Annotated in this window: 49 protein-coding genes and 1 pseudogene; 27 read left to right on the top strand and 23 right to left on the bottom strand. The window is 71.4% G+C overall.

From position 1 onward, the window contains the following. Positions 1–74 precede the first annotated feature (74 nt). On the top strand, positions 75–593 hold the full coding sequence (locus ACZ43N_RS26665) for a hypothetical protein (protein WP_468100959.1): 519 nt from the start codon (positions 75–77) through the stop codon (positions 591–593). 18 nt (positions 594–611) lie between these two features. On the opposite strand, the gene ACZ43N_RS26660 is transcribed toward ACZ43N_RS26665, so the two are convergent. The 3 genes from ACZ43N_RS26660 to ACZ43N_RS26650 are packed head-to-tail and all read right to left on the bottom strand — an operon-like array spanning position 612 to position 2,989. Continuing rightward, on the bottom strand, positions 612–1,391 hold the full coding sequence (locus ACZ43N_RS26660) for an enoyl-CoA hydratase/isomerase family protein (protein ID WP_468100957.1): 780 nt from the start codon (positions 1,389–1,391) through the stop codon (positions 612–614). After that, entirely contained in the window at positions 1,388–1,804 is a 417-nt protein-coding gene (locus ACZ43N_RS26655) for a Zn-ribbon domain-containing OB-fold protein (protein WP_468100956.1), read from the bottom strand. Before ACZ43N_RS26655 ends, ACZ43N_RS26660 begins: the two co-directional genes overlap by 4 nt. Before the next feature lie 36 nt (positions 1,805–1,840). After that, positions 1,841–2,989 (bottom strand): lipid-transfer protein, encoded by a 1,149-nt coding sequence (locus tag ACZ43N_RS26650; protein ID WP_468100979.1) that lies wholly within the window; start codon positions 2,987–2,989, stop codon positions 1,841–1,843. A gap of 114 nt (positions 2,990–3,103) precedes the next feature. On the opposite strand from ACZ43N_RS26650, the gene ACZ43N_RS26645 reads away from it, so the two are divergent. Then, entirely contained in the window at positions 3,104–4,780 is a 1,677-nt protein-coding gene (locus tag ACZ43N_RS26645; protein ID WP_468100955.1) for a FadD3 family acyl-CoA ligase, read from the top strand. 129 nt (positions 4,781–4,909) lie between these two features. Here ACZ43N_RS26645 and afsS read toward each other — a convergent pair whose 3' ends face one another. Next, positions 4,910–5,098 (bottom strand): regulatory protein AfsS, encoded by a 189-nt coding sequence (gene afsS / locus ACZ43N_RS26640; protein WP_468100953.1) that lies wholly within the window; start codon positions 5,096–5,098, stop codon positions 4,910–4,912. Between the two features lie 204 nt (positions 5,099–5,302). Continuing rightward, a complete protein-coding gene (gene afsR, locus ACZ43N_RS26635; protein WP_468100951.1) occupies positions 5,303–8,359 on the bottom strand; it encodes an SARP-family global regulator AfsR in 3,057 nt (1,018 codons plus the stop codon). 199 nt (positions 8,360–8,558) lie between these two features. On the opposite strand from afsR, the gene ACZ43N_RS26630 reads away from it, so the two are divergent. The 3 genes from ACZ43N_RS26630 (at position 8,559) to ACZ43N_RS26620 (ending at position 11,564) form a co-directional block, all read left to right on the top strand. Beyond that, complete coding sequence (locus ACZ43N_RS26630; RefSeq protein ID WP_468100949.1) at positions 8,559–9,809, top strand: amidohydrolase family protein; 1,251 nt, start codon at positions 8,559–8,561, stop codon at positions 9,807–9,809. Between the two features lie 29 nt (positions 9,810–9,838). Continuing rightward, positions 9,839–10,741, top strand: a complete 903-nt coding sequence (locus ACZ43N_RS26625; RefSeq protein ID WP_468100978.1) for an LLM class F420-dependent oxidoreductase — start codon at positions 9,839–9,841, stop codon at positions 10,739–10,741. A 118-nt stretch (positions 10,742–10,859) separates the two neighbouring features. Next, on the top strand, positions 10,860–11,564 hold the full coding sequence (locus ACZ43N_RS26620) for a LuxR C-terminal-related transcriptional regulator (protein WP_468100947.1): 705 nt from the start codon (positions 10,860–10,862) through the stop codon (positions 11,562–11,564). A gap of 143 nt (positions 11,565–11,707) precedes the next feature. On the opposite strand, the gene ACZ43N_RS26615 is transcribed toward ACZ43N_RS26620, so the two are convergent. Beyond that, complete coding sequence (locus ACZ43N_RS26615) at positions 11,708–12,499, bottom strand: hypothetical protein (protein ID WP_468100946.1); 792 nt, start codon at positions 12,497–12,499, stop codon at positions 11,708–11,710. 147 nt (positions 12,500–12,646) lie between these two features. Continuing rightward, positions 12,647–13,384 carry a hypothetical protein gene (locus ACZ43N_RS26610; protein ID WP_468100945.1) on the bottom strand — a complete coding sequence of 246 codons (738 nt, stop codon included), beginning with the start codon at positions 13,382–13,384 and terminating at the stop codon, positions 12,647–12,649. Between the two features lie 195 nt (positions 13,385–13,579). On the opposite strand from ACZ43N_RS26610, the gene ACZ43N_RS26605 reads away from it, so the two are divergent. The 6 genes from ACZ43N_RS26605 (at position 13,580) to ACZ43N_RS26580 (ending at position 20,387) form a co-directional block, all read left to right on the top strand. Continuing rightward, complete coding sequence (locus ACZ43N_RS26605; RefSeq protein ID WP_468100944.1) at positions 13,580–14,335, top strand: SDR family NAD(P)-dependent oxidoreductase; 756 nt, start codon at positions 13,580–13,582, stop codon at positions 14,333–14,335. Between the two features lie 135 nt (positions 14,336–14,470). Continuing rightward, entirely contained in the window at positions 14,471–15,589 is a 1,119-nt protein-coding gene (locus ACZ43N_RS26600) for an LLM class flavin-dependent oxidoreductase (RefSeq protein WP_468100942.1), read from the top strand. A gap of 155 nt (positions 15,590–15,744) precedes the next feature. Further along, on the top strand, positions 15,745–17,475 hold the full coding sequence (locus ACZ43N_RS26595) for an N-acyl-D-amino-acid deacylase family protein (protein ID WP_468100941.1): 1,731 nt from the start codon (positions 15,745–15,747) through the stop codon (positions 17,473–17,475). Continuing rightward, a complete protein-coding gene (locus tag ACZ43N_RS26590) occupies positions 17,472–18,941 on the top strand; it encodes an aldehyde dehydrogenase family protein (protein WP_468100939.1) in 1,470 nt (489 codons plus the stop codon). Before ACZ43N_RS26595 ends, ACZ43N_RS26590 begins: the two co-directional genes overlap by 4 nt. 78 nt (positions 18,942–19,019) lie before the next feature. After that, positions 19,020–19,802, top strand: a complete 783-nt coding sequence (locus tag ACZ43N_RS26585; protein ID WP_468100937.1) for a tetratricopeptide repeat protein — start codon at positions 19,020–19,022, stop codon at positions 19,800–19,802. 33 nt (positions 19,803–19,835) lie between these two features. Then, the gene (locus ACZ43N_RS26580; protein WP_468100936.1) at positions 19,836–20,387 is read left to right on the top strand and encodes an HAD domain-containing protein; all 552 of its coding nucleotides are present in this window, start codon (positions 19,836–19,838) and stop codon (positions 20,385–20,387) included. Positions 20,388–20,589: 202 nt separating this feature from the next. On the opposite strand, the gene ACZ43N_RS26575 is transcribed toward ACZ43N_RS26580, so the two are convergent. Further along, positions 20,590–21,135 carry a hypothetical protein gene (locus ACZ43N_RS26575; RefSeq protein ID WP_468100934.1) on the bottom strand — a complete coding sequence of 182 codons (546 nt, stop codon included), beginning with the start codon at positions 21,133–21,135 and terminating at the stop codon, positions 20,590–20,592. A 190-nt stretch (positions 21,136–21,325) separates the two neighbouring features. Here ACZ43N_RS26575 and ACZ43N_RS26570 point away from each other — a divergent pair, with 190 nt between their 5' ends. Together ACZ43N_RS26570 and ACZ43N_RS26565 are read left to right on the top strand one after the other, a co-directional pair. After that, on the top strand, positions 21,326–22,048 hold the full coding sequence (locus ACZ43N_RS26570; protein WP_468100932.1) for a class I SAM-dependent methyltransferase: 723 nt from the start codon (positions 21,326–21,328) through the stop codon (positions 22,046–22,048). A gap of 61 nt (positions 22,049–22,109) precedes the next feature. Then, on the top strand, positions 22,110–22,649 hold the full coding sequence (locus tag ACZ43N_RS26565) for a 2'-5' RNA ligase family protein (protein WP_468100931.1): 540 nt from the start codon (positions 22,110–22,112) through the stop codon (positions 22,647–22,649). A gap of 48 nt (positions 22,650–22,697) precedes the next feature. Here ACZ43N_RS26565 and ACZ43N_RS26560 read toward each other — a convergent pair whose 3' ends face one another. Continuing rightward, complete coding sequence (locus ACZ43N_RS26560; RefSeq protein WP_468100930.1) at positions 22,698–23,093, bottom strand: nitroreductase/quinone reductase family protein; 396 nt, start codon at positions 23,091–23,093, stop codon at positions 22,698–22,700. Between the two features lie 78 nt (positions 23,094–23,171). Between ACZ43N_RS26560 and ACZ43N_RS26555 the strand changes: the two genes are divergently transcribed. Continuing rightward, the gene (locus ACZ43N_RS26555) at positions 23,172–23,993 is read left to right on the top strand and encodes an endonuclease/exonuclease/phosphatase family protein (protein WP_468100928.1); all 822 of its coding nucleotides are present in this window, start codon (positions 23,172–23,174) and stop codon (positions 23,991–23,993) included. A gap of 32 nt (positions 23,994–24,025) precedes the next feature. Here ACZ43N_RS26555 and ACZ43N_RS26550 read toward each other — a convergent pair whose 3' ends face one another. Together ACZ43N_RS26550 and ACZ43N_RS26545 are read right to left on the bottom strand one after the other, a co-directional pair. Continuing rightward, on the bottom strand, positions 24,026–24,841 hold the full coding sequence (locus ACZ43N_RS26550; RefSeq protein ID WP_468100926.1) for an SAM-dependent methyltransferase: 816 nt from the start codon (positions 24,839–24,841) through the stop codon (positions 24,026–24,028). Positions 24,842–24,953: 112 nt separating this feature from the next. Beyond that, entirely contained in the window at positions 24,954–26,516 is a 1,563-nt protein-coding gene (locus ACZ43N_RS26545) for a CehA/McbA family metallohydrolase (RefSeq protein ID WP_468100924.1), read from the bottom strand. A gap of 265 nt (positions 26,517–26,781) precedes the next feature. On the opposite strand from ACZ43N_RS26545, the gene ACZ43N_RS26540 reads away from it, so the two are divergent. Both ACZ43N_RS26540 and ACZ43N_RS26535 read left to right on the top strand, forming a co-directional pair. Continuing rightward, positions 26,782–27,630, top strand: a complete 849-nt coding sequence (locus tag ACZ43N_RS26540; RefSeq protein ID WP_468100922.1) for a serine hydrolase domain-containing protein — start codon at positions 26,782–26,784, stop codon at positions 27,628–27,630. A gap of 253 nt (positions 27,631–27,883) precedes the next feature. Further along, entirely contained in the window at positions 27,884–28,732 is an 849-nt protein-coding gene (locus ACZ43N_RS26535) for an LLM class F420-dependent oxidoreductase (protein WP_468100920.1), read from the top strand. 185 nt (positions 28,733–28,917) lie between these two features. On the opposite strand, the gene ACZ43N_RS26530 is transcribed toward ACZ43N_RS26535, so the two are convergent. Then, a complete protein-coding gene (locus ACZ43N_RS26530) occupies positions 28,918–31,257 on the bottom strand; it encodes an immune inhibitor A domain-containing protein (RefSeq protein WP_468100918.1) in 2,340 nt (779 codons plus the stop codon). Positions 31,258–31,789: 532 nt separating this feature from the next. On the opposite strand from ACZ43N_RS26530, the gene ACZ43N_RS26525 reads away from it, so the two are divergent. Next, positions 31,790–34,384 carry a bifunctional FO biosynthesis protein CofGH gene (locus ACZ43N_RS26525; RefSeq protein ID WP_468100916.1) on the top strand — a complete coding sequence of 865 codons (2,595 nt, stop codon included), beginning with the start codon at positions 31,790–31,792 and terminating at the stop codon, positions 34,382–34,384. 111 nt (positions 34,385–34,495) lie between these two features. Here ACZ43N_RS26525 and ACZ43N_RS26520 read toward each other — a convergent pair whose 3' ends face one another. After that, positions 34,496–35,017, bottom strand: a complete 522-nt coding sequence (locus ACZ43N_RS26520; protein WP_468100915.1) for a DUF2165 domain-containing protein — start codon at positions 35,015–35,017, stop codon at positions 34,496–34,498. Between the two features lie 141 nt (positions 35,018–35,158). Here ACZ43N_RS26520 and ACZ43N_RS26515 point away from each other — a divergent pair, with 141 nt between their 5' ends. Further along, on the top strand, positions 35,159–35,869 hold the full coding sequence (locus ACZ43N_RS26515; protein ID WP_468100913.1) for a tetratricopeptide repeat protein: 711 nt from the start codon (positions 35,159–35,161) through the stop codon (positions 35,867–35,869). A 3-nt stretch (positions 35,870–35,872) separates the two neighbouring features. On the opposite strand, the gene ACZ43N_RS26510 is transcribed toward ACZ43N_RS26515, so the two are convergent. Further along, positions 35,873–37,324, bottom strand: a complete 1,452-nt coding sequence (locus tag ACZ43N_RS26510) for an FG-GAP-like repeat-containing protein (protein ID WP_468100912.1) — start codon at positions 37,322–37,324, stop codon at positions 35,873–35,875. A 217-nt stretch (positions 37,325–37,541) separates the two neighbouring features. Here ACZ43N_RS26510 and ACZ43N_RS26505 point away from each other — a divergent pair, with 217 nt between their 5' ends. The 4 genes from ACZ43N_RS26505 (at position 37,542) to ACZ43N_RS26490 (ending at position 41,048) form a co-directional block, all read left to right on the top strand. Further along, positions 37,542–38,657, top strand: a complete 1,116-nt coding sequence (locus ACZ43N_RS26505; RefSeq protein ID WP_468100911.1) for an ADP-ribosylglycohydrolase family protein — start codon at positions 37,542–37,544, stop codon at positions 38,655–38,657. 128 nt (positions 38,658–38,785) lie between these two features. Continuing rightward, positions 38,786–39,256: a GNAT family N-acetyltransferase gene (locus ACZ43N_RS26500; protein WP_468100910.1), complete on the top strand. Its 471-nt coding sequence runs from the start codon at positions 38,786–38,788 to the stop codon at positions 39,254–39,256. After that, entirely contained in the window at positions 39,253–39,786 is a 534-nt protein-coding gene (cpt, locus tag ACZ43N_RS26495; RefSeq protein ID WP_468100908.1) for a chloramphenicol phosphotransferase CPT, read from the top strand. The genes ACZ43N_RS26500 and cpt overlap by 4 nt, the downstream gene beginning before the upstream one ends. A gap of 620 nt (positions 39,787–40,406) precedes the next feature. After that, positions 40,407–41,048 (top strand): class I SAM-dependent methyltransferase, encoded by a 642-nt coding sequence (locus ACZ43N_RS26490; RefSeq protein ID WP_468100906.1) that lies wholly within the window; start codon positions 40,407–40,409, stop codon positions 41,046–41,048. A gap of 129 nt (positions 41,049–41,177) precedes the next feature. Here the strand turns inward: ACZ43N_RS26490 and ACZ43N_RS26485 are convergent, their stop codons facing one another. After that, complete coding sequence (locus tag ACZ43N_RS26485; protein WP_468100905.1) at positions 41,178–42,755, bottom strand: sodium:solute symporter family protein; 1,578 nt, start codon at positions 42,753–42,755, stop codon at positions 41,178–41,180. Positions 42,756–42,952: 197 nt separating this feature from the next. After that, the gene (locus tag ACZ43N_RS26480; protein ID WP_468100977.1) at positions 42,953–43,741 is read right to left on the bottom strand and encodes an SDR family oxidoreductase; all 789 of its coding nucleotides are present in this window, start codon (positions 43,739–43,741) and stop codon (positions 42,953–42,955) included. Between the two features lie 803 nt (positions 43,742–44,544). Here ACZ43N_RS26480 and ACZ43N_RS26475 point away from each other — a divergent pair. From ACZ43N_RS26475 to ACZ43N_RS26465, 3 genes are all read left to right on the top strand, one after another. Further along, positions 44,545–44,763: an XRE family transcriptional regulator gene (locus ACZ43N_RS26475; RefSeq protein WP_468100903.1), complete on the top strand. Its 219-nt coding sequence runs from the start codon at positions 44,545–44,547 to the stop codon at positions 44,761–44,763. A gap of 286 nt (positions 44,764–45,049) precedes the next feature. After that, complete coding sequence (locus ACZ43N_RS26470) at positions 45,050–45,331, top strand: hypothetical protein (RefSeq protein WP_468100901.1); 282 nt, start codon at positions 45,050–45,052, stop codon at positions 45,329–45,331. A 117-nt stretch (positions 45,332–45,448) separates the two neighbouring features. Continuing rightward, positions 45,449–45,679, top strand: coding sequence for a hypothetical protein (locus tag ACZ43N_RS26465; RefSeq protein ID WP_468100982.1), 231 nt, complete (start codon positions 45,449–45,451; stop codon positions 45,677–45,679). Between the two features lie 247 nt (positions 45,680–45,926). On the opposite strand, the gene ACZ43N_RS26460 is transcribed toward ACZ43N_RS26465, so the two are convergent. Then, positions 45,927–46,784, bottom strand: a complete 858-nt coding sequence (locus ACZ43N_RS26460) for a hypothetical protein (protein ID WP_468100900.1) — start codon at positions 46,782–46,784, stop codon at positions 45,927–45,929. A gap of 158 nt (positions 46,785–46,942) precedes the next feature. Here ACZ43N_RS26460 and ACZ43N_RS26455 point away from each other — a divergent pair. Beyond that, a pseudogene (locus tag ACZ43N_RS26455) lies at positions 46,943–47,468 on the top strand (hypothetical protein); the annotation flags it as partial. Between the two features lie 168 nt (positions 47,469–47,636). Here the strand turns inward: ACZ43N_RS26455 and ACZ43N_RS26450 are convergent. The 3 genes from ACZ43N_RS26450 to ACZ43N_RS26440 form a co-directional block, all read right to left on the bottom strand. Continuing rightward, positions 47,637–47,846: a DUF397 domain-containing protein gene (locus ACZ43N_RS26450; protein ID WP_468100899.1), complete on the bottom strand. Its 210-nt coding sequence runs from the start codon at positions 47,844–47,846 to the stop codon at positions 47,637–47,639. Between the two features lie 261 nt (positions 47,847–48,107). Continuing rightward, entirely contained in the window at positions 48,108–48,968 is an 861-nt protein-coding gene (locus ACZ43N_RS26445) for a helix-turn-helix domain-containing protein (protein WP_468100897.1), read from the bottom strand. Between the two features lie 610 nt (positions 48,969–49,578). Then, a complete protein-coding gene (locus tag ACZ43N_RS26440; RefSeq protein ID WP_468100895.1) occupies positions 49,579–50,337 on the bottom strand; it encodes a GOLPH3/VPS74 family protein in 759 nt (252 codons plus the stop codon). Between the two features lie 263 nt (positions 50,338–50,600). On the opposite strand from ACZ43N_RS26440, the gene ACZ43N_RS26435 reads away from it, so the two are divergent. Then, positions 50,601–53,477 carry a D-alanyl-D-alanine carboxypeptidase gene (locus ACZ43N_RS26435; protein ID WP_468100894.1) on the top strand — a complete coding sequence of 959 codons (2,877 nt, stop codon included), beginning with the start codon at positions 50,601–50,603 and terminating at the stop codon, positions 53,475–53,477. 83 nt (positions 53,478–53,560) lie between these two features. Here the strand turns inward: ACZ43N_RS26435 and ACZ43N_RS26430 are convergent, their stop codons facing one another. The 3 genes from ACZ43N_RS26430 to ACZ43N_RS26420 all read right to left on the bottom strand — a co-directional run bounded on the left by ACZ43N_RS26430 (position 53,561) and on the right by ACZ43N_RS26420 (position 56,930). After that, a complete protein-coding gene (locus tag ACZ43N_RS26430; protein WP_468100893.1) occupies positions 53,561–55,225 on the bottom strand; it encodes a hypothetical protein in 1,665 nt (554 codons plus the stop codon). Positions 55,226–55,468: 243 nt separating this feature from the next. Beyond that, positions 55,469–56,350: a MerR family transcriptional regulator gene (locus tag ACZ43N_RS26425; protein WP_468100891.1), complete on the bottom strand. Its 882-nt coding sequence runs from the start codon at positions 56,348–56,350 to the stop codon at positions 55,469–55,471. 73 nt (positions 56,351–56,423) lie between these two features. Beyond that, positions 56,424–56,930, bottom strand: a complete 507-nt coding sequence (locus ACZ43N_RS26420) for a glutathione peroxidase (protein ID WP_468100889.1) — start codon at positions 56,928–56,930, stop codon at positions 56,424–56,426. Positions 56,931–57,146 lie beyond the last annotated feature (216 nt).

Raw genomic sequence — 57,146 nt, 5'->3', positions numbered from 1 at the left:
GCACCTGCCAGCAATGTGCTGGTGTTTCGCCATTTCGGCACCCATATCACAACGTTTCAACGGGGGTTGAACACGTGAAGTCCCGTCACATCCGTGCCGTCGCCGTCTTCGGTATCGCCGTCATCGCCCTCACCGGAGCCCGCGGCTCCCACGGGGCCGGCTGCTCGGGCGGCTCGTCCTCGTCCAGCTCGTCCAGCTCCAGCGGCGGCTCCAGCAGCTCCGGCGGCTCCGACAGCACCTCCTCCACCACCTCGGGCGGCAGCAGCACCGTGGGGACGGGCGGCTCGTCGAGCTCCAAGCGCGGCGCCGCGAGGGACCTGAAGATCGAGACCTGCACCTACGACAACGGCCTCGTCTCCCGCGTCCGCGCCACCAACAGCAGCTCCACCGCCACGTACTCCTACACGTTCGACCTGGAGTTCACGGACGCGAGCGGCTCCGTCCTGCACACCGCCGAGCACAACCTCATCCCCTCGGTGCCGCCGGGCGAGTCCGCCACCATCGACGTGAAGGCGCCCGCCGGCGCGGTCGAGGACGGCGGCGCGAGCGGTGGCAGCTGCAAGCTGACCGACCTGGAGCGCTCCTCCTTCTGAGCCCTGTGCCGGGCGGGCTCACCGCACCTGGAACCCGCCCGGCCGGCGCCCGGCGAACAGCTCCGACTGCCGGTCGGCCGGGAGGTTGCCCAGGGAGATCAGGTGCGGGGCGTACGCGAGAGCGTGCGCCCGCGCCGCCTCCCGGGCCGCCCAGCAGGCCCGTACCGTGCCCTGGACGGCCTCCGCCGGATACCCGGCGACGACCTCCGCGCACCGCACGGCCGCGGCCACCGCCCCTCCCGGTTCCGTCACCTCCGACACCAGCCCCACCTCGTACGCCCGGCGCGCCGACATCCGCTCGGCACTGCCCATCAGCGCCATGCGGGTCGCCTCCCCGACGGGCATCCGCTGGGCCATGAGGATCGACTCGAAGGCGCTGACCATGCCGTACGTGGTGTGGGGGTCGAAGAAGGTGGCCGTGGAGTCCGCGATCACGAACTCCGCCTCGCCCAGCAGATAGAAGGCGCCCCCGCAGGCCATGCCGCCCACGGCCGCGATCACCGGTTTCCAGAGGTCGTTCGTCTTCGGGCCGATCGCGATCAGCGGATCGTCGATCGAATAGGGGGAGTTCGGCTGGGGCACGCCGGCCGCCGTGTCGCGGTCGAGGCCCGTGCAGAACGCCCGCCCGCCCGCGCCGGTGACGACGACGGCCCGCACCGTGTCGTCGAACCGCAACTCCCGCCAGGCGCGGCCCAGTCGCCCAGCCATGTCCGCGTCGATCGCGTTGAGCTTCTCCGGGCGGTCCAGGGTGAGCAGTGCGACGCCCGTGTCCTTGTCGGTGGTCAGGCGCACGGTCATGGCCGCTCCAGTACCCACTGGGGCAGGCCCGTCGGGGTGAACACGGCCTGGACACGCGCCCCGATCCGGATGCGGTCGGCGGGCACGGAGTCGAGGCGGGCCCCCGCCTCGCTCACCAGGTTGCCGACGAGCCGGATGCGCGGGGCGTCGGCCAGCTCGACGAGGATCACGTTGTACGGGGCCTGCTCGGCGTAGTCCGGGAGCAGGGGCGGGTGCGGCAGCACGTACGACCAGATGCGGCCACGGCCGCTCAGTGGCCGCCACTCGACGGCGAAGGACCGGCAGTGCGGGCAGCAGGGCCGGGGCGGGAAGCGCGGCTCGCCGCAGTCGGCGCAGGACTGCACCCGCAGTTCACCCCGGGCGGCGTACTCCCAGAAGGGCGCGCCGTCGACGTCCACGACCGGTGTCAGCATGCTTTCGGCTCCCTCGCTCGTCCTTCTCCGCGCGGCTCAGTTCCGCAGCAGCAGGGCCGAGGTCGGTACGCCCTCGCCCGCCGTCACCAGGCAGGTCGCGGCGCCGGGCACCTGGGCGGTGCTCGTGCCGCGCAACTGCCGTACGCCCTCGGTGATCAGGTTGAACCCGTGCACATACGCCTCGCTGAGGCCGCCCCCGGAGGTGTTGAGGGGGAGCCGGCCGCCGATCTCCAGGGCGCCGCCCTCCGTGAAGGCGCCGCCCTCGCCGCGGGCGCAGAAGCCGTAGCCCTCCAGGGAGAGCGGGATGAGGGCGGTGAAGGCGTCGTAGATCTGGGCGACGTCGATGTCGTCCGGGGTGAGGTCGGCGTGCTTCCACAGATGCCGGGCGGCGGTCCAGGCGGGGCCGGTCAGCGGGTCGTCGTTCCAGTAGTTGACCATGCCGTGGTGCTGGGCGGGCAGGCCCTGGGCGGCGGAGTGGACGTAGACGGGGGGCCGGCGGCAGTCCCGGGCGCGCTCGGCCGAGACGAGGACGCACGCCAGCGCGCCGTCCGTCTCCAGGCAGTTGTCGAAGAGGCACAGGGGTTCGCTGATCCACCGGGAGGTCATGTACATCTCGCGGGTGAGCGGACGGTCGTACATGATCGCGGCGGGGTTCTGGTTGGCCCGGTTCCGGCAGGCCAGAGCGACATTGAAGAGGTGGTCGCGGGTGGTGCCGTACTCGTGCATGTGGCGGCGGGCCAGCATGGCTATCTCGTCGGCGGGCCGCAGCAGCCCGAAGGGCCTCGTCCACTGGGCCGGGGTGGGCAGTTGCACCGTGGTGTTCTTCCACGGGCGGGGGCCCGAGCCGCGTTTGCGGGACCGCCAGGCGACGCCGACCGTGGCCTGTCCGGAGGCGATCGCGGCGGCCAGGTGCGCGACCGTGGCGCACGAACCGCCGCCGCCGTAGCCGACCTTGCTGAAGAAGGTGAGGTCCCCGAGGCCGAGGGCCTTGGCCACCTCCACCTCGTCCGTCTCCTCCATCGTGTAGGAGGCGAGCGCGTCGACCTCGTCCGGCGCGATGCCGGCGTCGTCGAGCGCCGCGAGGATCGCCCGGCACGCCAACGCCCGCTCCGTCTCCGGGAGGTGTTTGGCGAAGGGGGTCTGGCCGATGCCGACGATCGCTGTGGCGTCCTTGAGCACGGCCATGGGAGCCATGGGGCACACCTCCGCACCGGGGCGTCGCTGGCTGCTGACAGTCCGTCAGCGTACAGCTAATCTGACGGACAGTCAGCTAGTGGTGTTCGGGGACGGAGGCCGGCTGTGCGCGGTGACTCGGAACGACACGGTGACGCGGAGGTACGCGGTGACCTGGAGTGGGGGACCATCCCGGGGCTGGTCCGCGCCGCGGCCGAGCGGTACGGCGAGACCGAGGCGGTCGTCGAGGGACGTACACGCGTGTCGTACGCCGAACTGGGTGCACGCGTCGAACGGGCGGCGGCCGCGTGCGTCGCCGCCGGGGCACGGGCCGGCGACCGGGTCGCCATCTGGGCGCCCAACTCCCTCGACTGGATCACCGCCGCGCTCGGCGCCGTCTGCGCCGGGGCGGTGCTCGTCCCGCTCAACACGCGCTTCAAGGGTTCCGAGGCAGCGGACGTACTGGCCCGCAGCCGGGCGAAACTCCTCTTCGTCACCGGCACGTTCCTCGGCACGTCCTACGTGGCGTCGCTGCGGCGGGCGGCCGGGCAGGGGGTGTTGCGGCGGGCGGCGGGCCCGGCCGTGGTGGGCGGCGGGCCGCTGCCCGGACTCCCGCACCTGGAACAGGTCGTCGTCCTCGCCGACGACGCGCCCGCCGACTTCCGCACCTGGAAGGACTTCCTCGCGGGCGGCGACGGGGTCGCGGCCGCGACGGTACGGGCGCGGGCGGCGGCACTGGACGGCGACTCACCGTCCGACATCATCTTCACCTCCGGCACGACCGGCCGCCCCAAGGGCGCCGTCATCACCCACGCCCAGACCCTGCGCGCGTACGAGGTGTGGTGCCGGCTGGCCGGGCTCCGCCGGGGCGACCGCTACCTGATCGTCAACCCCTTCTTCCACACCTTCGGCTACAAGGCCGGGGTGATCGCCTGCCTCATGCGGGGCGCGACGATGATCCCGCAGCCCGTGTTCAACGTGAAGACGGCCATGGCCAACGTGGCGGCCGAGCGCGTCTCGGTCCTGCCCGGCCCGCCCACCCTCCACCAGTCGCTCCTGGACCACCCCGACCGCGACGACTACGACCTCTCCGCCCTGCGCCTGGTCGTCACCGGCGCGGCGGTGGTCCCCCTGCGCCTCGTGGAACGGCTGCGCACGGAGCTGCGCGTCGAGACCGTCCTCACCGCGTACGGGCTCTCCGAGGCCAGCGGCATCGTCACGATGTGCCGCCGCGGCGACGAGCCGTCGGTGATCGCGTCGACCTCCGGGCGGGCGGTCCCCGGCACCGAGGTACGGGTCGTGGACCCCTCGGGCGCCCCGCTGCCGCCCGGCTCCCCCGGAGAGGTCCTGGTCCGCGGCTTCAACGTCATGCGCGGCTACTTCGAGGACCCCGTCGAGACCGCCCGCGCCGTCACGGACGACGGCTGGCTGCGCACCGGTGACGTCGGCGTCCTCGACGACGCGGGCAACCTCCGCATCACCGACCGGATCAAGGACATGTTCATCGTGGGCGGCTTCAACGCCTACCCCGCCGAGATAGAGCAGCTCCTCGGCCTCCATCCGGACGTCGCCGACGTCGCCGTCATCGGCGTCCCGGACCCCCGGCTCGGCGAGGTCGGCAAGGCCTTCGTGGTCCGCCGCCCCGGCTCCCTCGTCACCGCCGACGACCTCATCGCCTGGGCCCGCCGCGAGATGGCCAACTACAAGGTCCCGAGAACGGTCGACTTCGTCGGCGAACTGCCGCGCAACGCCGGCGGCAAGGTGGTCAAGGGCGAACTGCGGGGGCGGGGCCGGGTGATGTGACTCCCGCCGCCGGGCGGGCAGAGGCCCCCGAGCCGCCGCACACCCCCGGATTTCCGCCCCGGCACACGACTCGGCCGCGGTGGCTCCCCCTCCGCGCCACCGCGGCCGATCCCCGTCGGGATGAAGGTCCTACTTGTCGCCGCCGAGGTTGAGCGCGGGCGGGGCCGGGGCGTGGTGGTCGAGCGTGGTGATGGTGTCGTCGGCGGGCGGGGCCGGGGCGTGGTGGTCGAGCGTGGTGATGGTGTCGTCGGCAGGCGGGGCCGGCGCGTGGTGGTCCAGGGCGACGGCGTTTTCCGGGTTCTTCTTCGTGTCGCTCATGGTGACGAACTCTCCCCTGGTTCGAGTGAAGCTGTACGGGACCCCTGTCCGGCGACTCCCCCGCGGGCTCGCCGGACAGAGGTCGAGTGGGCCCTCACCTTAGGACGTGAGAGCCGATGACCCGTCTGCCCCCCGACACGACGGATCAGTGCGCTGAGCATGTCAGCCGCGCATAAACAATCGATGAACGCCTCCGCGGGGGTCTCAGGCCGCGGACGCGGGCGAGAGCAGTGCCCGTACCTCGGCTGCCTCCGGGGCGCCGATCTGCTCGTACAGCGCCAGGGCCTCCCGCCAGCAGGCGCGTGCGCGGTCCGCCTGGCTGAGGGCGTCCAGCGACCGCCCCAGCGCGGTGAGGACGTTGGCCCGCATCCGGTCGCCGCCGATACAGCCGATCGCGAGGGCCTGTTCGGCGTGCTGCGCGGCCACGGCCGGGCGGCGGCCCGCGAAGTGCGCCTGGGCGATGCGGAAGTGCGTCGTACCCTCCCACAGACGCTGACGGTTGGTCCGGAACATCTGCAGGGCCGCGGCCAGTTCCTCCAGCGCCTCGGAGGTGCGCCCCGCCTCCGTGAGGGCGAGCCCGAGGGCGTAGCGCGCGTTGGCCAGCCGCAGGGTCAGTCCCAACCGGTCGTACAGATGGATGCCCTGCTGGGCGAGTGTGATCGCACGGCCGGTGCGGCCCATGGCCAGGTGGACCCGGGAGAGGTTGCACAGCGCGCTCGCCTCCAGCGGCTGGTTCCCCGCCGCCCGCGACCCCTCGATGGCCCGGAGGAGATTGTCCTCGGCATCGGCGTTGCGGCCCTGGATGAGGGCGATGATCCCCCGGTCGTTGCTCGCCCAGTAGAGGGCGGTGGGATCCCCGACCTGCTCGGCGAGGCGCACCGCCCGGCGTGCTTCCTCCTCGGCGTCGTCGTAGCGCCCCGCCACCAGATGCACGTTGATCAGCGTCGTCCGGGCCCGGCCCTCCGTACGGGGGTCGCCGGCCGCCTGCGAGGCGTCCCTGGCCGCCAGCGCGGCGGACTCGTACTGCTTCGAGTTGGCTCCTGACTCGCCCAGGTCCCCGGCGGCCCACAGCAGGTCCACGCCCCGGCGCAGCCGGTCGGTGGCGAAGGCCTGGCGCGCGCACGCGAGCAGGCAGTTGGCCTCCGAGTACAGCCAGTCGAGAGCCTCCTTCCGACCGCTGAAGCGCAGGCCCGGATACTCGGTCGGCTCCAGGTCGTCCGCCAGCCGGTCCCCGGGCCGCTCGAGCCGGTACACCTCCGCCGCCGTCGCCAGGTAGAAGTCCAGCAGGCGGGACATGGCGGCGTCCCGCTCACCGGGCGGCTGCTCGTCCCGTTCGGCACACGCACGCGCGTAGAGCCGGACCAGATCGTGGAAGCGGTAGCGGCCGGGAGCGGCGGATTCCAGGAGGGAGGTGTCGACGAGGATCTCCAGCAGGTCCTCGGTGTCCTCCGGGGAGAGGTCCAGGACGGCGGCCGCGGCGGCGAGCGAGATGTCCGGGCCGTCGGCCAGGCCCAGCAGGCGGAAGGCGCGGGCCTGGGCCGTCTCCAGCTGGCCGTAGCCCAGTTCGAAGGTGGCCTTCACGGCCAGGTCGCCGGCCTGGAGCTCGTCCAGCCGCCGGCGTTCGTCGGCGAGCTTGGCCGCGAGGACGGACACCGTCCAGGTTCTGCGCGCGGCGAGGCGGGACGCGGCGATCCGGATGGCCAGGGGCAGGAAACCGCAGGCGGCGACGACGTCGAGGGCGGCCTCCCGCTCGGCGGCGACCCGTTCCTCGCCGACGATCCGGGTGAAGAGCTGGAGTGCCTCGTCCGGAGACATGACGTCGAGGTCGACGAGATGCGCCCCGGCCAGGTCGACCATGCGCACCCGGGCGGTCACGAGGGCCGCGCAGCCCGCGGTGCCGGGCAGCAGGGGCCGGACCTGGGCGGCGTCGCGGGCGTTGTCGAGGAGGACCAGGACCCGGCGGCCGTCCAGGACGGACCGGTAGAGCGCGGACCGTTCCTCCAGGGAGTCGGGGATCGCCGAGTCGGCGGTGCCGAGGGCCCGCAGGAAGGAGCCGAGGACGGTCTCCGGGTCGGCGGGCCGGGCGCCGGCGCCCTGGAGGTCGACGTACAGCTGTCCGTCGGGGAAGGCCGGGCGGGCCTGGTGGGCGACGTGCACGGCGAGGGTCGTCTTGCCGACGCCGCCGATGCCCGCGAGCGCGGAGACGGCCATGACCTGGCCCTCGGCGGCGGACGCGGCCGACAGCACCTCGCTCAGCTCCGACACGAAGGAGGACCGGCCGGTGAAGTCGGGGACGGTCGCCGGGAGCTGGGCCGGGCGTACGGCGGTGGCGGCGGCCTCGGCGGCGAGCGGGGCGGAGGGCTCGGCGAGGGTCGGGTCGGCCCGCAGGATGCGCTGCTGGAGTTCGCTCAGGCCGGGCCTCGGGTCCACGCCGAGTTCGTCGGCGAGGAGGCGGCGGGTGTCGGCGTAGACGGCGAGAGCCTCGGCCTGCCGGCCGCTGCGGTACAGGGCGAGCATCAGCAGTTCGCGCAGCCGCTCCCGCAAAGGGTGCGCAGCGGTGAGGGCGGTCAGCTCGGACACGGCCTCGGCGTGGCAGCCCTGCTCCAGGTCCATGTCGAGCCGGGACTCGACGAGTTGGAGCCGCCATTCGTCGAGGCGGGTCCGCTGGGTCTCCGCGTACGGGCCGGGGACGCTCGCCAGTACCTCCCCGTCCCACAGGCCGAGCGCCTTGTTCAGCAGCAGGCGGGCCTGGTGCAGGTCCCCGGAGCTCTTGGCCTTCTCGGCGTCCGCGGCGAGGTCCTGGGCGACGGTGAGGTCGAGCGCGCCGCCCGGGAGCGAGCGGATCGCGTAGCCGCCGGACTCGCTGACCAGGACGTCGGGGGAGAGGGCCTTGCGCAGCCGGGAGGCGTAGGTGCGTACGGCGGCCAGCGCCTGGGAGGGCGGGTCGTCGCCCCAGAGCGCGTCGATCAGTTCGCTCGCGGTGGCTGTGCGGCCCTCGCGGAGCAGCAGCGCGGCCAGCAGGGCGCGTTGCTGCGGTGAACCGGTGGCGAGGGGTTCGGTGCCGCGCCAGGCGCGTACGGGCCCGAGCACGCCGAACCGGATCCCCGTGGCGGTCTCGGCGTCCGGCTGCGGGGTCGCATGGCCTTCCGGGTCCGGATCCGTCGGTCCGGACGCCGGTACCGGAATCCGCCCTTCGCCGGAACTCCGCTGCTCCGGCACCCGCGGCTCATCCGCCTCCGGCACTCGCGACTCACCGCCCATCGATGCCCCCCAAGGCCCTCTCATATCCAGGCCAGTTTGCCTTGTTCACGGCAGATACGTCAGCCGTGCGCGACCCCGATCACAGGGAGCCACGCGGGACGTCACCAGGTCCACACAACCTCTCCTCGACTCTCCGGGCACGGGGCAATGACCGGCACGGGAGCTGACGATCCGTCAGATCGGCGCTACCGTGGCGCACATGGAGACAATGGAGAGCGAGACGGCATTCCCGAAGATCATCTCCGTCGACGACCACACCGTGGAGCCCCCGAACGTCTGGCAGGACCGGCTCCCCAAGAAGTACCGGGACATCGGCCCCCGGATCGTGCGCGCGCCGCTGAAGGAGATGACGTTCCTCGGCGGCCGTTTCCGGCCCGTCATGGGCGCCCCGGGCGACGACGGCCCCATCGGCGACTGGTGGGTGTACGAGGATCTGCACCGCCCCCTGACCCGCCTCGACACCGCCGTCGGCTACTCCAGGGACGAGATCAAGCTGGAGATCATCACCTACGAGCAGATGCGCCCCGGCTCGTACGACGTCGAGCAGCGCCTCGCCGACATGGACGTCAACCACGTCCAGTCCGCCGTCTGCTTCCCGACCTTCCCGCGCTTCTGCGGCCAGACCTTCACCGAGGCCGCCGACCACGAGCTCGGTCTGCTGGGGGTGCGGGCGTACAACGACTGGATGGTGGAGGAGTGGTGCGGGCCGAAGGCGCGGGGCCGGCTGATCCCGCTCACCCTCATACCTCTCTGGGACGCCGAACTGGCCGCCGCCGAGGTCCGCCGCAACGCGGCGCGCGGGGTGCGGGCCGTCGCGTTCTCCGAGATCCCGCCGTACCTGGGACTGCCCTCCGTCCACACCGACGACTGGGACCCCTTCTTCGCCGCCTGCGACGAGACGGGCACGGTCATCGCGATGCACATCGGCTCCAGCAGCCGGATGCCGTCCACGTCCGCCGACGCGCCGCCCGCGGTCGGTTCCACCATCACCTTCGCCAACTGCTGCTTCTCGATGGTCGACTGGCTGATGAGCGGCAAGTTCGAGCAGTTCCCGAACCTCAAGGTCATGTACGCCGAGGGTCAGATCGGGTGGATCCCGTACATCCTGGAGCGGGCGGACGTGGTGTGGGAGGAGAACCGCGGCTGGGGCGGCGTGGCGGACAAGGTCCACCGGCCGCCGTCCGAGCTGTTCGCCGAGCATGTCTTCGGCTGCTTCTTCGACGACGCGTTCGGGCTGCGCAACCTCGACGCCATCGGGGTGGGCAACGTCCTGTACGAGACGGACTACCCGCACTCCGACTCCACCTGGCCCAAGTCGCGCGAGGTCGGCGAGGCCCAGATGGGTCACCTCGCCCCCGACGTCGTCGACCGGATCGTCCGCCGGAACGCGATCGACCTGCTGGGGCTGACGGACGACGGGCTCTGGCCGGGGCCGGGGAGCGCGACGTGAGCGGGACCGGCGCGTCCCTCGACTACGGGATGCAGCTCCCGGTTCAGTCGCAGAGCACCCTCTACGCCGAGCCGTGGGAGGCGGACGCCGGACCCGAGGACCTCGTCGAGATCGCGCGGGCCGCCGACCGGGCCGGGTTCGCCTACATCGCTTGCTGCGACCACGTGGCGATCCCGCGCAGGCTCGCGGAGGCGATGGGAACAGTCTGGTACGACCCGGTCGCCACGCTCGCCTTCCTGGCGGGCGTCACCGAACGGGTCCGCCTCCTCAGCCATGTCGCGGTCGTCGGTCTGCGGCACCCGCTGCTGACGGCGAAGCAGTACGCGACCCTCGACCACCTCGCGGGCGGGCGCCTGATCCTCGGTGTGGGCGCCGGGCATGTGCGCGAGGAGTTCGAGGTGCTGGGCGTGGACTTCGAGCGGCGGGGTGCCGTCCTGGACGAGTGCGTCGACGCGCTGCGCGCGGCGCTCGGCCCGGACGAGTTCCCCGTCCACCACGGGAAGGTGTACGACTTCGAGGGGCTCGGCCAGCGCCCCCGTCCGGCGCAGGCCCGTGTCCCGCTGTGGGTCGGCGGCTCCTCCCCGGCGGCCGTCCGCCGGGCCGCCGTTCGCGGCGACGGCTGGCTGCCCCAGGGCGACCCGCGCGACCGGCTGCCGGGGCAGATCACCCGGCTGCGGCGGCTGCGCGAGGAGGCGGGGGTCACGGGGCCCTTCACGGTCGGCGCGATCACGGAGCCGCTGTACGTCGGGGAGCCGGCGTGGGACGTCGGCCGCCGTACGCTCAGCGGTCCCCCGGAAGCGCTCGCGGATTCGCTCCGGGCGTACACGGCGATGGGCGTGGACCAGGTCCAGGTGCGGTTCCGCAGTCGCAGTCGATCCGAACTCACAGACCAAATAGAGGAGTTTGGGGAGCAGGTGGCACCGCTGCTGTGACCGGCCGGTGGGGGAAACCTGTCTGACAGCCAGGCTGATCTCTTATTGAAACTTCGAACAACTGACGCCCGGGTCACGTATGTACGTACGTCATGGCTTCGGCGGAAGGACATGCGAAGTGCGATCCCCCCGGCACGCCCTCGCTTCCCAGCACGTCGGCACCACCGTTTCCGCAGCCCGGTCGCGTGGGCTGACCGTCGCGCTCGCCTGCGCCGAGGGCGACTGGCCGCACGCCGACTGGCCGGCGCCCGACGATCCGTATGTGGCCCGCGCGGTGCCCGTGGCCCCGCCCTACCGCGGTCTGCGGGCATCCGGCGCGGATGTCGTGGTCCTGCGCTGCGAGGACCCGTCCGTCTCCTTCGCGGAACTGCTCAAGGCCATGGGGACCCTGAGCGCGCCGGTGATCGTGGTGACGCCGCGCGGGGACACCGAGACGGTCGTCGAGGCGTTCCGGGGCGGGGCCGGCTATCTGGTCGAGGGCGACTACTGCACCTGCATGCTCTCCTCGGCTGTCATGGCCGCGACGGTCGGGCACACCTATCTCTCGCCGGTCGCCTGCGCCGCCCTCCGTGACGCGGCCCGGCGGATGCCGGACGGCGGCGAGGCGGCGGAGCGGCTGCGGTCGCTGCTCTCGCCCCGGGAGCGGCAGATCATGGAGCTCTTCTCCACCGGCCTCGGCGCCCAGGAGATCGGCCTGCGGCTGAGGCTGAGCGAGAAGACGGTCCGCAACAACCTCAGCAACATCTACGCCAAGCTCGATGTCCGAGGGGGCACGGAGGCGGTCCTCAGATGGCTGGGCGCGACTCCCTCGATCCGCGTGTGAACGTGTCTCTTCGCATATGAGAACGAGCCTCCGCGTTGTCGCAGAGGCTCGGTGGGATCGAAGCCGACCGGTGGTCTCTTTCACACCGGCCGGCTTTCCGTCATTCACTTTTCCGGTTCCGGTTCCGGCTTCCGTCCCTTCCGCTATTGCACGGAGACCTCCGACAGCGGGATTTCCACGTCGGTCACGCTTTCTCCGCCCTGACCGAATCCGGGTTCCGCGCGGGCGCTGTTCTCGCTGTTGATGATGCCGTTGGCCTGAGGTGTGCCGCACTTCACATTGCGCAGCCACAGGCGGCCGTCCGGCGTTCCGCTCTTCAGCAACTGCGGATAGAAGACATGCACGGTGGACGCGCCTTCGCTCGGCGAGAAGAAGACCTTCTGACCGTTCTGCTCCTCCTTGTACGTGGCCTTCAGGAACCCGCTCACATCGGTGCGCTTGTGGGACCACATGAAGAAGGCGATGTGGTCCGGCTGGACGGTGTCGCTCCGGGTGAAGGAGAACGAGGACGTGGTGTCGTCCCGCTTGATGTTGGTCTCCGTGGTGGCGAACTTGACGCCGATCTCGAAGAACGAGTTCCCGAGCTTGGTGCTCCCGTCGACGCTGAAGCCGTCCTCCAGCTGGATGACGCGGGTCACGGAGGCCGTTCCGCTGAAGGACTTGGTCGCCGCGGTGGTGCTTCCGCAGTTGTCGCTCACGCTGGTGACCCGCTCGTTGGGTCCCAGGCTGTCCCTCTTGACCTGGACGTCGACGAACTCGCAGTTCTCCAGTTTGTCCGAGTCCGTACGGCAGTCCGTGGCCACCTCGTCCGGGGTGGCCGCACCCGCGCTGTACATCAGCGGGACGGCCATGCCGAGGGCGGCGATCGGGGCCAGCACGAGGGTGATGCGCTTCTTCTTGCTGCGGTGGTTGCCGCGGTGCCCGGTGTTCGTCATGCGTGTCTCCTGCAGGGGTGATCGAGAGGAAAGGGCTGGTGGGGAGGTGCTCCCGGGGATGAGGGAGAACCGTCCGGTGGGGGGCGGGGGGAGGCGGGGCGGATCCCGTGGGGGGGTTTCTCGAGGTGGAGAGCCGACCGGCGTCGGTCAGCAGTCCTCCAGCACGACCTTGGAGGTGCCGTCCGCGAGTCCGGGCGTGCCCGCGGCGCTCGCGAGGATCACCGGGCCCTCGACGACCTCCTCGGCGACGAAGTTCTGCTCCGGTGTGGCGTTGGTGGTGGTCGTCGCCTCGCGGGCGTCGATGTGCACCCGCCATTCGCCGGTCATGCGCTGCATCTTCGGCGTGAACGTCACGTGCATGACCTTGCCCACGGGCACTTCCCGCTGCTCGGACTCGCTGGCCGTGGCCGTCTTGACGGTCATGTCCAGGGTGCCCTTGTGCTTCACCCAGGAGCCGCTGAGCGCGCTGAAGAGGCCGCCGAGAGCGCCCTGTTGGGTGGAGGTGTACTTGCCCTGGCCCTGGCCGACCGCCTTCGAGAACTCGGTCGTCACCTTCGCCGGCGCGGTGGCGTTCGGCTCACAGTTCGGGAAGTCGACGGTCACCTTCTCGGTGGGTCCGTCGAACGTCTCGAATTTGGTCTCGACGAAATCACAGGTGTCGGACTCGAAGCCGTCTCCGAGACCGCCGCCGAAATCGGCGGTGGTCTGCTTCTTCCCGTTCAGTACCGCCGTCCTCTCGCACTTCCTCATGATCTGGTCGGCTGTCAGTTCCTCGGCGGCGTTGGCCGAAGGCAGCAGTACGGTGGCCACGGCCGCTCCCGTCACCAGGGAGGCCCCGATAGCGACGTACCGGACCTTCTTGTTCTTGAACCGCCTCTTCGCCATCTCGCGTTCACTCCTTGGGGGTGGCTTTACCTTCCGATGGAGGATTATTGGGGCCCGCAAAGACTCTCGACAGAGTCAAATATCCCTACTCGCAGGTCACTTGAGTCGCATATGCAAGCGGCCAGTGCATAGCTGACGGACCGTCAGTACAGCGGGTACGCTGACCTCGGCCAACGCCGCGCGAAGGGAGTCCACATGGGCAAGCTCGACGGACGTGTCGTCCTCGTCACAGGTGCCGCACGGGGTCAGGGGGAGCAGGAGGCCCGGCTGTTCCGGGCGGAAGGGGCCCAGGTCGTGGTCGCCGACGTCCTCGACGACCGGGGCGAGACCCTCGCCAAGGAGATCGGCGCCCTCTACGTCCACCTCGACGTGGGCCGCGAGGAGGACTGGAGGGCCGCCGCGGCCGCCGCCAAGGATGCCTACGGCCGGGTCGACGGGCTCGTCAACAACGCCGGCGTCCTGCGTTTTAACGCCCTCGTCGACACCTCCCTCGACGAGTTCATGCAGGTCGTACGGGTCAACCAGGTCGGTGTCTTCCTCGGCGTCAGGACCCTCGCCCCCGAGATCGAGGCGGCCGGCGGCGGCACCATCGTCAACACGGCCTCGTACACCGGCCTGACCGGTATGGCGTACGTGGGCGCCTACGCCGCCACCAAGCATGCGATCGTCGGCCTGACCCGGGTCGCCGCGCTGGAGCTGGCGTCGAAGGGGATACGGGTCAACGCCGTCTGCCCCGGCGCCGTCGACACCGCCATGACCGATCCGGGCGAGGGTGTGTCCGCGGAGACCGTCGACAAGCTGTACCGCAAGCGGGTTCCGCTCGGACGGATCGGAAAGCCCGAGGAGGTGGCCCGGCTGGCGCTGTTCCTGTCCTGCGAGGACTCGTCGTACATCACCGGCCAGCCCTTCGTGGTCGACGGCGGGTGGCTGGCGGGGGTCAGTCTCCTCTGAACTCGTTCTGACGGACCATCAACTATTGACGCTCCACGGGGCCGGTGGAACAGTCGGCCGTATCAGAATCTGACGCTCTGTCAGAAACGGTTGCGCCGCCGGCGCGGCCACGGGCTGTGGGGACGGTGAACCTCCGTGGAATTCGGGCTCTTTGTACAGGGGTACGTGGGCAAGCGGGCCGAGACCGACCCGCTCGCGGAGCACAAGGCGCTGATGGAGGAGACCGAGTACGTCATCCAGGCGGACAGGTCCGGCTTCAAGTACGCGTGGGCCTCCGAGCACCACTTCCTGGAGGAGTACTCGCATCTCTCCGCCAACGACGTCTTCCTCGGCTACCTCGCGCACGCCACCGAGCGGATCCACCTCGGCTCGGGCATCTTCAACCCGCTCGCCCAGGTCAACCATCCGGTGAAGGTCGCCGAGAAGGTCGCCATGCTCGACCACCTCTCCGAGGGCCGCTTCGAGTTCGGCAGCGGCCGGGGCGCCGGCTCCCACGAGATCCTCGGGTTCATCCCCGGGGTGACCGACATGAACTACACCAAGGAGATCTGGGAAGAGACCATCGCCGAGTTCCCCAAGATGTGGCTCCAGGACGAGTACGTCGGCTTCCAGGGCAAGCACTGGTCGCTGCCCCCGCGCAAGGTCCTGCCCAAGCCGTACGGGAAGTCGCACCCCGCGATGTGGTACGCCGCCGGGTCACCGCCGTCGTACGCCATGGCCGCGCGCAAGGGGCTCGGCGTGCTCGGCTTCAGCGTGCAGAAGGTCTCCGACATGGAGTGGGTGCTGGAGCAGTACAAGACCGCGGTCGTGGACGCCGAGCCGATCGGGGACTTCGTCAACGACAACGTCATGGTGACCACCACGGCGATCTGCGCGCCCACGCACGACGAGGCCGTACGGATCGCAGTGAACGGCGGCCTGCACTATCTGCCCTCGCTCGTGTTCCGCTACCACGACACGTTCCCCCGTCCCGAGGGGTTCCCGGTGTGGCCTCAGACGCTGCCGCCGTACGACGAGGAGTTCATCGAGCTGCTCATCTCCGAGGAACTGCTGATCTGCGGCGACCCGGACGAGGTGCTCACCCAGTGCAAGCGGTGGGAGCAGGCGGGGGCGGACCAGCTGAGCTTCGGGCTGCCGGTGGGGGTGCCGAAGGAGGAGACGCTGCAGACGATCCGGCTGGTCGGGGAGCACGTCATTCCGAAGATCGACACGGACCCGGTGCACCGGACGTCGCGGTTCAGGGCGGCCGGGTGAGATCGCCGCGGTGGCGCGGGTTCGTGAGGGCGTGTCGCGCCCGCGCGGCGGAGCGGCACACCGGCACAGCCCCGCGCCCCTGACGGCACGGCCCCGCGCCCCCGAGGGCACGGGCGGCACCCACATCGTCACCAGGCACCCGGAAGGAGCGAGGCATGCTCGACCATGTCATCAAAGGTGTGACCGTCGTCGACGGGACCGGTGCGCCCGCGTACACCGCTGACGTGGGGACACGCGACGGCCGTATCGCCGTCATCGGGAACGTGACCGAAGAGGCCCGTACGTCCGAGGACGCGGCCGGGCTCGTCCTAGCCCCCGGCTTCGTCGACCCGCACACCCACTACGACGCGCAGCTCTTCTGGGACCCCTACGCGACGCCCTCCCTCAATCACGGGGTGACGACCGTCGCCGGCGGGAACTGCGGGTTCACGCTGGCGCCGCTCAACCCCGCCCGCCCCGAGGACGCCGACTACACACGGCGGATGATGTCCAAGGTCGAGGGGATGTCGCTGGTCGCGCTGGAGGAGGGGGCGCCCTGGAGCTGGCACGGGTTCGGGGAGTACCTGGACGCCCTCGACGGGCGGATCGCGGTGAACGCCGGGTTCATGGTGGGGCACTGCGCCCTGCGCCGGTACGTGATGGGGCCGGACGCGATCGGCGGGCAGCCGACCGAGGCACAACTGGCCGAGATGGTCCGGCTGCTGCGCGAGGCGATGGAGGCGGGCGCCTGGGGGCTGTCGACCACGCAGTCGTCGTCGCACAGCGACGGCGACGGCAAGCCGGTGGCGTCCCGGCACGCCCGGCCGGCCGAGCTGATCGCCCTGTCACGGGCCGTGGGCGAGCACGAGGGAACCCAGATCGAGGCGATCGTGGCGGGCTGCCTCAACCAGTTCAGCGACGAGGAGATCGACCTCTTCGTGGAGATGAGCTCGGTCGCGGGACGCCCGCTGAACTGGAACGTCCTCACGATCGACGCGGCCGTCCCCGAGCGGGTGCCGAGGCAACTGGAGGCCAGCGAGCGGGCCCGCAAGGCCGGCGGCAGGGTGGTCGCCCTGACCATGCCGATCCTCACCCCCATGAACATGTCGCTCGGCACCTTCTGCGCACTCAACCTGATCCCCGGATGGGGCCCGGTGCTGGGCCTGCCCGTGCCCGAGCGGATCGAACGGCTGCGGGACGCGGAGGTCCGGGCCGAGCTGCTGCGGCGGGCCGGCAGCAAGGAGGCGGGTGTCTTCCGGCGGCTCGCCAACTTCGGCCGGTACGTCATCGGGGACACCTACAGCGCCGCGAACGAGGGCCTCACCGGGCGGGTCGTGCAGGACATCGCCGCCGAACGCGGCCAGGACCCCTTCCACTGCCTGGTGGAGATCTGCGCCGCCGACGACCTCCGGACGGTGCTGTGGCCCATGCCCACCGACAACGACCCCGCGTCCTGGGCGCTGCGCGCCGAGACCTGGCAGCACGAGGACGTCCTCCTCGGCGGCTCCGACGCCGGGGCGCACCTGGACCGGATGTGCGGGGCCCCGTACACCACCAGGTTCCTCGGGGACTGTCTGCGCGGCCGCAAGCTCGTCGGCCTCGAACAGGCGGTGAAGATGCTGACCGACGACCCCGCGCGGCTCTTCGGACTCCGCGAACGCGGGCGGATCGCGGAGGGCTGGCATGCCGACCTCGTCCTCTTCGACCCGGAGCGGGTCGACGCCGGCAAGGCCACCCTGGTGCACGACCTGCCGGGTGACAGCCCACGCCTGGACTCCAAGGCCCTCGGCGTACGGGCGGTCTGGGTCAACGGCGTCGAGGTGATCCGCGACGACGTGGTGACCGGAGCGGTGCCCGGCAAGGTGCTGCGGTCGGGGCGGGACACACGGACGGTGAGTACGAGGTGAGCACCGGCGCGGGCTCCTCGGAGCGGCAGCGGTTGTTCATCGGCGGCTCCTGGGTGGAGCCCGACGGCGGGCACCACGAGGTGATCGACCCGGCGACCGAGGGGGTCGTCGGGCTGGCGCCGGAGGCCTCGCGGGAACAGGTGCACGCGGCCGCCGCCGCGGCCCGCGAGGCCTTCGGGACGTGGTCGCGCATCTCCGCCGACGAGCGGGCCGCCGTCCTCGCCCGCACGGCGGAGCTGATCCGGGACCGGCTGGTCCCGTACGCCGACCTCGCCGGGGCCGAGTCCGGCGCGACGACCGGCACCGCACGCGGCATGCAGGTCGGCGTGGCCGCCGCGCGCTTCCAGCGGTACGCCCGGCCGGAGGCGGCGGAGCAGCCGATCGCGCCCCAGGTCAACGAGGCGGGCCCGTTCGGCAGGGCGGCGGTCATGGGCGCCCTGGCCGTCCGGCAGCCGGTGGGCGTCGTCACCTGCATCACCTCGTACAACAACCCCTGGGCCAACCCGGCGGGCAAGATCGCACCCGCCCTCGCCATGGGCAACACGGTCGTCGTGAAGCCTGCTCCCCAGGACCCCCTGTCCGTCTACCGCATGGCGGAGGCGCTGGAGGAGGCCGGTGTCCCGCCGGGTGTCGTGAACGTCGTCGGCGGCACCGGTCCGGGGGCCGGTGAGGCGGCGGTGGACTCACCCGACGTCGACATGGTCAGCTTCACCGGCTCCACGGCGGTCGGCCGGAGGATCGCGGAGGTCTGCGGCCGCGACATGAAACGCCAGCTGATGGAGCTGGGCGGGAAGGGCGCGGCGATCGTATTCGACGACGCGGACGTGCCGTCGGCGGTGGCCGGCATCGGCACGACCTTCTCCTTCTACAGCGGACAGATCTGCACCGCGCCCACCCGGGTCCTCGCGCAACGGGGCGTGTACGACCAGGTGGTGACCCGACTGGCGGCGTACGCCGAGCGGTTGCCGGTCGGAGACCCCCGCGCCCGGGGCACGGTCGTCGGCCCGGTGATCTCGGCGGCCCACCGCGACCGCGTCGAGTCGTACGTCGAACTGGGCCGCAAGGAGGGCGCCCGCGTGGTCACCGGCGGTGAACGCCCGCCGCTCGAGAGGGGCTTCTACGTCGCCCCCACGCTCCTCGCCGACTGCACACCCGACATGCGGGTCGTCCGGGAGGAGATCTTCGGCCCCGTCGTGGTCGTGCTGCCCTTCGACGACGAGGAGCACGCGGTCACCCTCGCCGACGCCACCGACTACGGCCTCATCGACTACGTCTGGTCCGGCGACGTGGCCCGCGCCTTCCGCGTGGCCCGGCGCCTGCGCGCGGGCGGCGTCGGCGTGAACACGGTCGGCCGCAACATGGAGGCGCCGTTCGGCGGCTTCAAGAAGAGCGGGGTGGGACGCGACGTGGGCTCGTACGCCCTGCACGCGTACAGCGAGCTGCAGGCGATCGTCTGGGCTGGGTGAGGGGCGGGCCGGACGACGGTGGCCAGGGCCCGGCTCCGCTCTCTTCCGCCGGACTTGCTCGGACGCAATGATGTTCGAATGCAGCGACTGTCGAAGGCATGGCGTTGGCCGGTGGGCGGGCTCGTGGTGGCCGGGGTGGGCGCCCTGTTCGTGCCGATCGGCGGAATGCTCTGGGTCCATCTGCTCGTGTCCCTGGGCGCGGTCGTCGTCCTCGTACGGCTGGCACACCGGGAGGTGCCGTTCCCGGTGGCGCTGGCGCAGCTGCGCCTCGGCGGCGACGATCCGGCGGTGCTGCGCGCCCGCGCCCTGTCGGCGGCGATGTGCCTGCCGCGCGGCCGGCCCGACCTCGCCCTCCACCGGCTGAACTCCGTCCTGCCGGACCTGACCCGCGTCCTGGGCCCGGACCATCCCGAAACCCTCTCGACGCGCCTGCTGAGCCTGCAGATCCGGGGCGAGACGGGCAACCTGCCCGACCGCCTCACCGCGATACGCGAACTGATCGACGAGATCACCCACGTCCTCGGCCCCGGCCACCCCGACACCCTGGCGGCCCGGCAGTGCCTCGCGGAGTGGCTCGGCCAGGACGGCCGCGCGGAGGAGGCCGAGGCGGCGTACGAGGACGTCGTCGCCGCCGGCACCGAGCACCTGGGCGCCGACCACAACCTCGTCCTGATCGCCCGGAGCTCCCTCACGATCCTGCGCCACGGCCGCACCGGCCCCGACGACGCGGCGGCCGTCGACGAGATGACCGCCATCGTCGCCGCCATGGAACGCACCCTCGGCACCGCCCACCCGACCGCCGTCTCCACCCGCCGACTCCTCACCCAGTGGCAGAACGCACAGGCGGGCAGCGGCGCGTAGCGCGCGACACGATCCAGGGAAGGGCACGAGGCCATGGCGACGACCCGCCCGCTCCTGTACCTCGACGTGGACGGGCCGCTGAACCCGTACGCGGCGAAGCCGGAACGACGACCCGCCGGTTACACCACCCACCGCATGAAACCGGACGGCTGGGTGGCCCGGCACCCGGGCGAGCCCCCGGCGGCGGTGAAGCCGCTACGGGTCTGGCTCAACGAGGACCACGGCCGCGAACTTTGCTCCCTGGCCGCGCGGTTCGACCTGGTCTGGGCGACGACCTGGGGCAGCGAGGCGAACACGTTCATCTCTCCCGTCCTCGGGCTCCCGGAACTGCCCGTGGTGGAGTGGCCGCGAGACACACCTGCGACCGGGCCCCATCGTTCGGGACTCTTCTGGAAGACCCGCCACCTGGTCGCTCACGCCGCCGGGCGCCCCTTCGCCTGGGTAGACGACGAACTCGGCACCCGGGACCGCGCCCATGTGGCCGTCCACCACAGGGCCCCCGCCCTGCTGCTGCACATCGACCCGCGGCTCGGGCTGCGCGCCCCGGACTTCACCGCGCTCGCGGAGTTCGCCGAGGGCGTCTAAGGGGTCCTTTCACCATGCCCGCCCGGGTCGCGTGGTCTGGCACCGCACCTCGCCGCGTTGCCCAAAGGTCCTGGTAGCTCCGCTACGAGGACCTTCCGGCGCCTTGCGATGCACGGCACCGGACCACGCGACCTGATCGGACGCTCATAGGGAAAGGACCCCTGAGCCGCGCTGCCCCCCCGGCGAACGCCGGGCGAGGCGGCTACGGCGCGAGGCCGGTGGTCGCCGGGGCGGCCCGGCCGACCGTCAGCGACCAGCGGACGGAGCCCGGGGTGGCGGTGACGGCGACGGTGCCGGCGTCCCGCGCGCGGGAGACGGCGAACTGGTGGTACGTGCTGCTGACTTCGCCGGCGTGGCACTTCACGGGGAACTCGACGGCCGCGGGCCGCAGGCGGACGGTGAGCCGCCCCTTGCCGTGGCACTGCACGGCGATGACCAAGGCGTCGCCGTCCTCCTTCCCCGCCTTGCCGAACTCCAGAACCCGGCTGTCGTTCGTCCCGTGCTGACGGACGAGGACCTCGCCGCTGTCCAGACCCGGCGCCCGCTCCACGGACCCCACCGACTGCGCGGAGCCTCCGGCCGCGTCATGGTCGTCCGCCGGCTTCACCTGGCGCTGCTCGGACGACCGCACGGGCGGCTTGGTCGCCGTGGCCTCGGACGTGGTGGCGGTGGCCGAGCAGGAGGCGGTGGTGGCGAGGAGTCCGGCCGCCGCCAGCAGGGTGAGGGCGGAGCGGGTGCGGTGTGACATGGAACTACCCCCGTGAGTCCGGTCCGCGGGTGGCGGACGAGACGGCGATCGTGGCACCGGGGAGAGGCAAGTAACCAGATGCGCAAGCGAGTTCAGAGGATGATCTGAGGTTTGAGGGCCTGGTGGGAGGGGCCGGAAGGCGGCCCCCTGGAGGCGTGACTTGGCCCCGAGCGTGGGCAGTTGTGAGCACATGTCTGACGAGATCTTCAACGACCGGCGGCTGGCCGGGATCTACGACGCTCTCGACTCCGACCGCAGTGATCTGGACACCTATTTGAGGCTCGCGGAGGAGTTGGGCGCGCGAACCGTGCTGGACATCGGGTGCGGGACGGGCGTGTTCGCGCTGCTGTTGGAGGAGCGGGGCGTGGAGGTGGTGGGGGTCGACCCCGCGCTGGCCTCCCTGGAGGTGGCGCGGGCGAAGCCCGGCGCTGAGCGGGTCCGCTGGATCCACGGTGACGCCACTGTGTTGCCGCCGCTACGGGTCGATCTCGCCACGATGACGGCCAACGCGGCTCAGGAGATCGTGGACGCGGACGGCTGGAGGGGGACGCTGAGGGGCGCCTTCGAGGCGCTGCGGCCGGGCGGATCATTCGTCTTCGAGACCCGGGACCCGGCCGGGCGCGCCTGGGAGAGGTGGAACCGGGCCGACTCGTACGGTGTGACGGACGTTCCGGGAGTCGGCGCGGTCGAGAGCTGGGTGGACCTGATCGAGGTCGACGGGCCGCTGGTGACCTTCCGCTGGCACTACGTCTTCCGGGCGAACGGGCAGGAGCTGACCTCCGACTCCACGCTGAGGTTCCGTGAGCGGGAGGAGGTCGAGGCGGACCTGGCGGCGCAGGGCTTTGCGCTGGGGGAGGTACGGGACGCTCCGGACCGGCCCGGCAAGGAGTTCGTGTTTGTCGCCCATCGGTGATCACGGCGTCGTACGCAGGGGCGTCCTCGTCCCCTCGGGCAGGGGCTGATACCCATGGGGGATGGGAAACGACGGCGATTCCGGCGAGTTCCGGGCGGGGCAGACGGGGCTCATCGTGCGCGTCCCCGCGGCGGAGCCCGCCGTTCAGGCGTGGCGGGACCGGCTGGACCCCTCGGCCCGGGCAGGTGTCCCGGCGCATGTCACCGTGCTCTTTCCCTTTCTCGACGAGGCGCGTGTCGACGGCGGTACCTGCGCCGCCGTCGCCGAGGTGATCGGGCGGCATCCTTCCTTCGACGCGAGGTTCGAACACTGCGGGCGGTTCCCCGGGATCCTGTATCTCGTCCCCCGCCCGGACGGGCCGTTCCGGCGGCTCACGGAGGCGGTCGCCGAGCGGTGGCCCGAGACCCCGCCGTTCGGCGGGCGCTTCACCGAGGTGGTGCCGCATCTGACCGTCGCGCAGGGGCAGGACGACACCGTGCTGGAGGAGGTCGAGGCCGATCTCCGGGGACGGCTTCCCGTCAGCGCCCGTGTGTCGTCGGTCGATCTCATGGTCCACGACGGGGCGCGGTGGCGGCGGCGGGCGTCGTTCGGGCTCCGTTGACCCGCTGGGATGTCCCGGGGGTTCTGGGGGCCTTGGGGCATCGTCGGCTCAGTCGTGCAGGTCGACGCGGACCGTGAGCAGGTCGCGGCCGAGGGCGCGTACGGCGGTGCTGTTCAGTTTCGGGAGGCTGCGGAGGCGGATCAGGGGGTCGTCGTTCGGGAGCAGGTGGGCCGTGCCGTGGTGCCAGCGACCGCGCAGACGGAGCCGTACCGACGGGTCGGCCTTGATGTTGCGGATGTACTGGGACTTCTCGCCGTACTCCGAGACCAGCCAGAACGTGTCGCCCGTGCGGCGGCCGCCGATCGGCGTGCGGCGGGGGAGGCCGGAGACGCGGCCGGTGGTCTCCAGGACGGTCTGGAACGGTACGCGGCGCAGGACCGGGTTGGCGACGTGGCGTTGGAAGGCCGTGACAACCCGTTGTTTGCGGTCCGGATCGCGGGACATCGGTGTGGTTCTCCTCGGGCTGTGGGAGGTAGGGGGACGGGATACAGGATCGTGTCGGGGCGAGGCGGTGGGTGGCCGGTGCGGGTCGTGACGTGGAACGTGTGGTGGCGGTTCGGGCCCTGGCAGGAACGCCAGAAGGCGATCCTCGCCGTCCTGCGTGAACTGCGGCCGGATGTCGTGGGATTGCAGGAGGTGTGGGAGCAGGGCGGCACGAACCTGGCCGAGTGGCTCGCCGGGGAGCTCGGCCTGCACTGGGCATGGGGCTCGTACGGCGATCCCGAGGCCTGGCAGCGGCGGATCGGGGACCCGCGCGTCGGGATCGGCAACGCCGTGCTGAGCCGGTGGCCCGTGCGGGAGCAGACGTCCATCGGGCTGCCCACGGCGGAGAACGGCAGCGGGAGGGGCGCGCTGTACACGCTGCTGGACGCGCCGGGGACGCCCGTGCCGTTCTTCACCACCCACCTCAGCTCCGCCACCGACGCCTCGGCCCTGCGCTGCCGTCAGGTCACCTCGCTCGTCGAGTTCGTCGCCCGGCACCGGGGCGAGGGCCCGTTCCCGCCCGTCGTCACCGGTGACTTCAACGCCTGGCCCGATTCCGACGAGGTCCGGCTGTTCGGCGGCTACCGGACCGCGCCCGCCGTACCGGGCCAAGTGTTCTTCGATGCCTGGGAGTACGCCGACCCCGGCGCCCCCTCGGCCACCTGGGACACGGCCAACCCGTATGTCGCCCCCACCTTCGGCCCCGGTGTCCGCGTCGACTACATCCACGTCGCCCCGCCGGGGCGCGGCGGCCTCGGCCATGTGCGTGCCGTCCGCCGGGCGGGTGACGCCCCGGTCGACGGCGTCTGGCCCTCCGACCACGCGGCCGCCGACCTGGGATCGGAGACGGCCACCACCTGAGACGACACCGGGCGGGCCCCGCCGTCCCCGCCCTACGGCTTGCGGCCCAGCCCTCCGTGCTGGCCGATCGGCTTCGGGTCGCCGGACTCCTCGTCCGGGTGCCACAGCGGTACCGAGACGATGCCGGGGTCGACCAGGTCCAGGCCCTCGAAGTAGCCCGCGATCTGCTCCACGGGGCGCAGGAAGTACGGGACGGCGCCCGTCTCGTTGTAGGCGTCCTGGGCGCGTTCGTAGGCGGGGTCGGTGCCGCGGGAGCCGTCGTTGATGTTCAGGTAGCTGCCGGAGGGGAGTCCGGCGAGGAGACGGCGGACGATGCCGCGGGCCTCGTCGTAGTCGCCGACATGGCCCAGGATGCCGCTGAGGATCAGCGCGGTGGGCCTGGACAGGTCCAGGGTCCGCGCGGCGGCCTCCAGGATCCTCTCCGGCTCGTAGAGGCTGGCGTCGACGTACGCCGTGGCCCCCTCCGGCGCGGAGTACAGCAGCGCGCGGGCGTGGGCGAGGACCATCGGGTCGTTGTCGACGTAGACGATCCGCGCGTCCGGGGCGCTGCGCTGGGCGACCTGGTGGGTGTTGTCGGCGGTGGGCAGTCCGGTGCCGACGTCCAGGAACTGCCGGACGCCCTCCACCTCCACCAGGTACCGGATGCTGCGCCGCAGGTACGCCCGGCTGCTGCGGGCGATCGTCACGATCCCGGGGAACGCGCCCGCGTACGCGTCGCCCGCCGCCTCGTCGACCGGGTAGTTGTCCTTGCCGCCCAGCCAGTAGTTCCAGATCCGGGCGGAGGCGGGCACCGAGGTGTCGACCTTCTCCTTCGCCCCGGGTTCGGGCGTGGTCGCGTGATCGGTCATGGGCGCCGTCTCCTCCACCTGGCAGCTGCGTCACACCTGCAGACGCATGTGTTGTGTCGAGCCAAACCTAAGGCCCGACACGGGTGTTCGGTACGAGGGTTTCCCCCTGCCTTCACGCCGGCTGCTGTCGTCGGCCGAGGAAGATCGGGTTCGTGAACGCCGCCATCGGGCCGGGGAAGCCCGGAACCACCGGGGGGTGACGGACCTCCGCGCGGACGTACGCCGCGTACGAGGCCGTCGTCCGCCACTGGGCGGAGCCCGTGCCGGAGTCCGGGAGCGCGGGGGACGTGAACAGGACCCCCTGGTCGGTGACGAAGCGGATGACACAGCCGGGGGTGCCCGTCGCCTCCAGCCGGACGGTGACCGGTGTGTCGCGATCCACCTTCAGCCGCTCGCCGATTCCGGCGTGCTCCCCGCGCGCGCCCGACGCCGTGAACGACACCGACACGTCCTTCGACTCGGCGACGTACGAACGTCCGGCCCGCAGCCCCTCCTGGACGGCCTCCCTGGTCAGATCGTCGGCGAGGACGACCGTCTGGGGGCGCCCCACCGGGTCGGGGTCGCGGTGGGCGTCGCTGTTTCCCATCGCCGGGATCCAGCCGCGGCCCTCCCGCACCGACGCCACGAGCATGCCGTCCCAGTCGGCGAGGGCGACCTCGTCCTCCGGCGAGTAGCCGCCGTTCCACACCTCCACGACGTCCGCCTCACCGAAGCCGAACTTCCAGTTGCAGCCGACGCAGGTGGCGTGCGGATGGGCCGGGACGACCAGGCCCCCGGCGCGGCGGATCTGCCGGGCGTACGTGCCGAAGCGGTTGTCGCGGGCCCGGTAGCGCCAGTCGACGAACGTGCCGGGGTCCGTGCCGAGCGCCACGACGTGGCCGTTGCGCGTGGTGACCTCCTCGCCCAGCAGGATCAGCAGGTCGTCACCCGCGTGCTCGGCCCAATGGGCGTGCGCCGACTGCGTGTTGTGCTCGGAACTGTTGATGAAGTCGAGACCGGCGGCCCGCGCCAGCGCCGCGATCTCCGCGGGCGTACGGCGGCCGTCGGAGTACCAGGAGTGCAGATGGCAGTCGCCCCGGTACCAGGCCCGGCCCCGGCCCTTGGCCCGCTCCGGCGGGTACACGGGCCGCACCCGCTCGCCGGGCGGTCCGTACGTCAGGGTGATCGTGACCTCGTACGGCAGCCCCTGCGGCGCCACCGTGTACGGGCCCAGCGCGATGTGCCAGGTGCCGGGGCGGACGGGGCCCGGGATGTAGCCCGGGGTCGCCTCGTCCGCGCGGATGAAGAACTCCGTGCGCGCGCCGCCCGACCAGCCGCGGAAACCCCTGCCGCCGAGGTCGGTGCCGCGTTCGTCGAAGACGCCGATGTCGAGCGCGTTGCCGGCCGTGCCCGCCGGGACGGCCGGTCTGTCGTAGGCGTACGCGACTTTCAGCTCGCGTACGCCGGCCGGTACTTCGACCGGCAGGTACACGAAGTCCGGGGAACCGGTGGGAAGGGTGCCCCGGATCGTCCGGGTCTCCTGGTCGCCGTCCGCGGCCGCCGCGCCGCTGCTGCCGAAGGTCACGCCTCCCAACGTAAGCGCGGCCGCCGCCGACGTCACGAACAGCGCGCGCCTTGCGAGCCCGTTTCCCGTGTCCCCGTCGCCGCGGGCGTCGCCGTGGTGGTCGTCGCACATCTGCTGCTCCCCGGGTAGTCGTGTGTGACGTGGCGTGGATGGTGCAGTGGTGGTCCGGGACACCTTCGTATGCGGTGGTGAACGGCGGGGCAAGAGAGGGGAATCGCCAGTTTTCGACGCGGCCCTGACGGTGTGTCGGCCGGCGCGACGGGTCGTTGCCCGATACTCGGTGTGGTCCGCCGCACCCGACGCCCTAGGATGATCGTTTTGCCCCGGGCGGGAGCTCGCCCGCCCATCCGGACGCGTCGGACAGGAGAGACGGAACGTGCGGACACCGAGCTGCCTGCTGGGCGGCGCCGGCTTGCAGGACCGGGTCGCCCACGGGCACGACCCGGACCGGTTCGTGGAGATCGGCTCGCTCACCAAGGTGCTCACGGCGACCTTGCTGGCCCGGCTGGTGGCGGAGGGGACGCTGGACCTCGACACACCGCTGGAGGAGTGCCTGGAGGAGGTGCCGAGGGGAACCGGCGTCACGCTGCGGCACCTCGCCACGCACACCTCGGGGCTGCCCCGCCTGCCCGCCGGGCCGACCGGACCGCCGGACGACCCGTACGTCGACTTCACCGAGGCGGCCCTCGGGGACACCCTGCGCGAGATGGACCGGCTGACGGCCGGCCGGCGAGGGACGGAGGAGTACTCCAACCTCGGTTACGCCGTGCTCGGGCACGCGCTCACGACCGTCACGGGACGCCCGTACCAGCAACTGGTGGACGCCCACGTCCTGTTGCCGCTGGAACTGGAGGCGGGCGCGGCGACGGCACGTCCGCCGGAGGACCGGCGCCTCGTACCGCGCGATCTGTTCGGCCGCCCACGCCCCCTGTGGACGCTGACCGGGGCGATCCTCCCGGCCGGCGGCATGTGGTCCACCTGCCGGACGCTGGCCCGTGTCCTGGTCGCGCTGGTCATCGAGCGCAGGCTCGGCGAACCGGCCCTCGCCTGGCGGCGCGGCTCGTCCGTCTGGTGGCACAACGGCGCCACCCGGGGCTCCTCCGTGGTGGCCGCCGCGCACGACGACGGACGATGGATCCTCCTCCACCGCCTCGGCAGTCCCGACCGTACGGACCGCCTCGCCACGAAGATCCTCCTGGCGACCGCCCCGCCGCCGGGTTCCTAGCGCCGTGACCGGAAGGGTTCCCCGCCTCGCGGCGCCCGGCACGGCTGAAGGCTTTCCCGTAATCCCCGGCGGGCGCACGACGCCCCTACGGCACCTCGCCGCGTTGTCGCATCACCCGCGTATCTCCCGTACGCGGGTGACCCTCCGCCTTGCGATGCTCCCCCACGGTCACAGCACTGGACGCACCCGGCGGGCCGATCAGTGCCGACCGGTCGGTATGGACAAGCGGGTCGTGCAGCGGTAGAGATGACCCATGCGCATCGCCGTGACGATCTTCCTCACCGACGAGACGATCACTCCGACCAGGCTCGCCCGGGAGTTGGAGCACCGCGGTTTCGCGGGGCTCTACCTCCCCGAGCACACCCACATCCCTGTCGAGCGGACCACGCCGTACCCGGCGGGCGGTGAGCTGCCGCGCGAGTACGGCCGCACGCTGGACCCGTTCGTCGCGCTCGGCCAGGCCGCCGCCGTCACCGAGCGGCTCGGGCTCGGCACCGGCATCACGCTCGTCGCCCAGCACGACCCGATCGACCTCGCGAAGCAGATCGCGACCGTCGACCACCTCTCCGGCGGCCGCCTCACCCTCGGGCTCGGCTACGGCTGGAACGTGGAGGAGGCCGCCGACCACGGCGTCGAATGGCACACCCGGCGGGACCTCGTCCGCGACCGTATGGCGCTGATGCGGGCGCTGTGGGCGCAGGAGCCGACGGCGTACGAGGGGAAGTTCGGGAGCGTCCGGGCGAGCCTCGCGTACCCGAAGCCGGTGCAGAAGCCGCGGGGCCCGGTGGTGGGGCCGCGCACGCTGATCGGCGGAGCCGCAGGGCCGAAGCTGTTCGCGCACATCGCCGAGTACGCGGACGGGTGGCTGCCGATCGGGGGACGGGGGCTGAGCGAGGCCCTGCCGGTCCTGCGGGAGGCATGGGCCGACGCGGGAAGGGACCCGTCGGCGTTGCAGGTCGTGCCGTACGCGGTGCAGCCGAGTGCGGGGAAGCTGGCGTACTACGCGGAGCTGGGGATCGAGGAGGCGGTGGTGCAGTTGCCTCCGGCGGGGGAGGGGGAGGTGCTGGCGTTGCTGGACCAGTACGGGCAGTTCGTGGGGTAGGCGGCGCCTCGTCTGCCGGGTGCGGCGGTCGGCCGGCTGCGGGCCCGTCGTGGTTGTCCGCGCAGTTCCCCGCGCCCCTGAGAAGCGGCCGGGGCTGCGCCCCGTGCTTCTCGGCCGAAGGGCCGGGCCGTGCGGCCCGGCCCTTCAGCGGCGCGGGTGACCGCGCGATCAGTCCAGGGCCGCGGTCACTTCCCCGCCGGTTCCACCCGGACCGTGACCGTCGAGCCGTCCTTGGCCTCCTTGACGATCCGGATCTTGGTGTTCGTGTTGGTGATCTTGACGCCGCCCGTGGGGTTGCTCTCGTCGTAGTACGTGTGGGTGCGGTCGTTGAAGACCGACACCCCCTTCCTCGACGTGATCTTCAGCGTGACCTTCTTGCCCCAGTGCAGCGTGAAGGCGTCCGTGCGGCCCAGGGTGAACGTCGAGTCGTGCGTCTGGTGGTCGTTGCCGGCCGGCTTGCCGTCGGACCACTTCAGGGCCTTCGGGTGGGCGTCGACCGGCAGCAGCAGGCCGACACCGGGGTGCTGGCTGGTGTTGTTGTCCTGCTGCGAGGTGTCCCACTTCCAGATCAGCAGGCCGTTCTGGTACGGGTAGCGCTCCACCCAGTCGGGGCCCGTGGGGTTGATCGCGAGCTTGAGTGCCTGGTCGTACGACACGTACTGGCGGTTCTCGGCGATGTAGTACTGCTCGTGCTCGGTGGTGTACGAGCCGCCGAACCGGGAGAAGCCGGCCGCCGTCCAGGCGGGGTCGGCGGTCTCGGCGTTGTCCGAGAAGAGGGGCGAGCCGTCGGCCGTGACGGTGATCCGGTCGGCCACGAAACCCTTCTGGGCCACGAACTTGTCGGTCTGGTAGCGGAAGCGCAGCTCGATCTTCCGGCCCGCGTAGGCGTCCAGGGAGTACGACAGCTTCCGGAAGCCGTCCGTGGTGCCGTCCAGGGCGGGCGTGCCCTCGCCGTCACGGCTGATCGGCCGGCCGTCGGCGGTGCCGTCGACCGCCGTCCAGGTGGCGCCGCCGTCGGTCGAGACCTCGGTGTAGAGGAAGTCGTACTCCTTCTCGATGTCCCACCAGCCGTCGAGCGTCAGCGCCGCGGAGGTCCGTCCGGTGAGGTCCACGGAACGGGTCAGCGTGTTGGACAGGCTGTCGGCGCTGCCGCTCCACCACTCCTGCGTGCCCTCCACGGGCTTGACGACCTCGACGTCCACCCGCTTCTCGGGCAGCTCGACCACGAGGGCCTGCTTGTCCTTGGTGTTGTACTCGGCGACGCCCAGCGTGTGCGTGGACTTCTTCCCGGCCTTGGCCCGGTCGTAGTTCAGCCAGCCGAGCTGGAGCTTGTCCCAGGCGGTCATGTCGCCGGGCAGGTCGCCGATCTCGGTCTTGCTCCGGCCGAGCCAGGAGCCGCCCGACATGAGGGTCCAGGAACCGGTGGAGTTGGTGCCCTTGCCGGTGGTGTCGTAGTGGTCCGGCAGGCCGAGGTCGTGGCCGTACTCGTGGGCGAAGACGCCGAGGCCGCCGTTCTCCGGCATGATCGTGTAGTCGCCGACCCAGATGCCGGTGTCGCCGATGGGGGCGCCGCCGCGCTTGTTGCCCTCGGGGCCGGTCTTGTCCCAGTCGTCGTTGAAGGCGTACCAGCGGTGGGACCAGATGGCGTCCTCGCCCTGCGGTCCGCCGCCGGCCTCCTCGCCCTCACCGGCGTGCACGAGCTGGAAGTGGTCGATGTAGCCGTCGGGCTCGTTGAAGTCGCCGTCGCCGTCGAAGTCCCCGCGGTCCCAGGTGTCGAAGCTCGCCAGCTCCGCCTTGATCTCGGCGTCCGTGCGCCCGGCCGCCTTCCGCTGCTCGGCCCAGGCGGTGACGCCGTCCGCGACGACCTGCCAGGCGCAGGTGTCGGGCTGGCACTTGTTGGAGCCGTAACGGGCCTCGTTGTAGGGGACCTTGACCCAGTCCGAGACCTCGCCCTCGACCGAGTAGCGGCCCGAGGACTGCTTCTCGTAGTACTTCTTCATCGACTCGGTCTTCTTGCCCGTGCCGAAGAGCAGCTGCTCGTAGTGCTTGCGGTTGTAGTCGGCCCGCCAGGCCGTCGTGTTGTTCTTCTTGCGGTCCGGCTTGGCGATCTTGTTGTGCAGCGGACCGGGCGTGCCGCCGTAGCGGTCGTCGGTCTTGTCGCCGAACTCGACGAGGATCGTGAAGATCTTGTCGGTCTTCTCGCGTCCGAGCTCGACGTACTTGGGGTCGCCCTTCCTGCTCCTGAGCTGGACGACCTTGGAGCCGTCACGGTTCTCGACCGTGGCGTCGCCGGATATGAGCTGCTTGAGGGCCTCCTCGCGCTGGGCGGCCTGCGTCCTGCTCGACGGGCTTTCGAAGTCGTGCTCGTGCGCGGCGTGGGCGTCGGCCGGGTGGCCGTGATCCGTTTGCACGGGGGGCGTGTGGGCCGTGGCGGTCTGCGGGGTGACGACGGTGAACGTCGCCGCGGCGGTGGCGAGGACCACACCGGTCGCCGCCGCCCTGGACGTCCAGGATCTGCTGGTCACTTGTGGGGGGTTCCTTCCTGAACGCGCGGTCAGCCGTGATCGCGCAGCGGACCGTCCTCGTCCGTGACGCGCGCGGCTCGTGACGCACGTGATGGTTCAAGTGAACGTATTTGACAGCGAGTTGAGGAAAAATGAAAGTTCAAGATCGCTTGTGGCACGAGTAACTTCGGTTTTGTGCGGCCGTTGTTGGAATTCCGCACGATGTGTTCACCGATCCCTCAGGAGAGGTGCACGGAGAAGCGGGTCGACCGCGGGGGAGTGGGGCTGCCGGCCGGTCGAGGCCGCCGTAATTACCGCGCGGTAATTACTGGCTGGTAATTACCGCGGGGCCCGGGGTGCACCTCGCGTCGCGGGTGCGGTGGTCGTGGTTTCTCGCGCAGTCCCCCACGTCCCTGAGAAACGGCCGTTCCCTTCAGGGGCGCGCGGAACTGCGCGACCGGTCCCCACCGACCCGCGGTCGCCGACGATTCCGCACCCCCCGAGTCACGAGCCGCCCCGCAGCCGCCACCCCGCTCGCTCGTATGCTCGACGAATGACGACTTCCGCCAGCCAGGCCAGCCAGGGAACCGGCCCCACCCAGAACTCCATGCGGCGCGCCCTGAAACGCGCCCGCGACGGCGTGGCGCTGGACGTGGCCGAGGCAGCGGTGCTGCTGCAGGCGCGCGGCGCGGACCTGGAGGACCTCGCGGCGTCGGCGGGACGCGTGCGGGACGCGGGGCTCGCGCAGGCCGGGCGGCCCGGCGTCATCACGTACTCCAAGAGCGTGTTCATCCCGCTCACCCGGCTCTGCCGGGACAAGTGCCACTACTGCACCTTCGTCACCGTGCCCGGCAAGCTGCGCCGGGCCGGCCACGGGATGTTCATGTCGCCCGACGAGGTCCTCGACGTGGCACGCAAGGGCGCCGCCCTCGGCTGCAAGGAAGCCCTGATCACCCTCGGCGACAAGCCGGAGGACCGCTGGCCCGAGGCACGCGAGTGGCTCGACGCGCACGGCTACGACGACACCATCGCCTACGTCCGGGCGATCTCCATCCGCATCCTGGAGGAGACCGGACTGCTGCCCCACCTCAACCCCGGCGTCATGAGCTGGACCGACTTCCAGCGGCTCAAGCCGGTCGCTCCCTCCATGGGCATGATGCTGGAGACCACCGCCACCCGGCTGTGGTCCGAGCCGGGCGGCCCCCACCACGGCTCCCCGGACAAGGAACCGGCCGTACGGCTGCGGGTGCTGGAGGACGCCGGGCGGTCGTCCGTGCCGTTCACCTCCGGCATCCTCATCGGCATCGGCGAGACCTACGAGGAGCGGGCCGAGTCCCTCTTCGCGCTGCGCAAGGTCGCCCGCGCCTACCACGGCATCCAGGAACTGATCATCCAGAACTTCCGCGCCAAGCCGGACACCGCGATGCGCGGCATGCCGGACGCGGAACTGGACGAGCTGGTCGCCGCCGTCGCCGTCGCCCGGCTCATCATGGGCCCCTCGGGCTGCATCCAGGCCCCGCCGAACCTCGTCGACAGCGAGTACGAGCGCCTCATCGCCGCCGGGATCGACGACTGGGGAGGGGTGTCGCCGCTCACCATCGACCATGTGAACCCCGAGCGCCCCTGGCCGCAGATCGAGGAACTCACCGAACGGTCCCGCGCCGCCGGGTTCGAGCTGCGGGAACGGCTCTGCGTGTACCCGGAGTTCGTGACCCGCGGCGAGCCCTGGCTGGACCCCCGGCTCCTCCCGCACGTCCGGGCGCTCGCCGACCCGGAGACCGGCCTCGCCCTCCCGGACGCCGTCGTCGAGGGACACCCGTGGCAGGAGCCCGAGGAGGTCTTCGTCGCCGCCGGGCGGACGGACCTGCACACCGCCATCGACACCGAGGGCCGTACCGGCGACCGCCGGGACGACTTCGACTCCGTGTACGGCGACTGGGGCGCCCTGCGGGAGGCGGCCGCGCCCGGCATGGCACCCGAGCGCATCGACACCGACGTACGGGACGCGCTGCGCACGGCCGCCGACGACCCGACCCGGCTCGGCGACGACGAGGCCCTCGCCCTGCTGCACGCAGACGGCCCCGCGCTGGACGCGCTGTGCCGGATCGCGGACGACGTCCGCAGGTCGGCGGTCGGCGACGACGTCACGTACATCGTCACGCGGAACATCAACTTCACCAACGTCTGCTACACCGGCTGCCGCTTCTGCGCCTTCGCGCAGCGCCGCACCGACGCCGACGCGTTCACGCTGTCGCTGGAGCAGGTCGCCGACCGGGCGCAACAGGCGTGGGACGTGGGCGCCGTCGAGGTCTGCATGCAGGGCGGCATCCACCCCGACCTGCCGGGCACCGCGTACTTCGACATCGCGAAGGCGGTCAAGGAGCGGGTGCCGGGGATGCACGTCCACGCGTTCTCGCCCATGGAGGTCGTGAACGGCGCCACCCGCACCGGGATGTCGATCCGGGAGTGGCTGACGGCCGCGAAGGAGGCCGGCCTCGACTCCATCCCGGGCACGGCCGCCGAGATCCTCGACGACGAGGTCCGCTGGGTGCTGACCAAGGGCAAGCTGCCCACGGCGACCTGGATCGAGGTGGTGACGACCGCCCACGAGCTGGGCATCCGCTCCACCTCGACGATGATGTACGGCCATGTCGACCAGCCCCGGCACTGGCTCGGCCATCTGCGGACCCTGGCCGGCATCCAGCAACGCACCGGCGGCTTCACGGAGTTCGTGACACTGCCCTTCATCCACACCAACGCGCCGGTCTACCTCGCCGGCATCGCCCGCCCCGGCCCGACCATGCGCGACAACCGCGCCGTCACCGCCATGGCCCGCCTCCTCCTCCACCCCTGGATCCCCAACATCCAGACCAGCTGGGTGAAACTCGGCACCGAGGGCGCCGCCGAGATGCTCCGCTCCGGCGCCAACGACCTCGGCGGCACCCTCATGGAGGAGACGATCTCCCGCATGGCGGGCTCCTCGTACGGCTCGTACAAGTCCGTGAAGGACCTGATCGCGGTCGCGCAGGCGGCGGGCCGCCCGGCACGGCCGCGCACCACCCTCTACGGCCCGGTACCGGAGGAGCGGCAGCGGGCCGCCGCCGCGTCCGACGGCCATCTGCCGGAGCTGCTGCCGGTCCTGGAGTGACGCCCTGACAGCCGTGACCCCCGCCGATCCGTACGGTTCGTACGACGGCGGGGGTCATGTGTGTCCGGGGCCGGCCCACCCGAGCGAGGGGCGCGGGAGCCCTCGGTCCGGTCAGTCGTTCACCGGTTCGTTCTGCGGCAGGCAGGTGACCAACAGGACCACGGCGCTCAGGAGGAACACGCGCAGGGCCGCGTCGAGGCCGTTCCAGCTCTTGGACTGCCACATCACGAACCACTCGCCGCCTATGGCCATGAAGCCGGCGCCGAAGAGGAGGAGGACCATGAGCAGGCCGAGGGTGCTGTAGCGGCGCGCGGAGCGGAAGGCGCGGTTGCGCAGGGCGGTGGCCCAGAAGTACGTGGCCGCGACGAGGAGCAGCGCGGCGACCGTCTCCCAGACGATGATGGCGACGTACGCCGTGTCCTGGAGGCCCTTCGACTTGATGGCCCGCCACATGAGGTCCTCGTCCTTGAACGTGGTGTCCATGGCGAGAACATGCCGTACGAACTGCTGGTTGGTGCCGAAGTCGGTGATGTTGCTGAAGGCGACGAGCGCCATGTACAGGGCGACGGTGCCGACGAGGAGCGTCGAGACGAGGGGAAGGAGGGACGAACGGGGTCTCAGATCTGCGGACATGGATCAACTATGTCCCGCGTGATCGGGGCAACCCCAGGTGATTTTCGGCGCGTTGGGCCGGAATCCATGGCTGCGCACTGGCGGGAAAAGTACGGCCCGCCCAGGGCCTGGACTCGGTCCGGGGCCGTCGACGAGCGGAGGATGACGCATGGCACGGGCGACGCCCCCGACGACGCGTCCACCCTCATGCTGCGCGGCGACCACCAGCGGATGCGCGGCGCCCTGGACGCGGCGATCTCCGACCTGGACCGGGCGGCCGAACTCGCTCCGCTCCACCCGCTCACCTGGGCTTCCCGCGGTGTCACCCGGCACGCTCAGGGCCGCCTCGACGAGGCCCTCGCCGACCTCGACCAGGCCCTGGAGCTGAACGGGGGGTTCGTCTGGGCGCTGGTGCGCAGAGCCCGCGTACGCCGATCGCGGGGCGAACACGAGCGGCAGCCGGCCGACCTGCACCACGCGGTGGCCCTGGAACCCGGCACGGCGTGGGTGCGCTGCGAACGCGGTGACGCCCTGCGTGTCGCCGGCCGCGACGAGGAGGCCCTCACCGACTACGACCGGGCGATCGAACTCGACGAGCTGTACGCGTCGGCGTACGCCGGCCGGGGTGTCTCCCTGTGGAAACCGGGCCGCCACGAGGAGGCCCTGCCGGACCTCGACCGGGCGGTGGCCCTGGCCCCCGAGTACGTGTGGGCGCTCCGCCACCGGGCGGCCCTCCACCTTGAACTGGGCGACGCCCGGCAGGCGTTGGCCGACGCGGCACGGGCGCTGGAGCTGCGCCCCGGCGACACGTGGGCGGAGGAACTGCACGGCCGGGCCACCGAGGTGGTGACCCGGCCGTCCGGTACGGCGTGAGGGCTACTTGGCGAAGTCGCGGCCGAAGAGCGCGCCCTTCTGCGGCGCCCCGAGGACCGAGGGCCCGAACGAGGTGATGTTGGTGGTGGTCAGCCCCGCCTTGGAGCCGCGGAACAGCCACACCGCGCCGGAGTCCTGGTACGTGCCGTCCTCCGTGGGCGCGCCCACGGCGAGGTCGGCGCGGTCGTTGGCGTTGACGTCGAGCAGGTCGACGCTCCAGCCGAAGGCGTCGCCGGCCTCGGAGACGCCGGGCACCCCGGCGTCGGACTGGTCGAAGGCCTGGGCGCCGGTGCCGGTGAGCCCGGCGGCACCGCCCTTCAGCAGGACGACCGAGCCGGCGTCGCGGATGGAGCCGATGTCCTCGCCGGGCACGCCGACCGCGATGTCCGGGTAGCCGTCGCCCGTCACGTCACCGGCGGCCAGTGAGGCGCCGAACTGGTCGCCGTAGTCGCTGTCGTCGCTGTCGCGGTACCCGGCCTCGGAGACGCCGGGCACGCCCGCCGTGTTCTGCGTGATCCTCGTGACCCGGGTGCTCGGGCCGTCCGGACCGCCGTAGACGACCCGGACGTTGCCCGCGTCGTACATCCGCATCTCGGAGACGGCGTCGACCTGCCGTCCGACGTAGTCGCCGTAGCCGTCCATGTTCACGTCGGCGACGACACCGCCGACGGTGGCGGCCCCCGTCGTCTTCGGGTGCTCCGTGTCGACACCGGTCGCGGTGCCCGGCCACCAGAGGGTCGCGTACGACCGCTCCTCGAAGCCGTGGGTGGTGACGAGGTCGTCCTTGCCGTCACCGTTCATGTCACCGGCGATGACGTCCCAGGTCTCCTTCTTCTCGTCCACGGGGAAGGAGGTGGTGCTCGCGGGGGCGCCTTCGCGGGTGAACGGGCCGAGACGGACCTGGAGCACGCCGGAGGACTTCAGGGCGAGGTCGTCCTGGCCGTCGCCGTTGAAGTCGCCGCCGGCCAGGTCGCTGAGGTGGCCGCCGGTCTCGGTGGCGGAGCCCAGGCCGCTCGCCGAGCCCCACAGGATGGTGCCGGAACCGCTGTACGCGGCGACCACGAGGTCGGTGTAGCCGTCCCCGTCGAGGTCGCGTGCGGCCACCGAGGTGCCGAAGCGGTCCGAGGAGGGCTCGCCGGGCACCCAGGGAAGGGCCCGCGAGACGATCTGCGGGTGCGCGGTGTCGGCGCCGGCCGAGGAGCCGTACACGACGGCGACGTAACCGGCGAGCGCGGAACCGGAGACCGTTGCTTCGGGAGCCGTGGTCGCGAGGTCGGCGAAACCGTCGCCGTTGAAGTCGGCGACCGGTGCCTTCGGGACCGCGGCGGCCGGGGCGGCGGTGACGAGGGGAGCGGCCAGCAGCGCGGCGGCGACGGCCGCGCAGCCCGCGACGGTACGGCTGCGCGCACGACGGGCGGCACCGGGGATCGTGCGACGGCTGGTGCGAAGAGGCACGGATTCTCCAGGAGTTGGTTCAGGGGATGCCGTTAGTTCACATCCGATCGTCTGACCATCGGGGGTGCGCAATGGTTGCTTTCCGAGTGCGGAACGTGCTCGTCGAGACCCCTGAGTCGACCGTTCCCGTTCCATTACAGTGCTGGACTGTCGAGCCGTACGGGCGTACGGATGTACTTACGTACTGACGTACGCGTAGGGCCGTGAGGAGGCCGGGGTGGGTGCGACAGCCGGGGCCGTCTGGGGGCGGGCCGAACAGCAGGATTTCCGCAGCCGGGTGCGCGGAACGCTGCTCGGCGCGGCCGTCGGCGACGCCCTGGGCGCGCCCGTCGAGGAGCTGACCCTGCCCGGGATCCGGGAGACGTACGGCCCGGAGGGGCTGCCCGACCTGGCGCCCGCCTACGGCAGACGCGGGGCCATCACCGACCTCACCCAGCTGACCCTGTTCACCGTCGACGGTCTGATCCGTGCCCAGGTCCGCCGCGACACCGGCGCCTGGCACCCGCCGACCGATCTGCACCGGGCGTATCTGCGCTGGGCGGCGACCCAGCGGGACTGGGGTCCCGACGAGCGCCGCAAGGACGACGGCTGGCTCGCCCGTGAGGAATGGCTGTACGCCCGGCGCGACCCGTCCCGGGTCTGCCTGCTCGGCTTCGCCGACGACACCATGGGCACCCTCGACGCCCCCAAGAACCCCGGCGAGGCGGGCGCCGAGGCCGCGGCCCGCTCGGCTCCCTTCGGTCTCCTCGTCGGCTGGGAGCCCCAGCTCGTCTTCCAGCTCGCCGTCGAGTGCGCGGCCCAGACCCACGGCCACCCCACCGCGTACCTCACGGCCGGCTCGTACGCCGTCGTCGTGCATGCCCTGGCCCGGGGCGAGAGCATGGACGCCGCCGTGCAGAAGGCCCTGGTGCTGCTCGCCGCCCGCCCCGGCCACCAGCCGGTCGCCGGGGCTCTCCAGCAGGCCCTGGCCGCCGTCCGCACCGGCCCGCCCTCCCCGGCGCTCGTGGAGGAACTGGCGGGCCCCGGCACGGCCGACCGGCTGCTCGCGGTCGCCGTCTACTGCGCGCTCGTCGGCGAGGACGTACGGCAGGGCCTGTGCCTCTCGGTCAACCACAGCGGCCCGTCGAAGGCGGCGGGCGCCCTGACCGGCGGCCTCCTCGGTGCCCTGCACGGTGAGACGGCGCTTCCCCCGGCCTGGCTGGCCGAACTCGAAGGCCGCCCCACCCTCCTGGTCCTGGCCGACGACTTCGCCCTGGAGATGACCCAGGGGCCCGCCCTGCACAGCCCGAACGGCGCGGTGCCGGGGTGGCTGGCGCGGTACCCCCGGGCCTGAGGGGTCCTTTCACTATGAGCGCCCGCCGCGTCCCGGGACCGGGAGCGGAGCACGGCGAGCACCGTCGGGCCGGCCCTTGGGGCGTCGCGTGCGACTACGGATCAGGAAGACCGAGGAGAGAGGAACCCATGGGGGACTGGACCCTGCGGCCGGCCACGGCGGCGGACGTGGAGCCGGTGGCGGAGCTGCGGGCCGTGGTGATGCGCCCGGATCTGGAGCGGCTCGGCCGCTACGACGAGGACCGCGTCCGCCGCCGCTTCCGCGACGGCTTCGACGCCGCCCACACATGGATCATCGAGGTGAGCGGTGAACGAGCCGGTTGCGTGGCGCTCCGCCCCGCCGCCGACGCCCACTGGCTGGAGCACTTCTACCTGGCCCCGCGTCTGCACGGCTCGGGCATCGGCACGGCCGTGCTGCGCGAACTGCTGGACCGCTGCGACCGGGACGGCACGGTGGTCCGTCTGAACGTGCTGCGGGGCAGCCCGGCCCGCCGCCTCTACGAACGGCACGGCTTCACCCCGGAGTCCGAGGACCCGGTCGACGTGTTCATGGTGCGCCACCCGGCCACCGGCCCCCGTGCGGCTACGGTGACGCGATGAGCGTCCGGTTGATCATCCTCAATGGCGGCTCCAGTTCGGGGAAGTCCGCGATCGCACGGAGCCTGCAGACCGTACTGCCCGACCCCTGGCTGGCGTTCAGCGTCGACACCCTCGTGGACGCGATGCCCGAGCGACTGCGGTCCTCGGACGAGGGCATCGACTTCGCGGCGGACGGCGCGGTGAGCACGGGCGCCGACTTCCGGCTGCTGGACGCGGCCTGGGCGGCGGGCATGGCGGCCATGGCCCGCGCGGGCGCCCGCGTCGTCGTCGACGACGTCTTCCTGGGTGGTGCCGCCTCCCAGCGGCGCTGGCGCGATGCCCTCGGCGACCTCCCCGTGCTCTGGGTCGGTGTCCACTGCGACGGCGCGGTGGCCACGGCCCGCGAGGCCGCCCGGGGCGACCGCCCCCACGGCATGGCCGCCCTCCAGGCCACCCTGGTCCACCGGGGCGTGACCTACGACCTGGAGATCGACACGACCCACTCCACCCCGCTCGCCTGCGCCCACACCATCGCGGCCCGCCTGGGCTGAGGACCAGGCGGGCGCCGAGGTGACCCGTCGGGTCCCAGGTCACACACGGCGGGACCCGCTTCGTCTCGCTGTCGGACCCGCCGGGGAGGCGGGCGGACGACGAGCGACGGGAGTGTGGCAGTCACGGACCTCGCCCTCCGGACCGGTGCTGGAGTGCTGGCCGCGGTGGCGCTGACCGGTGGTGTGACGAAGACGTTCGTGCCGGGGGAGAAGCCGGCACGGCGCCGGGCGGGGGATGGACCGCGGAGATCGGCACCGGCTTCGTCAAGTCCCTCGGCGTTCTGGAACTCCTGGCCGCGCTGGGCCTGGTCCTGCCCGCCGCGCTCGGCGCCGCGCCGGTCCTGGTGCCGGTGACGGCCGTGTGCCGTGTGCCGTGTGCCGTGTGCTGGGTGCTGGGTGCTGGGTGCTGGGCGCTGGGTGCTGGGCGCTGGGTGCTGCTGATGATCGGCGCGGTGATCACCATGGCCGGCTCGGCGAGTTCCGGTTCGGGGCGCTGAACGTCGTCCATCCCGCGCTCGCGGCGTTCATCGCCTGGGGGTGCTTCGGCCCCGAGCCCTTCACCGGCCGACCTGGCGGAAAACAGTGGTCCCCGCGGTCGCCGGGTCCTAGGGTCCTCGCTTGTGACTGGACTCCCCTCGCATCTGAGTACGACAGCGGCCGCGTACGACGACATCGCGGTCCTCTACGCCCAACTGGTCAGGGACGAGTTCGACTCCCTTCCGCTGGACCGGGCGATGCTCACCGCGTTCGCCGACTCCGTGCGGGCTGTCGACGGAGGGCCCGTCGCCGAGCTGGGGTGCGGCCCCGGCCGGGTGACGGCGTATCTGCGGGACCTCGGGCTCGATGTCCTCGGGATCGATCTGTCGCCGGTGATGGTCCGGCTGGCCCGGGAGGCCTACCCCGACCTGCGGTTCGAGGTCGGGTCGATGCACGCGCTCGACCTGGCCGACGACGAGCTGGACGGCATCGTCTCCTGGTACTCGATCATCCACGCCCCACCGCGGGACGTGCTCTCCTACGTCGCGGAGTTCCGCCGTGTCCTCGCGCCCGGCGGCCACCTCGTGCTGGGCTTCTTCGAGTCGGAGGGCGGACCGGTCACCGAGTTCGACCACAAGGTGACGACGGCCTACCGCTGGCCGATCGACGAACTCGCGTCGCTGACAGGCGAGTTGGGCTTCATCGAAGTGGGCCGGATGCTGCGCGAGCCGCGCGAGGGGGAGCGGTTCCGACGGGGGCATCTGCTGATGCGCCTGGAGAAGTAGCCCCCACGTCCCACCGGACGCCTCAGAGGGCCGCCGCCGGATCCCCCGCCGGACAGCGGCCCTCCTCGGCACCCCCTCAGGGCTGGGTCCGCGATCCCGGCGGGCGCACGGCGGATTACGGGACAGCCCTCAGACCCCCGTCGGGCTGGACGTGCCCTTCCCCGGGGCGGGGACCGCAGCCGCGGCCCCCGCCCCGCCGGGGCCGTCGTCGTCCCCGTCAGTGTTGATCTTCTCGATGACGGCGAGCCGTTCGGGTGTGTCCTCCGGCTTGATGAAGCCGACGACGATGTACAGGACCAGGGACACGGCCAGCGGGATGGACACCTGGTACTGGAGCGGCACACCGCCCGCGACGTTCCAGTGGATCGGGTAGTTCACCAGCCAGAAGGCGAACAGCCCGCACGCCCAGCTGGTGAGCGCGGCCGTCGGCCCGGAGCGGCGGAACGGCCGCAGCAGGCCCAGCATCATCGGGATGGCCATCGGCCCCATCAGACCGGCGACCCACTTGATGACGACGGTGATGATGTCCTTGAACGCCGGCGAGTTGACCTGGGTGGCCGCCGCCATGGACAGACCGAGGAAGACGACGGTCGCGATCCGGGCGACCCGCAGCCCCTGCCCCTCGCTCCAGGCCCGCGCCCGGCGCCACACCACCGGCGCGCAGTCGCGGGTGAAGACGGCCGCGATGGCGTTGGCGTCGGAGGAGCACATGGCCATGGTGTGGGAGAAGAAGCCGACGATGACGAGGCCCAGCAGCCCGTGCGGCAGCAGCTGTTCGGTCATCAGGGCGTAGGTGTCGGAGCCGTCGCCCTTCTCCGAGGTCACCAGCAGCGGCGACATCCACATGGGGAAGAACAGCACCAGCGGCCAGACCAGCCACAGGACCGCCGACAGCCGGGCGGAGCGCTCGGCCTCGTAGGGGGTGGCCGTGGCCATGTAGCGCTGGGCCTGGTTGAGCATGCCGCCGTTGTACTCGAAGAGCTTGATGAAGAGGAACGCGAGGAGGAAGACCGTGCCGTAGGGGCCGACGAGGGGTTCGGCGTGGCCCTTCAGCTCGGGACGGTCCCAGACGCCGAAGAAGCCGCCGTAGTCGTCGAGTTGGACGAACACGGCCACGAACATCGCGATCCCGGCGAGGAGCTGGATGACGAACTGGCCCAGCTCCGTCAGCGCGTCCGCCCACAGCCCGCCGATCGTGCAGTAGACGGCGGTGATGCTGCCGGTGATGAGGATGCCCTGGTTCAGGGAGATCCCGGTGAAGACGGACAGCAGGGTCGCGATCGCGGCCCACTTGGCGCCGACGTCCACGATCTTCAGCAGCATGCCGGACCACGCCAGCGCCTGCTGGGTCTGCAGGTTGTAACGGTTCTTCAGGTACTCGAGAGGGGACGCCACACGCAGGCGCGACCGCAGCCGGTTGATGCGCGGCGCGAACAGCTTGGAGCCGATGGCGATACCGAGGGCGATGGGGAAGGACCACGTCACGAACGACGTCACGCCGTACGTGTAGGCGATGCCGGCGTACCCGGTGAACATCACCGCGCTGTAGCCCGACATGTGGTGCGAGATGCCGGACAGCCACCACGGCATCTTGCCGCCGGCGGTGAAGAAGTCGCTGACGTTGTCCACTCGCTTGTGCGACCAGACGCCGATCGCGACCATCACACCGAAGTAGCCGATGAGCACGGCCCAGTCGAGACTGTTCATGGGCCCCCTTCCAGGGTCCGCCGCCAGGGTCAGCCATGTGATCGGTCAGGCATGTGAACTCTGGTTTCGGTGGCATGGCCACGGCAAGGAAGGGGTAAGTCAAGAGGGGGTAAAAAAGTTCTGAGCGGTGACTCTGATTCACGTACATGAACGGCCGGTTGGCTGAAAACGATCAGCTCCGCGCGGCGTCCCTCGGTTCACCGCATCAACTCCCCGGCGTTGACCAACAGGGACTGACCGGTGATCGCCCGCGCCCGGTCGGAGGCCAGGAAGGCCACCGCGTCCGCGACATCCCCGTCCGTGGCCAGTTCGGGCAGCGCCATCCGCTCGGTGAGCCGCGCCAGCACCTCCGCCTCCGGGACCCCTTCGCCGTGCGCCGTGAACCGGACGTACGCCTCCACCGGCGGCCCCCACATCCAGCCCGGCAGCACGGTGTTGACCCGTATCCGATACGGCCCCAGCTCCCGGGCCAGCGAGTACATCGCACTCGTCAGCGCGCCCTTCGACGCCGCGTACGCCGCCTGCCGCACCTGTGAGGGCGCGGCGACCGACGACTGCGTCCCGATGATGACGACGGACCCGCCGCCCGCCTCCTTCAGGGCGGGCAGACAGGCCCGGGTCATCCGCAGCGTGCCCAGCAGGTTCACGTCGAGGACCGCCTGCCAGGTGGCGAAGTCGGCGTCCTCCAAACCCCCGAAGCAGCTGTCCCAGGCGGCCACGTGCACCACCGCGTCCACGCCCCCGAACCGCTCCCGCGCCAGCGCCGCGAGCGCCTCGCACTGCGCCTCGTCGGTGATGTCCGTCGCCCGGTAAGTCGTGTGCGCGCCGTCCGGGTCCAGCTCCGCCGCGGCCTTGGCGAGGTTCGCCTCGGTGCGCGCCCCCAGCACGGCGTTCCCGCCGTCCCGTACGACCGCGGCGGCCACCCGCTGGCCGAGTCCCGCACCGACGCCCGACACGACGACGGTCTTGCCGTTCAGCAGTGGCAGGGGCATCGCTACCTCCGGGGTCTGCGCTCCATCTGACGGAGCGTCAGAGTATGGGCGTCCGGTGGAGGAAGGAAGGGGGGTTTGCTGGGAAGGCCATTGATCGGGTTGCTCGGGGAGTTCGCTGACGAAGGCGCCTACACCAGGGTGCATCTGCGTGAGACCTGCAGCCCGCAGTTCTGTCAACACGCGTCGCGCGGTCATCTGTGCGATGCCGAACCCACTCTGGACCGGCCAGAACACCGGGCAACTGCGATCCGGGCGGGTAGGTCCCGTCCGCGATCCGCCCCTCAATGACTGCGTAGACCTGCTTCCAACCTGGCACGTCCGGTTCCCATTCCATGCCCTGGACGCTGAGGGCTGTCCCGTAATCCGCGGTGGATCAGCGCACGGCGTCGGATGCTGGGGGCACCTCCCAGGCCGTTCAGGCAGTGGGGGAGCATCGCAAGGCGGAGGGGCGTCCGCATACTGGATGTATGCGGGCGTTCCGACAACGCGGCGAGGTGCCGTAGCCGGCGTCGTGCGCCCGCCGGGGATTACGGGACAGCCCTTAGGTGGCCCATACGGGACAGCCCTTGGCCAGCTAGGCGCGCTTCGACGGAGACGGACGCCGGGTCGGCGTGGCGGAGCCGACCGCGTACGCACCCGGCGCGGCCACGCTCCCGCCCGGTGTCCCTCGGGTGGCCCCCCCGTGCCGCTGCCCGCGCAGCCGTACCGGCCGCGGCCCACGCGGCCGGTAGCGGATAGCGGATCGCCGTGATCCTGGTCGACGGCGACAACGGGGCACCGCCGCGCTCCTGTCCGAAGTGCGCGCCTACCGCCTTGCCGAAGTCCGCCAGTGCCAGCACATGACGCAGACGGCGGTGGCCGAGATTCTCGGCGTCCACCAGGGGCGTGTCTCGGCGATCGAAAAGGGTGTGCTCAGCCGCTCCGAGGTCGATACGCCTGCCGCCCACGTCGAAGCCCTCGGCGGAAAGCTCGAGCTCGTGGCCGACTTCGGCGACGAATCGCTTGTGCTGGGGTAAGGCTGTGGACTTGAAGATGTTCGTCCTGGCCCGAGAGCGAGGCGTACCTCGCGCTCAGGCGCGTAGAGGCGGCAGTTGAGGAGTAGGCGTGCCATGTCTGAGCCCCGGATGGTGAGGGAGCAGAAACTCGAACCCGAGGTGGATTTCTACGGGATGTGCCTACAGGACGCGGAGTCAGCTCAGGTTGCGTATCCAGGTGGCCGCGTCATGGGCGAGGGCCGTTTTCGTAACTGGCCACCCTGGGCGCGTCGATATCGAGAGTGCTGGTCATACTCACACGCCGACGATGACCGCTCAGGTGTGGGACGGTGAACCGCCCGTGGACACCAGTCGCGTGTGGGACCAGCGAGCCGACTCCACCGTGCGGTCCGCGACGGGAACCCTGGAGGTGTGGGCGGTGGCGTTCGGCCCGATCGAGGATGTGATCGAACTGGGGGCTTCCGACCGGGTCTGGCATGTGCGGGTCTACTGCTCCGGCCGAGATGAGGTGGCCCGCGTCATCGAGGAGGAAGGCATCGCCGAGGGCGTCGAGCGCTACCTCGTGCAGTTCTGGTCCCAGCAGACGTGAGAGTCGGCCCTGGGGGCTCGGGCCGCGTACTGCCTTGGGCCAACTAAGGGCGTCGATGGCCCTCACGTTCAGGGCCCGCGCATCGCCCCCGCATCCCCGGCCAGTTCTGTGAGCCGGGTGAACGCCCGTAAGTACATGTGGAGTTCGCTCGGCGCCATGACGGTCACCTTCGCGGCGAGCATCTCGTCCCGGGTGGCGTCTTCGTGTCTTCCCAGCCGCTGGCCATCCGGGTACCCACGGGCCGCAGGGCATGCGCTCCGGGCCGGTTTCACGTCCGCCGAGGCGACGGTGGTGGAGGCCCCGGAAGCCGGGTACATCGGCACGCTCATCGTCCAGGCCCACGCCTGACAGTGCACTTGCCCGTCGCCACGGCCTCGTCGGCGGAGCCGAGCAGCCGGTCGACGACCTCGGCGGCGAGGGCAGCGACACCCTGGCGGGTTACCGGTCGCTCCTGCACGGCCGCCGTCCGCACGTGGACGGGTACGGCTCGGAGCAAGCGGAGATCGCGGCGCTCGTCGATCGAGTCGAGGGCTGGATCGCGTCCGCGCTTGAGTCCAGGGCGGGTCGTGTGTGCCGGCCCGGGACGTCCGACGGCTCATCGCAGCTCATCCACGTACCGGTCCGTCCCGGCCACCGTCGGTATGAACGGTGCGACGAACTGCACTTCGCCCAGCCCCGAAGCCGCCACTGATGCGTCCAGGTTCGTGAAGTGCTCGCGCCAGGTGTCGCGGGGATCCTGCTGGAGGAACCACAGCAAGGTCAGTCGGGTCCCGACCCCCTCGACCTGTTTGACGTAGGTCATGCGGTCCAGGGGCAGGGGCGTGGGCGTGAAGACGGTCGCCATGGCTGCGGGCGAGCCAGCCAGCCGTTTCGGGAGATGGTCGTTTCGTAGCCAGGCGAGCAGTTCCTCACGTCTGGCGGGGGAGTCGCTGTCGATGACCTGGACGACGAGTCCGGCGTAGGGGTGGTCGAGGGCGTGGATGTCGCGAGGACCTTCGTCGCCGTCGCGGTAGACGGTCGTCGCGTGGTCCTGGAAGGCCGTGAAGACATGCGTACGGTCCTGGAAGACGCGGTGGTCGCGGTTGAGACGTTTGTTGATGCCGACGGTCCATCGCATGTGGTCGGCGTAGCGGCCGGCGGTCATCCAGTAGACGGATAGGTAGCACCCGGCCGTCACCGGCTGCGCGACGGCGGACTTCTCGGGGTAGCGCAGGAGCTGCAGGTCTCGCGTGGCTACCCAGCGGCGCCCCGAGTACATCCAGGGCATGGCCATCGCACCGGCGATGAAGTGGTCGTCTTCGTACCAGCGATTGTATTCGCGCTCCCGGCCGGGGTGCGGCTCAACCATGGTGATGAGCGCGTGCCCGAGGTCGGCTCCATAGGGGCCGACGCCGGCCAGCTCGGCGTACAGATGGCTGTGGGTCTCGCCGGCTTTCGTGGTGTCGTCTGTCATGGATCCGGTTTAGCTGACGGAACGTCAGATCTGGAAGGGGGGTGCCCGCTCAACTTCGCTTTGGTTTCAGCGATCACGCGCGCCAAGTGGGCAGGCGGGCCAGCGGCTCACGCCCTGCCGTGCACAGCAGCCCTCCGTGCTGACACCGGACTGGTGCGCACTCCTACGCGGGCGCGATGGCGATGCCCTGGATGTTCGCGGGCGGCCGCTGGGTCGCCTCCGGCGATCGGCAACTCTTGTGGAACTCCGAGAAGTCGGCACCACGAGGCGACCGTCTGCCGGGACGGCGCCGCCGTGCCCCGCGACGTCCACGCCCTCGACCACCCGTACGCGGCCTGGTGCTGGAGGTGGTGGAGGCCGAAGGGCCCGAACAGCGAGCGGAGTTGCTGGGGTGGCTGCGGGCCCCGGCAGCTGCCGAAGCGGCTCGCCGGGTCCCCCGCCGACCTCGTCACGGTCTTCCGGCCGACGCCGCTGCCCCTCGACCGCATGTCCTACGTCAAGCAGGTCGAGGGCGTCGACACCCGCCTCACGCTCCTGTGGTTCCTGGAGTCCGACCCACGCGACTGCTGGGAGGCACACTTCGCGGGCCTGGACGAGGAACCGGACGGATCGGGCCTCGGGCGGCTGGAGTTGCCGGCGCCGTTCATCCCGACCGTGCCCGGGACGGACCGGTACGTGGACCGGTTTGCGGTAGCCGAGGGGGGTGTCCGAGGGGGTGGCCGGGCGGGCGCGGAGCCGGCGGGCACGACGAGGGGCAAGGCCGAGCCCCCTCGGCCAGGACGGCGGGCCGGTCGAGAGGGCTCTGTCAGTTGGTGTGTCTGAAGTTGTCTTTCTGGTGAAGGTGAACCATGGTCACGCGAGGTCGAAGGCTCCCTTGTTGACCCCGGTGACGAACGCGTTCCACGAGTCGGCGACGAACGCCAGGGTCGGACCGTCGGAAACCTTGGAGTCACGCACGGAGAGTGCCGCGACGACAGGGGACTTGACCTCGACGCACGCGCCGTTGCCCGTGGAGTACGAGGACTTGACCCACGTGTCCGTGGCGCCTTGCTGAATTGCCATTTCTGCTCCGCTAGCCGGTTGATCGCTGAGTTGCTGTCGCCGAACTGTGGGAACGCGTCCGTGCCCGGACCCCACAGTTCGGTTTCCGCCAAGGTCATTGATTTCCTTGACGTGATCGACGCTACTCGCCAACATCCGCTCACGAAGCGACTATTCACTCGACAGAGTGGCATATTCCCCTTTGGTCTTCCCCTCAGGGATGCCAAGGTGTATCTTCCGTCCCTTTCAGCCCCGCAGGGGCTTCACCGGGGCCATGAAGGGCTACAACCGTGCATAGTCCTTCGCGATGTCCGCGATGAACTGGCGGGATTGATCCGCATTCAGCGCCTGCGCCCTCAAGTGCTCGTACATCACGCTGTACTTCTGGACGTCGGCGGGCTTCTCGAGATACAGATCGCTGGTGACGCCCTCGATGTAGACGACGCTGGAATCCGAGGCGTCCGGGAACTCCAGGATCGCGTACTGGCCGTTCAGGCCCGGATGCGCGCCCATGTGGAAGGGGATCACCTGGACGGTGACATGCGGGAGTTGGGACTGCTCGACCAGGTACTCCAACTGCTCGCGCATGAGGGAGCGGCGGCCGACCACCCGGCGCAGCGCGGCCTCGTCGAGGACGGTCCACAGCCGCAACGGGCTCTCCGGTGCGGAGATACGTTCCTGTCGCCTCATCCGTACCTGGACCCGCTTGTCGATGTCACCGGGCGTCGTCTCGGGCAGCGCGCCCGCGATGAGAGCCTCGGCGTACGGACGGGTCTGGAGCAGTCCGGGCACGACCTGCGGGTCGTACACACGCAGGCTGGCCGCGTCGGTCTCCAGGCCGATGTAGACGCTGTACGGGACATCGCCGAACGCGTGCCACCAGCCCTGCTGACGCGAGTCCTTGGCCATCTGCATCAACGAGTCGACGACCCGCTGGTCCTCGACCTCGTAGACCCCGCAGAGGTCGCGGACGTCGCGCTGGCTGATGCTGCGGCGGCCGTTCTCCAGACGGCTGATCTTCGACTGGGAGACCAGCAGCCGCTCGGCCACTTCCTCGGCGGTCATGCCCTTGAGCTCACGGAGCCGGCGCAGCTCCTGGCCCAACCGGCGTCGCCTGACGGTGGGATTGACATTGGACGCCACGGGACGTGCACCTCCGGCTGCGGGCCTCTACTTTGCGTATCTGCTGCTGAGCAGATTGCCACCAAGGCGCCGAGTACCGCTGGAAAACAACGGATATGCGCTGTGCGCGCACCGTTCCCGCCGAAGTTTTTCCGGCGTGAGGCGTTCTCCGCCGAAGGTGCGGCCGGCATCTGGGCATGCGGCCGCGCGGGGCGGCGAGGCCGTCTCGTACGGACCGGCCCGATCGGTCGACGGATCGACCGGCCGAGCATGTCCGTACGGCCTCGCACGCCCCGCGCGGTCCAGCGGCTCCCGAACCGGGTCTGCGGTCCCTCAAGGCGGTTCGGCCCGGCGCTGACGGTGCGAGTGGTACGACGGTGCGCACTGTGGTGCGGGTGGTGCGGTGGTTCGAGTCGTGCCGTGAACGGGTGGTGCGGCCGTGCGTGGTCGTGCGGTCTTGCGCGGTCATGCAGTCCTGCGTGGTCGTGCAGTCCTGCGTTGCACGGGCGGTGTCACGGGCCGCGGCTCTGGGCCCGGTGTCTCACCCGGTGTGGTGCGCCGGTGCGCTGGTGCTCCGACGCGGTGCGGATCGCGGTGCGGATCGCGGTGCGGATCGCGGTGCGTTGGTGGGTCAGTGCGCCACGACGCGTGCCATGGAGCCACGGCGCGGCTGCATCGGAACGCCGCGGGCGGGTTCCGGTGCGGGTGGCCTGGTGCCGGGTGCGGCCTGGCGGCCGGCCGGTGCCGGGCTGCGGCGAGGCTGAGCGGCCACGCCGTTCTGCACGTCCATGACGGCGTGGGCCACCAGGCCGCCCATGGGGTCGTGCCGGATGAGGTCCCTGAGCCGGGAGCGGGACGAACGTCCCTCGTTCCCCGGGTACAGGTGCTTGCCCAGGCCTACGGCGTGGGCGAGTGCGGCGAGCGCGGCCGTCCGCGGGTCCGGCGGTACGCCGGTGCGGATCGCGGAATCCAGCCGGGCCCTGATCTCCCGGCTGATGGCCGTGTCCGTCGCCTGGTACCGCGTCGTCGGCAGCACCCCGCACATCTGGCCCGCGACGGCGTGGACCATGCCGCAGCGCTCCAGGTGTGACAGGTAGGTCTGACGCAGCCCCAGCCGGGGCCCGCCGATCCAGTGCACCGCACGGACCGGAGCGCCACGCCTTCGCAGCAACTCCAACGCGCAGTCCAGTGTCGGATCTCCAGTCGGCCGTGGGGACACCACGGCGATACGATCCCCGTCTGGGGCTATCCGTCCGGCCAGCGCCAGCTCCACTAGCTGCGCTCCGGCCAGACCAAGGTCGAGCGACTGCGGCTGCGCAGTGGTACCCGTGGCCGGGTCCAATGCCAGCAGCAGAAGCTCCTCCGGAAGTGTTCTGCGGCTCCTGCCCATCCATGCCTCCCCGCGTGGATGAATGACAGGGTGACCCCTCTCACATTGGTCTGTCGAGGGTGCGTGACCGGAATGTAGTGGAACCGGTAGGTATGTCGTTCTCGTCTACCGCAGTGGTCAAGCCCGCACACAGGACACTGGTACATGGTTCGGACAGCGGCGCGGCGCGGCGGTGCGTGGGGTGGCTAGTGTCCGGGCGGTGGGTTTCACAGATCGGTAGGGCGCGCGTCCCGAGGGTGGGCGGCGCGCGGGAGGAGGCATCGGTGGCGGGCACGTCCCCCGACAGGTCGAAGCGGTACGAGTCGTCGACATCGTCGGCGTCGGGGAGCGAACCGCCGATCCCGGAGACCCCGGGTTCCGGGCCCTCCACTCCCTCCCAGGACCCACGCCTCTCCCTCTCCCGGCCGACCCCGCCGGACCCCGCCCCGAAGCCGGACCAGGCGACGGCGGTCTTCTCCCGCCGCGCACTGCTGGAGACGGCGGAGGGAGCGGATCGGCGGGCGGACGTCGACGCCGGCGGCGAGGCCGAGGCCGATGCCGATGCCGATGCCGAGGGTGTGCCGGCCGAGGACGCGGCGTCGGGTTCGGGGGCCGGGGGCGCCGAAGGGACTTCGGACGCCGCTGGGTCTGGTGACGCCGAGCAGAACGACGCCGACGCCGACGCCGACGCCGACGCCGGCGGCGAGGCCGATGCCGAGGTGAGCGCGGAGTCGGAGGACGGCGGTACCGACGACGCGGCCGAGGCGGAGACCGGGGAGGCGGATCGGCGCTCGTCGGGCGGCGCCACGCCCACCCTCGCCCTTGCGGCACGACTGCCCGCAGCGCGGGAGGCGGAGGACGCGAGCGGCGAGGCCGGTGCGGACGCGCCGCGCGCGGCGGAGCCGGAGGAGGCCGGGGCCGACCGGGGGACCGGTGGCCGCGAGGGTGCCGACGCCGAGACCGAGGGCGACTCGTCGTGTGACGGCGGGAGCGGTGTCACGGAGGGTGAGGGCTCTGGCTCCGAGTCCGCCGACGACACGGAGGCGGAGGGGGAGGCGGCTGCCGCTGACCGCGTGACTGATGCCGCGGGCCGCGAGGGTGCTGAGGCTGACACCGACTCGTCGCGTGACGGGGAGGGCGGTGCCGCGGAGAGCGCGGCCGACGCCGACTCTGACGCCGACGCCGACTCTGACGCCGATGCCGATGCCGATGCCGATGCCGATGCGGATGCGGATGCGGATGCCGACGCCGATGCCGGGACTCCGCGTGACCGCGAGCCTGAGGCCGGGGACGCGGACGCGCGTGACGCCGGTACTGACGAGGAGGAGAGCGACAAGGGCTCCGAGGGTGGCGGGAAGGCCGACTTCGGTACCCCGTCGCCCGGGGGCGACTGTGACGCGGCTGCCTCCGAGGCCGACTCCGGCACCCCGGTCCCCGAGGCGGACTCCGGTTCCCCCGGCTCCGGCACCCCCGCCAAGGGCGGTTCCGGGGTCTTCTTCTCCAAGGCCCGCGCCGGCGAAGCCGAGGCGGAGCCGCCCGTCGACCAGGCGACCGCCATCTTCCGCGCACCCCGGCCCCCCGCGGTGGACCAGCCCACGACCATGCTCAAGCTGGGCGCGGCGGCCACCAAGGCGACCGGCGACGACACCGACGACACCCCCGACAAGGCCGACGGGGACGGCAAGGGCGCCGAGGACGCCAAGGGCACCCCCGGCTCCGAGGGTGCCCCCAGCGAGCGGACCAGTAGGTTCGTGGCGCTCAAGCCGCTGGACGACACCGCCCCGCCCAAGCCGGCGCAGCCCTCCGCCCCGCCCGCCGAGGCCACCCGGACGATTCCCCAGGTGGGCCCGGAGCGGACGACGCAGCAGCCGTTGCCGCCGAAGCCTCCGCTGGACCTGCTGGCGGAGCTGACGAACACGCCGCCGCCCCCGCAGACCCCGCTCAGGACGGCCGTCCGCCGGGTCAAGATCTGGACCCCGCTGGTCATCCTGCTGGTGATCGTCTTTGCGGTCGTACAGAATTTCCGCCCGCTCCCCGCCCCGACGCTCGCCCTGACCGCGAAGGAGTCGTACGCCTTCAAGGGCGACAAGGTGACCCTGCCGTGGCCCGAGGAGGGCCAGGGCTGGATGGATGTCAACGGCATCGGCACCCTGGACAGCTTCGGCGAGCAGAAGCCCGTGGCCATCGGCTCCGTCGCCAAGGCGATGACCGCGTACGTCATCCTCAAGGAACACCCGATGAAGCCGGGCGCGAAGGGCGCGACCATCCCGGTCGACGCGAAGGCCGAGACCGAGGGCGGCTACGACAAGGACGGCGAGTCCACGCTCAACACCGTCAAGGAGGGCGACAAGCTCTCCCAGTACGACGCGATCGCGGCCATCATGATTCCGTCCGCGAACAACATCGCGCGGCTGCTCGCCCGGTGGGACAGCAATGGTTCCGAGGCGGAGTTCGTCAAGAAGATGAACGCCGCGGCCAAGGACCTCGGGATGAAGAACACGACGTACACCGACCCGTCGGGGCTGAAGGAGACGACCGTCTCCACCGCCGAGGACCAGGTCAAGCTCGGCAACGAGCTGGTGAAGATGAAGGCCCTGACGGACATCACCAAGCTGCCCGTCTGGTACGACCCCTCGGGCGCGAAGTGGGACAACTACAACCGTCTCGTCCCCTACAACAACGCCATCGGCATCAAGACCGGCTCCACCTCGGCCGCGGGCGGCAACCTGCTCTTCGCCGCCACCAAGGAGGTCGGCGGTGAGACGGCGATCGTCGTCGGCGCGGTCCTCGGCCAGCACACCCCGCCGATCATCGACACCGTCAACGCGGTCAGCAAGACGGCCATGCTCGCCGCCCAGGACGCCCTGACCTCCGAGACGATCCTGAAGAAGGGCGAGGTCGTCGGTTACGTCGACGACCAGCTCGGCGGGCAGACCCCCGTCGTCGCCACCGAGGACGTCTCGGCGGTCGGCTGGGCCGGCAAGACCGTCAAGCTGCGGCTGGAGCCCGCGGAAACCATCCCGCACCAGGCGAAGGCCGGCACGAAGGTCGGCTCGCTGACCGTGGGCGACGGCACCGGCAACGGCGTCGAGGTCCCGGTGGCCCTGCAGAAGGACCTCACGGAGCCCGGCTTCGTCCCCAAGCTCACCCGCGTGAGCTGACCGGCCCAACCGCACGCCCGCACACACGGAGGCGCCCCTCCCGACCATCGGCCGGGAGGGGCGCCTCATGTTCCTGCCCCGCCCTACTCCTCCCCGTCCTTCTCCGCCTCCTTCTCGCACTCCAGCGCCGTCTTTCGGGACGGCCCCCCGTACTGCGAGCTGATACGGACGTCACCGGCCTCGTGGACGGTGAGACGGGTGAACTCGGTGAGGTCGCCGTTCGACTCGCGGTCGGCGGTGAGGCAGCCGTTGTCGGCCCACAGCCAGGGGGAGTACGCGATGCGGACGGTGATCTCGCCCGGCCCGGGCACCCGGACGACGAGGTTGGCGCCGTCGGCACTGACCACGGACGCCGGTCTGTCGACCAGTGGCGTCGCGTGCTTCACCCGGTAGATCTTCCAGTTCGCGTCCTCCCAGACGCGCTCCAGATAGTCGGGCTCACTGGTGACCAGGGCGTGTTCCAGCTCGGCGGGGCCGTCCGGCTCGCCGTTGACGAGGACGACGAAACCGACCGCCCACCGCGACAGCCACGCCTTGTAGGCCCCGGGGGTGAACGCGCCCTCGGGCACCTCCGTGCCGCCGTGGCCCTCGTAGAAGAGGCGACCGCGCTCGACGTCGGCCTGCCGGTTCCAGCCGCGCGCCATGTTGATGTACGGGGCGAGGATCGCGGCCTCGCGGTGGTCGCGGGCCGGGACCACCTCGACGCGGGTCTTCCACGCGCCCAGCCGCCTCAGCTCGTTCACCACACCGTCGGTCTTGACGGCCCACTCGGGCACCTTGGTGTTGGTGACGATGTCGGCGGTCGTCTTGCCGGTCAGCCACGTCAGGGAGAGGACGAGGGCGACCACACCGGCCACCAGCCGCCGCCGGGGCGTGAACCAGGACAGCGGCAGCCGGGCGTCGCCCTCGCGGGCCTCGCCGCGGTACAGGGCGATGGCGAGCGCCGCCGCAGGGCCCGCCAGCTCCAGGAGCCGTTCGACGTTCGTGCCGATGGGGGTGGGGATCAGATAGCACAGGACCACGCCGAGGGCGTAGACCGCGGAGCCGAGGCGGAGCACCCGCCAGGCGCTCGGCGCGATCACCACGACCACCGCGCAGATCACCACCGGAGGCCATATCCGGCTGAACGCCATGGGCTGCTCGCCCTCGAAGGGGAACAGCAGCGTCGTCACGGCGACGACCGTCACCGGCGGCACGATCAGCGCCGCCGCCCGGCCCCACTCGCGGCACAGCAGATACGCGGCGCCCACCACGAGGAGGAAGAGCCCGGAGACGGGGCTCCCCATCGTGGACAGCGTCGCGCACACCGCCGCCACGGCCAGCCGCCGTCCGCCGCGCCCGCCCACCACCGCCAGCAGCGCCCCCATGGCGAACGCCGTGCCCAGCATGAACGTGGAGCGGCCCGACACCACCTGGCACCACAGGGAGAAGGTCGCGGCGAGGGCGACCGGAATCGGCTTGCGCACACCCGTCCGGGCGACGACCGCCCCGACGAGCCAGGAAGCGGTGAGTCCGGACGCCAGCGTCACGGCGACCACTCCGCACACCGCCATCAGATAGGGCGAGAGGACGCTGTAGTTCGCCGCGTGCAGCCCCCCGTACCAGAACAGGTTGACCGCCGAGTCCGGGTACGTCTTCGCGAACTCCGCCCACGCCACCTGGGCCGCCAGATCCCCGCCGCCGGTCGCGAAGACCGCCCACCACACGAAGTACAGCGGCAGGGCGCACAGAACGGCCGTCAGAGGCACTCGGTGGCGTACCCGCCACGGCTCACGCGTCGGCGACGGTTTGCCGGCGCGTGAGACGGGACGTCGTGGGGTCAGCTCGGCAAAGGCCACTGCGGCTCGTCCGTTCCGTTCGACTCGTGCGGGCGGGTGTTCGTCGTCTGTCGGGGTAGACGCTAGCCACCCGCTGACAGTTGGCCGACAGGACCTGTTCGGTCCGGTTCGGCCGTAGGGAAATCCCCTACAGCCGTACCGGTACTACATGGGTCAGGATGCGACCGGGAACGCCACGTCGCACACCGGGTCCTCCGGTCCCGCCGCGGCCCAGTCCGCGAAGTACACCTCACGGCAGGGGCCGACGATCTCCAGGCCACGCTCGGCGATCCAGCGCTCGACCGCCTCGAAGGCCGCGGCGATCTGCGGATGGGCCACCTGTGCCTTGGTGATCCGGGTGTACACGAGCCGTCCCGCCGGCTCCACGCGCACGTCCGTCGCCCAGGCCCGCCCGTGCTCCGCCGCCCAGCGGCGGGCCGCGTCCGGGTCGGCCACCGGCACACACGCCTCGGCGGGGCCGTCGCTCTCCAGGGACACCTCGGAGTGGTACGCGACGAACGGCACCCCCGTCGTCCCGCCGCAGGCCGCCGCGCCTTCCTCCAGCCGCCCGAGCGACGCCCCGATCCACGCCGGCAGCTCGTCGACCAGGATGTGCCGTGACTGGGTGAGCACGACCTGCGCGGCCGTGTCGACCGTCTCGACCACGAACGTTCCGTACATCTCCGGGTCCCTTCCCGTCAGCCGTCCACGGAGGTAGGAGACCAGGGCCCGCTGGGACGCGAACCGCTCCTCGACCCCGGCCCAGTACGCGGCGAGCCGGTCGGCGGCCGACGTGCCGTCCGCCCCGACGGCCTCCACGATCTCCGCGACACGGGCGAGAGGCATGTCGAGCTGCCGCAGCAGGGCGACGAGACGGGCGCGTTCGACCTGGTCGGACCGGTAGTACCGGTAGCCGGTCACCTCGTCGACGTACGCCGGGGCGAGCAGCCCCAGCCGGTCGTACAGCCGCAGCGCCTTCGCCGACAGTCGTGCGCGGGCGGCGAAGGCGCCGATGGTGAGCAGGTCGTCGGTGGCCACTGGGTCATCCTCCGTCACCGGGCGTCCGCGCCCGGCGAGAGGGACGGTGGTCCTTGACCCAAGGGGAAGGTCAAACGGGCGGCCGGGGGCCTCAACCGATGGTTTTCTCCACTGCGGCCACCAGCTCCGGTGCCTCCGGCTCGGTCTGCGGTGAGAAGCGGGCGACGACCGAGCCGTCACGGCCGATGAGGAACTTCTCGAAGTTCCAGCGGATGTCGCCGCTGTGGCCCTCGGCGTCCGCGTGCCCGACCAGCCGCTCGTACAGGGCGTGCCGGCCCTCGCCGTTGACCTCGACCTTCTCGGTCATCGGGAAGGTCACGCCGTACGTCGCCGAGCAGAACTCCGCGATCTCCTCGGCCGAGCCCGGCTCCTGCCCCAGGAACTGGTTGCAGGGCACGCCGAGCACGGTGAAGCCCTTTTCCGCGTAGCGGGCCTGGAGGGCTTCGAGGCCCGTGTACTGAGGGGTGAGACCGCACTTGGAGGCCACGTTCACGACGAGCACGGCCTGCCCGGCGTACTGCGCGAGGTCCGCGGACCCACCCGTGAGGGCGCCGATCTCGACGTCGAGGGGGGAGGTACCGGGGGTGTCTGTAGTCATAAACGGATGCTATCTCCGGAACGTTTCCCGCCTCGGCCGCCCCGGGCGGAATGGTGTGAGCGCCCGGCTGCCGGGCAGATCGCGTCAGCCCCTCGGCCGCCCGGGAGAGACCGTGTGAGCTCTCGGGTCGTCCGGGACAGTTCGGGTCAGCCCTCTTCCGGGCCGGCCCTTTCGGCCGCTCGGTCGTCAGCCCTGGGCCGTCTGGAACAGTCCGTG

The organism is Streptomyces sp. NPDC030814, assembly GCF_055572155.1.
Note: the sequence above shows the minus strand (reverse complement) of the source record. Positions and strands in the feature narration are given on the sequence as shown.

Excerpts from the sequence above, each read along its gene's own strand:
- ACZ43N_RS26630 (WP_468100949.1), top strand. The coding sequence starts at position 8,559 with ATGGAGACAATGGAGAGCGAGACGGCATTCCCGAAGATCATCTCCGTC.
- ACZ43N_RS26595 (WP_468100941.1), top strand. The coding sequence starts at position 15,745 with ATGCTCGACCATGTCATCAAAGGTGTGACCGTCGTCGACGGGACCGGT.
- afsR (WP_468100951.1), bottom strand. The coding sequence starts at position 8,359 with ATGGGCGGTGAGTCGCGAGTGCCGGAGGCGGATGAGCCGCGGGTGCCG.
- ACZ43N_RS26605 (WP_468100944.1), top strand. The coding sequence starts at position 13,580 with ATGGGCAAGCTCGACGGACGTGTCGTCCTCGTCACAGGTGCCGCACGG.
- ACZ43N_RS26440 (WP_468100895.1), bottom strand. The coding sequence starts at position 50,337 with ATGGGCAGGAGCCGCAGAACACTTCCGGAGGAGCTTCTGCTGCTGGCA.
- ACZ43N_RS26470 (WP_468100901.1), top strand. The coding sequence starts at position 45,050 with ATGACCGCTCAGGTGTGGGACGGTGAACCGCCCGTGGACACCAGTCGC.
- ACZ43N_RS26565 (WP_468100931.1), top strand. The coding sequence starts at position 22,110 with ATGGGAAACGACGGCGATTCCGGCGAGTTCCGGGCGGGGCAGACGGGG.
- ACZ43N_RS26625 (WP_468100978.1), top strand. The coding sequence starts at position 9,839 with ATGCAGCTCCCGGTTCAGTCGCAGAGCACCCTCTACGCCGAGCCGTGG.
- ACZ43N_RS26520 (WP_468100915.1), bottom strand. The coding sequence starts at position 35,017 with ATGTCCGCAGATCTGAGACCCCGTTCGTCCCTCCTTCCCCTCGTCTCG.
- ACZ43N_RS26450 (WP_468100899.1), bottom strand. The coding sequence starts at position 47,846 with ATGGCAATTCAGCAAGGCGCCACGGACACGTGGGTCAAGTCCTCGTAC.
- ACZ43N_RS26560 (WP_468100930.1), bottom strand. The coding sequence starts at position 23,093 with ATGTCCCGCGATCCGGACCGCAAACAACGGGTTGTCACGGCCTTCCAA.
- ACZ43N_RS26515 (WP_468100913.1), top strand. The coding sequence starts at position 35,159 with ATGACGCATGGCACGGGCGACGCCCCCGACGACGCGTCCACCCTCATG.
- ACZ43N_RS26650 (WP_468100979.1), bottom strand. The coding sequence starts at position 2,989 with ATGGCCGTGCTCAAGGACGCCACAGCGATCGTCGGCATCGGCCAGACC.
- ACZ43N_RS26655 (WP_468100956.1), bottom strand. The coding sequence starts at position 1,804 with ATGCTGACACCGGTCGTGGACGTCGACGGCGCGCCCTTCTGGGAGTAC.
- ACZ43N_RS26485 (WP_468100905.1), bottom strand. The coding sequence starts at position 42,755 with ATGAACAGTCTCGACTGGGCCGTGCTCATCGGCTACTTCGGTGTGATG.
- ACZ43N_RS26550 (WP_468100926.1), bottom strand. The coding sequence starts at position 24,841 with ATGACCGATCACGCGACCACGCCCGAACCCGGGGCGAAGGAGAAGGTC.
- ACZ43N_RS26575 (WP_468100934.1), bottom strand. The coding sequence starts at position 21,135 with ATGTCACACCGCACCCGCTCCGCCCTCACCCTGCTGGCGGCGGCCGGA.
- afsS (WP_468100953.1), bottom strand. The coding sequence starts at position 5,098 with ATGAGCGACACGAAGAAGAACCCGGAAAACGCCGTCGCCCTGGACCAC.
- ACZ43N_RS26420 (WP_468100889.1), bottom strand. The coding sequence starts at position 56,930 with ATGACTACAGACACCCCCGGTACCTCCCCCCTCGACGTCGAGATCGGC.
- ACZ43N_RS26535 (WP_468100920.1), top strand. The coding sequence starts at position 27,884 with ATGCGCATCGCCGTGACGATCTTCCTCACCGACGAGACGATCACTCCG.
- cpt (WP_468100908.1), top strand. The coding sequence starts at position 39,253 with ATGAGCGTCCGGTTGATCATCCTCAATGGCGGCTCCAGTTCGGGGAAG.
- ACZ43N_RS26460 (WP_468100900.1), bottom strand. The coding sequence starts at position 46,784 with ATGACAGACGACACCACGAAAGCCGGCGAGACCCACAGCCATCTGTAC.
- ACZ43N_RS26610 (WP_468100945.1), bottom strand. The coding sequence starts at position 13,384 with ATGGCGAAGAGGCGGTTCAAGAACAAGAAGGTCCGGTACGTCGCTATC.
- ACZ43N_RS26615 (WP_468100946.1), bottom strand. The coding sequence starts at position 12,499 with ATGACGAACACCGGGCACCGCGGCAACCACCGCAGCAAGAAGAAGCGC.
- ACZ43N_RS26500 (WP_468100910.1), top strand. The coding sequence starts at position 38,786 with ATGGGGGACTGGACCCTGCGGCCGGCCACGGCGGCGGACGTGGAGCCG.
- ACZ43N_RS26525 (WP_468100916.1), top strand. The coding sequence starts at position 31,790 with ATGACGACTTCCGCCAGCCAGGCCAGCCAGGGAACCGGCCCCACCCAG.
- ACZ43N_RS26570 (WP_468100932.1), top strand. The coding sequence starts at position 21,326 with ATGTCTGACGAGATCTTCAACGACCGGCGGCTGGCCGGGATCTACGAC.
- ACZ43N_RS26660 (WP_468100957.1), bottom strand. The coding sequence starts at position 1,391 with ATGACCGTGCGCCTGACCACCGACAAGGACACGGGCGTCGCACTGCTC.
- ACZ43N_RS26580 (WP_468100936.1), top strand. The coding sequence starts at position 19,836 with ATGGCGACGACCCGCCCGCTCCTGTACCTCGACGTGGACGGGCCGCTG.
- ACZ43N_RS26585 (WP_468100937.1), top strand. The coding sequence starts at position 19,020 with ATGCAGCGACTGTCGAAGGCATGGCGTTGGCCGGTGGGCGGGCTCGTG.
- ACZ43N_RS26545 (WP_468100924.1), bottom strand. The coding sequence starts at position 26,516 with ATGTGCGACGACCACCACGGCGACGCCCGCGGCGACGGGGACACGGGA.